50 protein-coding genes (1 of these 50 cut by a window edge) are annotated in these 57,671 nt (G+C 60.3%); 29 read left to right on the forward strand and 21 right to left on the reverse strand.

Annotated features, from left to right (window positions below; all coding sequences use genetic code 11):
* Window positions 1-49 precede the first annotated feature (49 nt).
* Window positions 50-1,933 carry an MFS transporter gene (locus BM216_RS24315; protein ID WP_093001812.1) on the reverse strand — a complete coding sequence of 628 codons (1,884 nt, stop codon included), beginning with the start codon at window positions 1,931-1,933 and terminating at the stop codon, window positions 50-52.
* A gap of 475 nt (window positions 1,934-2,408) precedes the next feature.
* Here BM216_RS24315 and BM216_RS24325 point away from each other — a divergent pair, with 475 nt between their 5' ends.
* The gene (locus tag BM216_RS24325; RefSeq protein WP_093001814.1) at window positions 2,409-3,443 is read left to right on the forward strand and encodes an aspartate-semialdehyde dehydrogenase; all 1,035 of its coding nucleotides are present in this window, start codon (window positions 2,409-2,411) and stop codon (window positions 3,441-3,443) included.
* A gap of 188 nt (window positions 3,444-3,631) precedes the next feature.
* Window positions 3,632-4,441 (forward strand): lytic murein transglycosylase, encoded by an 810-nt coding sequence (locus tag BM216_RS24330; RefSeq protein ID WP_093001892.1) that lies wholly within the window; start codon window positions 3,632-3,634, stop codon window positions 4,439-4,441.
* Window positions 4,442-4,443: 2 nt separating this feature from the next.
* Here BM216_RS24330 and BM216_RS24335 read toward each other — a convergent pair whose 3' ends face one another.
* Window positions 4,444-5,127 (reverse strand): carbonic anhydrase, encoded by a 684-nt coding sequence (locus BM216_RS24335; protein ID WP_093001815.1) that lies wholly within the window; start codon window positions 5,125-5,127, stop codon window positions 4,444-4,446.
* A 217-nt stretch (window positions 5,128-5,344) separates the two neighbouring features.
* Here BM216_RS24335 and BM216_RS24340 point away from each other — a divergent pair, with 217 nt between their 5' ends.
* The gene (locus BM216_RS24340) at window positions 5,345-10,105 is read left to right on the forward strand and encodes an NAD-glutamate dehydrogenase (RefSeq protein WP_093001816.1); all 4,761 of its coding nucleotides are present in this window, start codon (window positions 5,345-5,347) and stop codon (window positions 10,103-10,105) included.
* Between the two features lie 32 nt (window positions 10,106-10,137).
* Window positions 10,138-11,538 (forward strand): MFS transporter, encoded by a 1,401-nt coding sequence (locus BM216_RS24345; RefSeq protein WP_093001817.1) that lies wholly within the window; start codon window positions 10,138-10,140, stop codon window positions 11,536-11,538.
* A gap of 9 nt (window positions 11,539-11,547) precedes the next feature.
* Here the strand turns inward: BM216_RS24345 and purH are convergent, their stop codons facing one another.
* The 4 genes from purH to htpX all read right to left on the reverse strand — a co-directional run bounded on the left by purH (window position 11,548) and on the right by htpX (window position 17,408).
* Window positions 11,548-13,164 (reverse strand): bifunctional phosphoribosylaminoimidazolecarboxamide formyltransferase/IMP cyclohydrolase, encoded by a 1,617-nt coding sequence (gene purH, locus BM216_RS24350; RefSeq protein WP_093001818.1) that lies wholly within the window; start codon window positions 13,162-13,164, stop codon window positions 11,548-11,550.
* A 100-nt stretch (window positions 13,165-13,264) separates the two neighbouring features.
* Window positions 13,265-14,884 (reverse strand): heparinase II/III family protein, encoded by a 1,620-nt coding sequence (locus BM216_RS24355; protein ID WP_244530309.1) that lies wholly within the window; start codon window positions 14,882-14,884, stop codon window positions 13,265-13,267.
* A 158-nt stretch (window positions 14,885-15,042) separates the two neighbouring features.
* Entirely contained in the window at window positions 15,043-16,440 is a 1,398-nt protein-coding gene (locus BM216_RS24360) for an RsmB/NOP family class I SAM-dependent RNA methyltransferase (protein WP_093001819.1), read from the reverse strand.
* Window positions 16,431-17,408, reverse strand: a complete 978-nt coding sequence (gene htpX / locus BM216_RS24365; RefSeq protein ID WP_093001820.1) for a zinc metalloprotease HtpX — start codon at window positions 17,406-17,408, stop codon at window positions 16,431-16,433. Before htpX ends, BM216_RS24360 begins: the two co-directional genes overlap by 10 nt.
* A gap of 125 nt (window positions 17,409-17,533) precedes the next feature.
* On the opposite strand from htpX, the gene BM216_RS24370 reads away from it, so the two are divergent.
* The 3 genes from BM216_RS24370 (at window position 17,534) to BM216_RS24375 (ending at window position 18,719) form a co-directional block, all read left to right on the forward strand.
* Window positions 17,534-17,752 (forward strand): DUF1674 domain-containing protein, encoded by a 219-nt coding sequence (locus BM216_RS24370; protein ID WP_093001821.1) that lies wholly within the window; start codon window positions 17,534-17,536, stop codon window positions 17,750-17,752.
* A 78-nt stretch (window positions 17,753-17,830) separates the two neighbouring features.
* Entirely contained in the window at window positions 17,831-18,208 is a 378-nt protein-coding gene (locus BM216_RS33655) for a hypothetical protein (protein WP_143102853.1), read from the forward strand.
* A 67-nt stretch (window positions 18,209-18,275) separates the two neighbouring features.
* Window positions 18,276-18,719, forward strand: coding sequence for a thermonuclease family protein (locus BM216_RS24375; protein ID WP_093001822.1), 444 nt, complete (start codon window positions 18,276-18,278; stop codon window positions 18,717-18,719).
* On the opposite strand, the gene acs is transcribed toward BM216_RS24375, so the two are convergent.
* Window positions 18,720-20,675 (reverse strand): acetate--CoA ligase, encoded by a 1,956-nt coding sequence (gene acs / locus BM216_RS24380; RefSeq protein WP_093001823.1) that lies wholly within the window; start codon window positions 20,673-20,675, stop codon window positions 18,720-18,722.
* Between the two features lie 251 nt (window positions 20,676-20,926).
* Between acs and BM216_RS24385 the strand changes: the two genes are divergently transcribed.
* Window positions 20,927-21,643: a DUF1013 domain-containing protein gene (locus BM216_RS24385; protein WP_093001824.1), complete on the forward strand. Its 717-nt coding sequence runs from the start codon at window positions 20,927-20,929 to the stop codon at window positions 21,641-21,643.
* Window positions 21,644-21,709: 66 nt separating this feature from the next.
* On the opposite strand, the gene BM216_RS24390 is transcribed toward BM216_RS24385, so the two are convergent.
* Both BM216_RS24390 and BM216_RS24395 read right to left on the reverse strand, forming a co-directional pair.
* The gene (locus BM216_RS24390; RefSeq protein ID WP_093001825.1) at window positions 21,710-23,629 is read right to left on the reverse strand and encodes a propionyl-CoA synthetase; all 1,920 of its coding nucleotides are present in this window, start codon (window positions 23,627-23,629) and stop codon (window positions 21,710-21,712) included.
* Window positions 23,630-23,716: 87 nt separating this feature from the next.
* Window positions 23,717-24,376 carry a YggS family pyridoxal phosphate-dependent enzyme gene (locus tag BM216_RS24395; protein ID WP_093001826.1) on the reverse strand — a complete coding sequence of 220 codons (660 nt, stop codon included), beginning with the start codon at window positions 24,374-24,376 and terminating at the stop codon, window positions 23,717-23,719.
* A gap of 180 nt (window positions 24,377-24,556) precedes the next feature.
* Here BM216_RS24395 and leuS point away from each other — a divergent pair, with 180 nt between their 5' ends.
* Genes leuS through holA form a run of 3 tightly spaced genes read left to right on the forward strand, consistent with a single transcriptional unit; the run spans window position 24,557 to window position 28,762 of the window.
* The gene (gene leuS, locus BM216_RS24400; protein WP_093001827.1) at window positions 24,557-27,190 is read left to right on the forward strand and encodes a leucine--tRNA ligase; all 2,634 of its coding nucleotides are present in this window, start codon (window positions 24,557-24,559) and stop codon (window positions 27,188-27,190) included.
* Entirely contained in the window at window positions 27,180-27,740 is a 561-nt protein-coding gene (locus BM216_RS24405; protein WP_244530303.1) for a hypothetical protein, read from the forward strand. Before leuS ends, BM216_RS24405 begins: the two co-directional genes overlap by 11 nt.
* Window positions 27,728-28,762 (forward strand): DNA polymerase III subunit delta, encoded by a 1,035-nt coding sequence (gene holA / locus BM216_RS24410; RefSeq protein WP_093001828.1) that lies wholly within the window; start codon window positions 27,728-27,730, stop codon window positions 28,760-28,762. Before BM216_RS24405 ends, holA begins: the two co-directional genes overlap by 13 nt.
* Here holA and BM216_RS24415 read toward each other — a convergent pair whose 3' ends face one another.
* From BM216_RS24415 to hemE, 8 genes are all read right to left on the reverse strand, one after another.
* Window positions 28,763-29,644, reverse strand: a complete 882-nt coding sequence (locus BM216_RS24415; RefSeq protein WP_093001829.1) for a ParB/RepB/Spo0J family partition protein — start codon at window positions 29,642-29,644, stop codon at window positions 28,763-28,765.
* An 18-nt stretch (window positions 29,645-29,662) separates the two neighbouring features.
* Window positions 29,663-30,457 carry a ParA family protein gene (locus BM216_RS24420; protein ID WP_093001830.1) on the reverse strand — a complete coding sequence of 265 codons (795 nt, stop codon included), beginning with the start codon at window positions 30,455-30,457 and terminating at the stop codon, window positions 29,663-29,665.
* A gap of 13 nt (window positions 30,458-30,470) precedes the next feature.
* Entirely contained in the window at window positions 30,471-31,091 is a 621-nt protein-coding gene (rsmG, locus tag BM216_RS24425; RefSeq protein WP_093001831.1) for a 16S rRNA (guanine(527)-N(7))-methyltransferase RsmG, read from the reverse strand.
* Window positions 31,088-32,956: a tRNA uridine-5-carboxymethylaminomethyl(34) synthesis enzyme MnmG gene (gene mnmG, locus BM216_RS24430; protein ID WP_093001895.1), complete on the reverse strand. Its 1,869-nt coding sequence runs from the start codon at window positions 32,954-32,956 to the stop codon at window positions 31,088-31,090. The genes rsmG and mnmG overlap by 4 nt, the downstream gene beginning before the upstream one ends.
* 34 nt (window positions 32,957-32,990) lie before the next feature.
* On the reverse strand, window positions 32,991-34,280 hold the full coding sequence (mnmE, locus tag BM216_RS24435) for a tRNA uridine-5-carboxymethylaminomethyl(34) synthesis GTPase MnmE (protein ID WP_093001832.1): 1,290 nt from the start codon (window positions 34,278-34,280) through the stop codon (window positions 32,991-32,993).
* A 78-nt stretch (window positions 34,281-34,358) separates the two neighbouring features.
* Window positions 34,359-35,624: a transcription termination factor Rho gene (gene rho, locus BM216_RS24440; RefSeq protein WP_093001833.1), complete on the reverse strand. Its 1,266-nt coding sequence runs from the start codon at window positions 35,622-35,624 to the stop codon at window positions 34,359-34,361.
* A 179-nt stretch (window positions 35,625-35,803) separates the two neighbouring features.
* A complete protein-coding gene (gene hemJ, locus BM216_RS24445) occupies window positions 35,804-36,349 on the reverse strand; it encodes a protoporphyrinogen oxidase HemJ (RefSeq protein ID WP_093001834.1) in 546 nt (181 codons plus the stop codon).
* On the reverse strand, window positions 36,349-37,380 hold the full coding sequence (gene hemE / locus BM216_RS24450; RefSeq protein ID WP_093001835.1) for a uroporphyrinogen decarboxylase: 1,032 nt from the start codon (window positions 37,378-37,380) through the stop codon (window positions 36,349-36,351). Before hemE ends, hemJ begins: the two co-directional genes overlap by 1 nt.
* A gap of 401 nt (window positions 37,381-37,781) precedes the next feature.
* Between hemE and BM216_RS24455 the strand changes: the two genes are divergently transcribed.
* From BM216_RS24455 to dnaQ, 5 genes are read left to right on the forward strand one after another with little or no spacing between them, the layout of a single operon-like run.
* Window positions 37,782-38,603 (forward strand): pyruvate, water dikinase regulatory protein, encoded by an 822-nt coding sequence (locus BM216_RS24455; protein ID WP_093001836.1) that lies wholly within the window; start codon window positions 37,782-37,784, stop codon window positions 38,601-38,603.
* A 36-nt stretch (window positions 38,604-38,639) separates the two neighbouring features.
* A complete protein-coding gene (locus tag BM216_RS24460; protein ID WP_280141703.1) occupies window positions 38,640-39,227 on the forward strand; it encodes a Maf-like protein in 588 nt (195 codons plus the stop codon).
* The gene (locus tag BM216_RS24465; protein WP_093001837.1) at window positions 39,220-40,080 is read left to right on the forward strand and encodes a shikimate dehydrogenase; all 861 of its coding nucleotides are present in this window, start codon (window positions 39,220-39,222) and stop codon (window positions 40,078-40,080) included. Before BM216_RS24460 ends, BM216_RS24465 begins: the two co-directional genes overlap by 8 nt.
* Entirely contained in the window at window positions 40,077-40,682 is a 606-nt protein-coding gene (gene coaE / locus BM216_RS24470; protein ID WP_093001838.1) for a dephospho-CoA kinase, read from the forward strand. Before BM216_RS24465 ends, coaE begins: the two co-directional genes overlap by 4 nt.
* Window positions 40,675-41,379: a DNA polymerase III subunit epsilon gene (gene dnaQ, locus BM216_RS24475; RefSeq protein ID WP_093001839.1), complete on the forward strand. Its 705-nt coding sequence runs from the start codon at window positions 40,675-40,677 to the stop codon at window positions 41,377-41,379. The genes coaE and dnaQ overlap by 8 nt, the downstream gene beginning before the upstream one ends.
* 145 nt (window positions 41,380-41,524) lie before the next feature.
* Here dnaQ and secB read toward each other — a convergent pair whose 3' ends face one another.
* Both secB and BM216_RS24485 read right to left on the reverse strand, forming a co-directional pair.
* Entirely contained in the window at window positions 41,525-42,001 is a 477-nt protein-coding gene (gene secB, locus BM216_RS24480; protein WP_093001840.1) for a protein-export chaperone SecB, read from the reverse strand.
* Window positions 42,002-42,098: 97 nt separating this feature from the next.
* Window positions 42,099-42,629, reverse strand: coding sequence for an FxsA family protein (locus tag BM216_RS24485; protein WP_093001841.1), 531 nt, complete (start codon window positions 42,627-42,629; stop codon window positions 42,099-42,101).
* Window positions 42,630-42,748: 119 nt separating this feature from the next.
* Here BM216_RS24485 and BM216_RS24490 point away from each other — a divergent pair, with 119 nt between their 5' ends.
* The 5 genes from BM216_RS24490 to gyrB all read left to right on the forward strand — a co-directional run bounded on the left by BM216_RS24490 (window position 42,749) and on the right by gyrB (window position 48,064).
* Window positions 42,749-43,450, forward strand: a complete 702-nt coding sequence (locus BM216_RS24490; RefSeq protein WP_093001842.1) for a Tim44/TimA family putative adaptor protein — start codon at window positions 42,749-42,751, stop codon at window positions 43,448-43,450.
* Window positions 43,447-44,568 carry a murein transglycosylase A gene (locus tag BM216_RS24495; RefSeq protein WP_093001843.1) on the forward strand — a complete coding sequence of 374 codons (1,122 nt, stop codon included), beginning with the start codon at window positions 43,447-43,449 and terminating at the stop codon, window positions 44,566-44,568. Before BM216_RS24490 ends, BM216_RS24495 begins: the two co-directional genes overlap by 4 nt.
* Window positions 44,565-45,131: a Smr/MutS family protein gene (locus BM216_RS24500; protein ID WP_093001844.1), complete on the forward strand. Its 567-nt coding sequence runs from the start codon at window positions 44,565-44,567 to the stop codon at window positions 45,129-45,131. Before BM216_RS24495 ends, BM216_RS24500 begins: the two co-directional genes overlap by 4 nt.
* Window positions 45,128-45,484 (forward strand): helix-turn-helix domain-containing protein, encoded by a 357-nt coding sequence (locus tag BM216_RS24505; RefSeq protein WP_093001845.1) that lies wholly within the window; start codon window positions 45,128-45,130, stop codon window positions 45,482-45,484. Before BM216_RS24500 ends, BM216_RS24505 begins: the two co-directional genes overlap by 4 nt.
* A gap of 144 nt (window positions 45,485-45,628) precedes the next feature.
* Window positions 45,629-48,064, forward strand: coding sequence for a DNA topoisomerase (ATP-hydrolyzing) subunit B (gene gyrB, locus BM216_RS24510; protein ID WP_093001846.1), 2,436 nt, complete (start codon window positions 45,629-45,631; stop codon window positions 48,062-48,064).
* 118 nt (window positions 48,065-48,182) lie between these two features.
* Here gyrB and BM216_RS24515 read toward each other — a convergent pair whose 3' ends face one another.
* Window positions 48,183-48,782: a nitroreductase family protein gene (locus BM216_RS24515; protein ID WP_093001847.1), complete on the reverse strand. Its 600-nt coding sequence runs from the start codon at window positions 48,780-48,782 to the stop codon at window positions 48,183-48,185.
* Between the two features lie 190 nt (window positions 48,783-48,972).
* Between BM216_RS24515 and phaZ the strand changes: the two genes are divergently transcribed.
* From phaZ to BM216_RS24530, 3 genes are all read left to right on the forward strand, one after another.
* Complete coding sequence (gene phaZ / locus BM216_RS24520; RefSeq protein ID WP_093001897.1) at window positions 48,973-50,271, forward strand: polyhydroxyalkanoate depolymerase; 1,299 nt, start codon at window positions 48,973-48,975, stop codon at window positions 50,269-50,271.
* Between the two features lie 135 nt (window positions 50,272-50,406).
* Window positions 50,407-50,829 (forward strand): DUF2852 domain-containing protein, encoded by a 423-nt coding sequence (locus BM216_RS24525; protein ID WP_093001848.1) that lies wholly within the window; start codon window positions 50,407-50,409, stop codon window positions 50,827-50,829.
* A 95-nt stretch (window positions 50,830-50,924) separates the two neighbouring features.
* Window positions 50,925-51,686 (forward strand): M48 family metallopeptidase, encoded by a 762-nt coding sequence (locus tag BM216_RS24530; RefSeq protein ID WP_093001849.1) that lies wholly within the window; start codon window positions 50,925-50,927, stop codon window positions 51,684-51,686.
* A gap of 20 nt (window positions 51,687-51,706) precedes the next feature.
* Here BM216_RS24530 and BM216_RS35205 read toward each other — a convergent pair whose 3' ends face one another.
* Entirely contained in the window at window positions 51,707-52,744 is a 1,038-nt protein-coding gene (locus tag BM216_RS35205; protein ID WP_093001850.1) for a cell wall hydrolase, read from the reverse strand.
* 296 nt (window positions 52,745-53,040) lie between these two features.
* Between BM216_RS35205 and BM216_RS24540 the strand changes: the two genes are divergently transcribed.
* The 5 genes in view from BM216_RS24540 to BM216_RS24560 are tightly spaced (at most 45 nt apart) and all read left to right on the forward strand, a layout consistent with a single transcriptional unit that may run on beyond the window.
* Window positions 53,041-53,700 (forward strand): phosphoribosylanthranilate isomerase, encoded by a 660-nt coding sequence (locus BM216_RS24540; protein WP_093001851.1) that lies wholly within the window; start codon window positions 53,041-53,043, stop codon window positions 53,698-53,700.
* A 2-nt stretch (window positions 53,701-53,702) separates the two neighbouring features.
* Window positions 53,703-54,923, forward strand: a complete 1,221-nt coding sequence (gene trpB, locus BM216_RS24545) for a tryptophan synthase subunit beta (RefSeq protein ID WP_093001852.1) — start codon at window positions 53,703-53,705, stop codon at window positions 54,921-54,923.
* 3 nt (window positions 54,924-54,926) lie between these two features.
* Window positions 54,927-55,766, forward strand: coding sequence for a tryptophan synthase subunit alpha (gene trpA, locus BM216_RS24550; protein WP_093001853.1), 840 nt, complete (start codon window positions 54,927-54,929; stop codon window positions 55,764-55,766).
* Window positions 55,767-55,811: 45 nt separating this feature from the next.
* Entirely contained in the window at window positions 55,812-56,720 is a 909-nt protein-coding gene (gene accD, locus BM216_RS24555) for an acetyl-CoA carboxylase, carboxyltransferase subunit beta (RefSeq protein ID WP_093001854.1), read from the forward strand.
* A gap of 30 nt (window positions 56,721-56,750) precedes the next feature.
* Window positions 56,751-57,671 carry the 5' portion of a bifunctional folylpolyglutamate synthase/dihydrofolate synthase gene (locus BM216_RS24560; protein WP_244530304.1) on the forward strand. 432 nt of this gene lie beyond the right edge of the window, so the window shows 921 of its 1,353 coding nt (coding positions 1-921); the start codon lies at window positions 56,751-56,753; the stop codon falls past the right edge of the window.

Consider the following 57,671-nt stretch of genomic DNA (forward strand, 5'->3'; position numbering starts at 1 on the left):
CACGAGACGTGCCGGGCTTTTTCATTCTTGTCGCGAATGCGTTGAAGCATCACTCCGCGTGGATGTCACGATCCTTGGTTTCCGGCAGGAAGAGTACACCGATCACAAGGCAGATCGCAGCGAACACGATCGGGTACCAGAGACCGTAGTAGATGTTGCCTGCAGCCGCGCTCATCGCGAAGGCCGTTGCCGGAAGAAGGCCGCCGAACCAGCCGTTACCGATATGGTAGGGCAGCGACATGCCGGTATAGCGGATGCGGGTCGGGAAGAGTTCGACCAGCAGGGCCGCGATCGGGCCGTAGACCATCGTCACGTAAAGCACGAGAACGAAGAGCACGGCGATCGTACCGACCCAATTTACTCGCGCCGGATCGGCCACCATAGCAAAGGTGCCGCCATTGGCGATGGTATAGACCGGCATATCGGTCACGCCAGCGGCTTCATCAGCCGTCAGCAGCTTCTGCGAGACGAGGTCGGCGGCCGGGACCGTTGCCTTGTCCCCCGCGCGGACGGCCGCGGCATCCAGCCCGAGTTCCGGATTGGCAGCAACGAAGGCATCGAGCTTGGAATCCGGCACCTTGGTTGCACCGCGGGTGAGCGGATAACCCGCATCGTGGAGCGCGACGTTGATGCCTTTTTCCAGAGCCGTCTGCTTCGCCTTGGCATCGGCACCGGCGGCAACCGCGTCATAGCTCGTCACCGTGTTATCGCCGATCTTCACGGTCGCCGGCTGGCCGGCGGGACCGGGTGCGACTTCATACGGCACGGAGTTCTTGGTCAGGAATGCCGTGGCGATGTCGCAGGAACTGGTGAACTTGGCGGTTCCGGTCGGGTTGAACTGGAATTTGCAGTCGGCCGGATCGGAAGTCACCGTCGCGCGGATCGAAGCCTGGGCCTCGGCGAGCGCCGGGTTTGCCATATGCGTCAGCGCCTTGAACAACGGCATATAGGTGACGGCCGCGATCAGCAGGCCCGCCATGATGATCGGCTTGCGGCCGATCTTGTCGGACAGCGCGCCGAAGACCACGAAGAAAGGTGTCGCAAGGAGAAGCGCGATCGCCACCATGATGTTGGCGGCCTGCAGATCGACCTTCAGAACGTTCTGCAGGAAGAACAGCGCATAGAACTGGCCGCCATACCAGACCACGGCCTGGCCCATCGTGGCGCCGAGCAACGCGATGATGGCGATCTTGGCGTTTCTCCAGGTACCGAAGGCTTCGGTCAGCGGAGCCTTCGACCCCTTCCCTTCCGCCTTCATCTTCTGGAACGCGGGCGACTCGTTCATCTTGAGGCGGATCCAGACGGAAACGCCGAGCAGAACGACCGAGACCAGGAAAGGAATGCGCCATCCCCAGGCTGCAAATGCCGCATTGCCCATGATCGACTGGACCGTGACGATGACCACGAGCGACAGGAACAAACCGAGCGTCGCCGTCGTCTGGATCCAGGAGGTGAAATACCCTCGCCTGCCGTTCGGCGCGTGTTCCGCGACATAGGTCGCAGCACCACCATATTCGCCACCAAGCGCGAGGCCCTGCAGCAGGCGAAGGATGATCAGGATGATCGGCGCAGCGATACCGATCGTCGCCGCTCCCGGCAGGATACCGACCAGGAAGGTCGAGAAGCCCATGATCAGGATGGTGACGAGAAACGTATATTTGCGGCCGACGAGGTCACCCAGGCGACCGAACACAAGAGCCCCGAATGGGCGCACCAGGAAGCCTGCGGCGAACGCCAGAAGAGTGAAGATATTGCGCGTCGCTTCGGGGTACTGCGTGAAGAACGTAGCCCCGATATAGGTGGCGAGCGATCCGTAAAGATAGAAGTCGTACCATTCGAACACGGTACCGAGGGAAGAAGCGAAGATGACCTTCTTTTCTTCCCGTGTCATGGGGCCGGCCTTTGTACCGGCCGCCGTTGCGACGTTTGCCATTGTCGTCCTCCCAACAAGGTGAAATCCACGGGGTCGCTACTTTGGCTTTTCCTCCTCCGCCAACGCAGCTTCCACGCGATTGTCGAAGATTGCCAGAATTCGAGACATCCGGTGAGCGATGCTTTGGGATTATGACTTTCGTCTAATGGCGAGCGCTGCTCGCGGGTCACCCAAGTTGCAGGCGCGACGCTTGACTCGTACGCAAAATCTTCTAAACACCTTGCCGAACGGGAACACCACCATGCACGCTGGCGAATACATCATCGCGTCATGCAGACTGTCGGCAGCTGATGCCGGACAGCGTGTAGGCTTTTCCGCTTTCTCCAAAACCATGGCCAAAACGACGACGAAAATTATCGTCTGACGTCTCTGGCCTCCGCTCTCTCCCCGGCAGGTCCGGGGACAAGGAACACCGCGCAACATGTCGCGGCTTCCCCCTCAACCACCCGAGGAGAGACAGAAAGAGAGCATAGACATGGGTTTCAAGATCGCAATCGCCGGCGCGACCGGCAATGTCGGCAGGGAAATGCTGAACATCCTGGCCGAGCGTGGTTTTCCGGCCAGCGAAGTCGTCGCACTGGCCTCCGCCCGTTCGCAGGGCACCGAAGTCTCCTTCGGCGACAAGACGCTCAAGGTTTCGAACCTCGAGAACTATGATTTCTCCGATACCGATATCTGCCTGATGTCTGCCGGCGGCGACGCTTCCAAGAAGTGGTCCCCGAGGATCGGCGCGCAGGGTTGCGTTGTCATCGACAACTCTTCGGCCTGGCGCTACGACCAGGAAGTTCCGTTGATCGTGCCGGAAGTAAATCCGGATGCCATCGCGGGCTTCTCCAAGAAGAACATCATCGCCAACCCGAATTGCTCGACTGCCCAGCTGGTCGTCGCCCTGAAGCCGCTGCATGATTTTGCAAAGATCAAGCGCGTCGTCGTCTCCACCTACCAGTCGGTCTCCGGTGCCGGCAAGGAAGGTATGGACGAGCTCTTCACCCAGACCCGCGCCGTCTTCGTTGCCGATCCGATTGAATCCAAGAAGTTCACCAAGCGCATCGCCTTCAACGTCATTCCGCACATCGACGTCTTCATGGAAGACGGCTACACGAAGGAAGAGTGGAAGGTCCTGGCAGAGACCAAGAAGATGCTGGATCCGAAGATCAAGGTAACCTGCACCGCCGTTCGCGTGCCGGTCTTCATCGGCCATTCGGAATCCGTCAACATCGAGTTCGAAAACGAGATCACCGCCGACCAGGCCCGCGATATCCTGCGCGAAGCCCCGGGCTGCCTCGTCATCGACAAGCATGAGAACGGCGGCTACATCACGCCGGTCGAATCCGCTGGTGAAGATGCCACCTACATCTCCCGTATCCGTGAGGATGCGACGGTTGAAAACGGCCTCAATATCTGGGTCGTTTCGGACAACCTGCGCAAGGGCGCAGCGTTGAACGCCATCCAGATTGCCGAGCTTTTGGTAAATCGCGGCCTGATCAAGCCTCGTCAGGCCGCGGCCTGATCGATAGGAATTGTTAAGCATCTTAAATTAGAAAATCCCGTCGAGAGGCGGGATTTTCTTTTTCCGCTCAATGCCTTCACGAACTATTCATGGCCGTTTCAATGCTGATTGCTTGCAAGCGACGAGCTTTACAACGAATAGTGACCGGAAAGGTGTACAGCAATCGACTGGCAATCACGGGTTTTCGCATGAACAAGATTTTATTGGCAGGATTGGTCTTCACCGGATTGGCCGTTGCGGGTCCGGCAGCCGCGCAGCAATGCGGTAACGATTCATCCGGTTTCAACAGCTGGGTAGAAGACTTCAAGCGCGCGGCTCCGTCGAATGGCGTCAGCGCCTCGGTCGTCCAGCGGGCCTTCGCGAATGTCTCGTACAATCGCGAGACCATCCGTGCCGACCGCGGCCAGCGCAGCTTCAAGCTCTCCTTCGACGAGTTCCTGAAGAAGCGCGGTGCGACCACGATCATTGCGCGCGGCAAGAAGATGAAATCCGCCAACGCAGCACTCTTCGACCGCCTCGAACGACGCTACGGCGTCCCGGCCGGCCCGATCATCGCGATCTGGGGCATGGAGACCGGCTTTGGTGGCTTCATGGGCAACCAGCACACGCTTTCGGCCGTTGCCACCCTCGCCTATGACTGCCGCCGCTCGGCCTATTTCACCGAACAGCTCTATGCAGCCCTGCAGCTCGTCGCGCGTGGCGATCTCAGCACGAGCGCACGCGGTGCCGCCCATGGCGAAATCGGCCAGACGCAGTTCCTGCCGCTGAACGTCATTCGTTACGGCGCCGATGGCGATGGCGACGGTCACGTCGACATGGTCGGTTCGCGCGCCGACGCGCTGGCGTCGACCGCCAACTTCCTCAAGGGCCATGGATGGTCAACCGGTGCAGGCTACCAGCCTGGAGAGCCGAATTTCGGCGCCATCCAAGGCTGGAATGCCGCAAGCGTCTATCAGCGGGCTATCGCCTATATGGGCGCCCAGATCGACGGTCGGTAAAATCAGGAAGCGGGGGCCTGATCCGGTTCGGCAGGCCCCTGTTGCGCCTCGAGATCGGGGCGGATGAAATCGCCCCTCTCGTTCATCACCCACAATTCGCCGCTCGAAATATCGAACCAGGCACCATGAACGCCGAGCTCTCCCTTTTCCGTCAGCTTGCGGACGAAGGGGAAAGTCTCGAGATTGGCGATCGAATTGCGGATCGATACCCGTTCCAGCGCCGTCTGGCGCTCGCTCTGGGTCATCAGGTCGTTGCTCTGGATCTGCGCGGCGGCAGGCCGGACGAGCCCCATCCACTTGCCGATGAAGTCTCCATCGGAGAGCGGCTTCATGGACGGATCGAGCGCTGCCTGGATACCGCCGCAGCGGCCATGGCCCATCACCACGATATTGCGGATCTCGAGCACCTGCACGGCATATTCGACCGCAGCCGACGTGCCGTGGAACTGGCTGTCCGGCTCGTAGCGCGGCACCATATTGGCGACGTTGCGCACGACGAAGAGTTCTCCCGGGCCGCAGTCGAAAATCGTCTCGGGCGCGGCACGGGAGTCACAACAAGCAATGAGAAGCGTATGGGGCTTCTGGCCGGTTTCGGCGAGCACCCGGTAACGTTCGCGTTCGTCGCTATAGCGACCGCTCATGAAATTGCGGTAGCCCGCAAGCAGTTTGTCTGGAAAGTGCGTCATGACGGCAACGATTATTACGGCTTTGTAGGAAGATCAACGGTCCGCTCCGAGAAGGCCGTCAATCCCCAGCCCGTGAGCCCCAGGGCGATTTTGTTGCGCATTGACGGTTGCTTTGCCACATCGTGTCAATAATGGTCGTCATAACAATGCTATTTGCTCCGCGTTGAACAGATTCGACTGGTCTGTTTGGAGCATTCAGCCACGAAAGGGAGAGGTCATGGTCTGGAAGCATAGCCCGAAGCGCAACAAGCAGATGGAGGGCGCGCGCGCAGCTGCAAGCAAGGCTGACAAGGATTTTCTTGATCCTGGAATCCTGTTCGGGCGCGCAAGCGATGACGATCTGGCCGCCTACACGCCCGACATGCTCGGCACTGCAGCCGCCCATGCCGGCGCCCGCCTGAAACAGTGGAACCGCGTCCGCGCCGATATCACCATCACCCAGATTGCGGGCGTCGAGCCGGGCGGCGTGCCCGTATGGGTACTGACCGTCATCGACCGGAACATGCCGTTCCTGTTCGATTCCATCATGGGCGAGGTCACCGCGAACCATCGCGGCATCAGCATGGCCGTGCACCCGATCCTGACGATCGAGCCGGGCAAGGAACCGGCGCTTCGCAGCAACGAGGCACCGGTCGATCCGGCCCATCAGGTCAGCCTGATCCAGATCCATGTCGCCCAGCTGAACGGAGAGCAGACGAGCCACCTGATCGAACGCATTCGCTTCATCCTCGATCAGGTCCATCTGGCGATCACCGACTGGTCGGCCATGCTGGACACGATGGACAGTGCCGCAAAGCAGCTGATCAACGCAAAGCCCAGAAAGGGCGCCGATCGCGACGAGGCCCTGGCCTTCATCGACTGGCTGCGGGACGACAATTTCATGTTCCTCGGCATGCGCGAATACGTCTATTCGGGCAAGGGATCGGAAGCGAAGGTCGAGCGCGGCAAGGGCAGGGGCCTCGGCATCCTGTCGGATCCGGACGTCCTGGTCCTGCGCCAGGGCAAGGATCAGGTCACGACCACGCCGGAAATCCTGGAATTCCTCGACGGCCCTGAATTCCTCATCGTCACCAAGGCGAATGTGAAATCCGTCGTCCACCGCCGCGCCTATATGGACTATGTCGGCGTCAAGCGCTTCGATGAGAACGGCCGCGTCGTCGGTGAACTCAGGATCGTCGGCCTCTTCACGGCAACGGCCTATACCCAATCCGTGCGCGACGTTCCGTTGCTGCGGGCGAAGGTTGCCGGGATAGAAGAGCATTTCGGCTTCGATCCCTACGGCCATTCGGGCCGGATGCTGGAAAACACGCTGGAATCCTATCCGCGCGACGATCTCTTCCAGATTGACCGCGAACTGCTGGCAAAATTCTGCGAGCAGATCATGGAATTGAACGAGCGGCCGCGGGTTCGGGTACTGGCGCGTATCGACCACTTCGATCGTTTCGTTTCCACCATCGTCTATGTACCGCGCGAAGACTACAACTCGCTGGTGCGTGAGAAGGTCGGCGCCTATCTGGCGCAGGTCTTCGAGGGCCATGTCTCCGCCTATTATCCGGCCTTCCCCGAGGGCGGCGTGGCCCGCGTTCACTTCATTATCGGCCGCAGCGGCGGTAAGACGCCCCGCATTCCCCAGGCGAAGCTCGAAGAAGCGATCCGCCTGATCGCGCTCCCGTGGGACGAGCAGTTCGCGGCACTTGCAGGAGATGGCCCAAGGCTCTCGGTCACCAACGCCTTCCAGGAAGCGTTCACGCCCGAAGAAACCTTCGTGGACCTGCCGGACATCGCGGCCTGCGTGGCCGGCGAGACGATCCGCATCGAATTCTACCGGCGCCCGACCGACGAGCCGAACGCGGTCTCGCTCAAGATCTTCCATCGCGACCACCACCTGTCGCTCTCGCGCCGCGTGCCGCTTCTGGAAAACCTCGGTTTCCGCGTTGTCAGCGAACAGACATTCGAGATCCATGCCGGCCCGGAAGCCAAGCTCATCGTCCTGCACGACATGGAGCTGCAGCTCCGTGACAATCGCGAGATCGACCTGTTGCGCGAAGGCCCTCTGCTGGAGGAAGCCTTCCTGCTCGCCTTCGAAGGCCTGATCGACAATGACGGCTTCAACCGTCTCGTTCTCTTGTCCGGCCTCTCCGCGCGCGAGACAACGGTTCTGCGTGCCTATGCCCGTTATCTGCGCCAGACGGGCATCGTTTATTCCCAGACCTATATCGCCGATACGCTGGTCAAATATCCGCATATCTCGGCATCGATATTCGAGCTCTTCCGCGTCGGTTTCGATCCCGCCCTTGGCGAAAAGGCAAGAACGAAAAAGCTTACCCAGCTTCACGAGACGATCGAGGAAAGCCTCGGCGCCGTCCCGAGCCTGGACGAGGACCGCACGCTGCGACGTTTCGTCAACGCCGTCGATGCCACGCTGCGCTCCAACTACTTCCAGCGCGACGAGGCTGGGACACCGAACCGGATGCTCGCCTTCAAGTTCGATCCCAAGCAGCTCGACGGCCTGCCGGAACCGCGGCCTTTCCGCGAAATGTTCGTCTACGGCACCGAGGTGGAAGGCGTTCACCTGCGCTTCGGCAAGGTCGCCCGCGGCGGTCTGCGCTGGTCGGATCGCGGCGAGGACTACCGCACCGAGATCCTCGGCCTTGTTAAGGCCCAGCAGGTCAAGAACGCCGTCATCGTGCCGGTCGGCGCCAAGGGCGGCTTCTTCCCCAAGATACTGCCTGCCGGCGGCACCCGTGAGGAAATCTTCAATGCGGGCAGGGAAGCCTACAAGACCTATATCCGCACGCTCCTCTCGATCACCGACAATATCGTTGAGGGCGAGATCGTCGGGCCGAAGAACACGATCCGGATCGATGGTGACGACCCCTATTTCGTCGTCGCCGCCGACAAGGGCACCGCGACCTTCTCCGACACCGCCAATGGGCTGGCGCAGGAAGCCGGCTTCTGGCTGGACGACGCCTTCGCGTCCGGCGGTTCGGCCGGTTATGACCACAAGAAGATGGGCATCACCGCCCGCGGCGCCTGGGAAGCGGTGAAGCGGCACTTCCGCGAGATCGATGTCGATATCCAGACGACGCCTTTCAACGTCATCGGCGTCGGCGACATGTCGGGCGACGTTTTCGGCAACGGCATGCTTCTGTCGCCGAAGATCCGGCTGATCGCAGCTTTCGACCATCGTGACATCTTCATCGATCCGGATCCGGATACCGACAAGTCCTTCGCCGAGCGCAGCCGCATGTTCGCGCTGCCGCGTTCGAGCTGGCAGGACTACGACCGCAGCACCCTGTCCGACGGTGCGATGATCATTTCCCGCGCCGAAAAATCGGTAAAGCTGACGAAACAGGCGGCAGCGGCGATTGGCATCGACAAGACGACGGCAACGCCGCTCGAGATCATGACCGCGATCTTGAAGAGCGAGGCTGACCTCCTCTGGTTCGGCGGCATCGGCACCTATATCAAGGCGGCCTCTGAGACGGACACGGAAGTCGGCGACCGCGCCAACGACCCGATCCGCATCACCGCCGCGGAAGTACGCGCCAAGGTGATCGGCGAGGGCGCCAATCTCGGCGTTACCCAGAAGGGCCGCATCGCCTATGCGCTTGCCGGCGGACGCTGCAATTCCGACGCGATCGACAACTCGGCCGGCGTCAATTCCTCCGACGTCGAGGTCAATATCAAGATTGCGCTCAATGCCGCCATGCAGGATGGCCGCCTCAGCCGCGCCAAGCGCAACCAGCTGCTGGCCTCCATGACGGATGAAGTGGCAGCCCTCGTTCTGCGCAACAACTATCTGCAGCCGCTCTCCATCTCGCTTGTCGAGCGCCGGGGAACGGCAAATCGCGAGCAGCTTTCCCGCCTCATGTCGGTGCTGGAAGCACAAGGCAATCTCAACCGCAAGGTGGAGACCCTGCCGGATGATGCCGAGCTTGCGGAACGCTATGCGGCTGGCCGGCCGCTGACGAGGCCGGAAATCGGCGTGCTTCTCTCCTATTCGAAGATCGTTCTCTTCGATGCGCTGCTTGAGAGCCCGATCCCGGACGACCCCTATTTCGCGGCCGTCCTGAAAGCCTACTTCCCGGCCAAGATGCAGAAGCCCTATGCGGCTGATATCCAGAACCACCGACTGCACCGCGAAATCGTGGCGACCGCCTTGGCGAACGAAGCCGTCAATCGCGGAGGACCGGGCTTCATCCAGCTGATGAGCGACATGACCGGCGCCACCGCTGCAAACGTGGTGAAGGCGGCATTCCTTATCCGCGACGGGTTCGACCTGCCGGAGCTCTGGGCCCGCATTGATGCGCTCGACACGCAGATCCCGGGGCGGACGCAGAACGATCTCTATGCCCAGATCAACCGCATCATCATCATCGGCACCTATCTGGCCCTGCAGACGCAGATCGGCGCCGCGCCGATGACCGAGGCCGTTGCCCGGCTGAAGGCCGCGATCAAGGGCCTGCGGGCAACCGTAACGGACGACGTCATTGCCGAGACAGCTCCTCTGGCAGCTGAACTTGAAGCCCAGGGTGCGCCCACGGATCTCATCGGTGAAATCCGCATGCTCTCCGCGCTCGTGATCGTGCCGGAGATCATGCTGATCGCCGACCGGACGGGGGAAACCATGGCCCGTGCCACGGAAAGCTATTTCGCCGTAACCGAGACCTTCCGCGTCAACCGCCTGATCGCGGCCGGCGAACGGATAGGCACCTCGGATCACTACGAAAGCCTCGCTCTGTCGCGCGGTCTCCAGCAGCTCGCATCCGCACGCCGAGACATCGTCACGGCCGCGCTGACGGAGCATCGCAAGGAGAAGAAGCCCGTGGCCGCCTGGATCGCGGCCGACCGCGTTCGGGTCAACCGCATCGGTGCCGAGCTCATGACGCTTGGGGAAAGCGGCGACCTGACCCTGCCGAAGATCTCCGTTGCCGCTGGATTGCTGGGTGATCTGGCGCACGGACGGGCGCTCTAGAAGGGCAGCTGGAACGACAGGCGGAGGCCAGGATGAGCGTTTCCGATCGCGATGATGCGCCGGCAAAGGTGAGCCGGCGCGGAATATGGGGCTGGATGCTGTTCGACTGGGCAGCCCAGCCCTTCTTCACCGTGGTCACCACCTTCATCTTCGGACCCTATTTCGTCTCGCGGCTGACGGACGATCCCGTCTCCGCGCAGACCGCCTGGAGCAACATGGCGACCGCCTCCTCGATCGTCATCGCCATCCTGTCGCCGATCCTCGGCTCGATTGCGGATCAATCCGGCGCACGCAAGCCGTGGATCGCGAGTTTCGCTCTCGTCAAGATCATCAGCCTGCTGATGCTCTGGTTCGCCGCACCGGGTTCTCCCCTCGTCTGGCCGATCACCTTCATGATCCTGGCTTCGATTGCCTCGGAATTCTCGATCGTCTTCAACGATTCGATGATGCCCCACCTCGTCTCGCGCGACGATGTCGGCAGGATTTCCAACATTGCCTGGGGCCTCGGCTACCTCGGCGGCATGATCGTCCTGATCGCCGTCGTGACCTTGCTTGCCGCAAGCCCGGAGACCGGCGTCACCCTGATCGGCATCCCGCCGCTTTTCGGGCTCGATCCGGCGCTGGGCGAGGATGCACGCATCACCGGGCCGCTGGCCGCGATCTGGTACCTTCTCTTCATCCTGCCGATGTTCTTCTTCACCCCCGATGCAAAGAAAGGCCTGCCGCTCGCCTCGGCGGTCCGCTCCGGTCTGCACGAATTGAAAGGCACGCTGCGCGAGCTGCGCCAGCGCAGAGGCATCGCGAAATTCCTGATCGCCCGCATGCTCTATCAGGACGGTGTCAACGGCCTGCTCATTCTGGGCGGCGTCTTCGCCGCCGGCATGTTCGGCTGGGCGACGATCGAGATCGGAATCTACGGCATCATCCTTAACGTCGTCGCGATTTTCGGCTGCATTGCCGCCGGCTCTCTGGACCGCGCCTTCGGCTCCAAGGTCGTGGTGGTGATCAGCCTCTTGGCTCTGCTGATCGCGACACTGGGCATTGCATCCACCGGCCCCGGCTTCGTCTTCTTCGGCTTGTTGCCCCTGTCGATGGAGGACAGCGGCGGTCTCTTCGGCACCACCGCGGAAAAAGCTTACATTCTTTTCGGCCTGCTGATCGGCATCGCCTTCGGACCGGTACAGGCCTCGTCGCGGTCCTATCTCGCCCGCTCGATCGATCTGTCGGAGACGGGCCGCTATTTCGGCATCTATGCCCTGTCGGGACGGGCAACGAGTTTCCTCGCCACCCTCCTGTTTTCGCTCGTCACCTATGCCAGCGGCTCCGCGCGGCTGGGCATGACGACGCTCGCCATCTTCCTGGTTGCCGGTTTGGCACTGCTCATCGCAACACCTTACCCGGCGGACAAAGCCGGAAGGACTCCGGCTAAGTAACTGCCAGCCTCAGTGCCGGAAGTGGCGCATGCCGGTGAAGACCATCGCGACATTGTGCTCGTCGGCAGCGGCGATCACCTCGGCGTCACGCATGGAACCGCCCGGCTGGATCACGGCGGTGGCACCGGCGGAAATCGCCGAGAGAAGGCCGTCCGCGAACGGGAAGAAGGCTTCCGACGCGACAGCCGAACCCTTGGTCATCGGTTCCGGCCAGCCCATCGCCTTCGCCGCATCTTCAGCCTTCAGGCCGGCGATACGGGCGGAATCGATACGGCTCATCTGGCCAGCGCCGATACCTGCAGTCTGGCCATCCTTGGCATAAACGATGGCGTTGGACTTGACGTGCTTGGCGACCTTGTAGGCAAATTTCAGGTCTTCGAGCTCGGTCGCGGTCGGTGCGCGCTTGGTGACGACCTTGAGGTCGACATCCTCGATCACGCCGCTGTCACGGCTCTGGACCAGCAGGCCGCCGGCAACGGTCTTTGCCGTGATGCCGCGCGAGCGCGGGTCAGGCAGGCCACCGGTCACGAGCAGGCGCAGGTTCTTTTTCGCCGCGATGATCTGCTGCGCCTCGTCGGAAACCTCCGGCGCGATGATGACCTCGGTGAACAGCTTGACGATCTCTTCCGCCGTCTCGGCATCGAGAAGCTGATTGACCGCAATGATGCCGCCGAAGGCCGAGGTTGAATCGCAGGCGAGGGCGCGCAGATAGGCATCCTTCAGCGTTGATCCGGTGGCAACGCCGCAGGGGTTGGCATGCTTGATGATGGCGCAGGCCGGACCCTGGTCGGCGGCAAACTCGCCGATCAGCTCGAAGGCGCCGTCGGTATCGTTGATGTTGTTGTAGGAGAGCTGCTTGCCCTGCAAGAGCTTGGCGGTCGCAACGCCGGGACGGTTTTCGCCGGTTACGTAGAAGCCGGCACTCTGGTGCGGGTTCTCGCCGTAGCGCATTGCTTCCTTCAGCACACCGCCGATGGTGCGATAGACCGGCGTCTCGATCTCGAGCGCTTCCGCAAACCAATTGGAGATGGCCGTGTCATAGGCGGCCGTGCGGGCATAGGCCTTGGCGGCAAGCTTCTGGCGGAAAGCATATTCCGTCTCGCCGCCATTGGCCTTAAGCGCCTCGATCAAAGCCGCATAGTCCGCCGGGTCGGTCACGATCGTCACATAGGCATGGTTCTTCGCCGAGGCGCGGATCATCGCCGGGCCACCGATATCGATATTCTCCACCGTCGTCGGATAATCGCCGCCGGCCGCGCGCACTTCCTCGAACGGGTAGAGGTTGATGACGGCAAGATCGATACCCTCGATCCCGTGTTCCTTCATCGCCGCAACGTGGTCTTCATCGTCACGGATGGAGAGGAGGCCGCCATGCACGTTCGGATGCAGCGTCTTGACGCGACCATCCATGATCTCCGGAAAGCCGGTGACCTCGGAAACATCGGTGACGTCGAGACCGGCAGCGGCAATCGCCTTGTGGGTGCCGCCGGTGGACAGGAGCTTCACGCCCTGTTCCGACAGAGCCCTGGCAAGCTCGATGATGCCGGACTTATCGGACACCGAAAGAAGGGCGGTGCGGATCTTGACGCGATCGGGAGCGGGAATTTTTTTGGAAACGACGGCCATCGGTCTCTCCTGAAAGAGCATGCCACAGAAGGGCGGAAAGGGGATGGGGCCGGTTAGCACAGCTGGCGAAAAGAGGAAACGCCTATTCGCCCGATCTGCCCTATTCGCCCTGCCTCAGCATCCAGCGTATTTCACGCATGCCTTCGATCGGGCTTTCGATCACAAGCTGCTGGCTCGGGCGCATGCCCGAGACGTCGGCGAAGAAGAGATCCTCGTCGATGACCAGTTCGAGACCGGGAGCTGCGAAGATCCAGCTGTCGCCATCGGGCGCCCGCAACGTCACGCTTTCGCCGTCACGCCGCGAAATCGTGATCGAAGGGTGGATGTGAAACCGCAGCGCGACCGCCAGCTTCTGCTTCTTGTCCCGTCCCTCGTCGGGGATAAACCGATCACACCCCTTGATCTTGTCGCCGGCGGCACTGAGACCGATTTCCCGCTCGTGCGTGTAGCCGAAATTGTCCTTATAGCCGTCATGCCGGGCGCGCAGCCAGTCATTGCCATGGTTGTCGTCACGTCGTTCGATCTCTGTTTCCGACACGCCCGGCAGGAGGATCTGTCCAGCGAAGCTGGAATTGATCACCCGGCTGGAGGACGTCTCCTGCAGGATCGCCGTGGAATGAGCAGCCGTGGACCGCGCCATATGCCGGTAGATGCGATTGGCGAATTTCGGGGCTCCCGCGTTGATGATGAAGCGATGGCGCCCCGATGACATTTCGAACGACAGGCAGCCCGCATGGGCGCCGTGCGAGGCCTCGATCGAATCCGGGCAGCCGGTATCGACAATCATGATCGCGTTACCGGCGGCCATCCGATGATAATTCATCTGGGGCAGGGCCTTGAACGGCTTTCCGGCAGATTCGTCATAACGCAGGACGGACATCAGCTCGCTCGCCGGCGTCGCACTCGCGCCGTTGAACAGGGCGAGATCCCCATCCTGATGACGGAAGAAGCGGAGCGCCGGATACATGCGGTCGATGGTCGGGATGAGTTTCTGCGGCAGGTCATAGCCGAGATTGATATAGGTCTGCCGCAGCGGCAGGAGATCGATGAGAATGTCGAGTATGGCACGCGGGTTACGCGACACATGCCCCCCGTCAGCCAATATCTGCCTGTCGAGTTCGCGGTCGAGCGCCAGGCTTTCGCGGCGGATGGCGCTGACGCGCATTGGCAGGGAGAGCGATGCAACCGCAAGCGCGGTCCTGACCCTCAGCCGACTTTCCGGATCGGGGCAGCAGCTTGCGATCTTGCGCAGGTAGCCGAGCTGATAGGCGAGGCTTTTCATGAAACGGCGATAGAAACCCGCTTCGGCGGCATGAAGGATGATCGGCGAATGGGAAAGCCACGCGATCACGCGGGTTGCCACCACATTCGGATCCCAGGCAATGCCGCGCCGCCTGCGCCCGTGCACGCTGATCCAGTCGGACACGATATGGCGAGCATGAGCACAAGCCACGTCGGTCTTGTCGGCGCGGATATGGCGAAGCCATCCGAAGCCATGAAGGCGCTCGGCAAAAGCGCGCGAAGGCAGCTCCACCGCGAATGGTGAATCTCCGAAAGTTTCAAGAACCCGGCCGGCCAGGGGAAACCGGCCATCGAAGATTTCCTGCGCAATGAACGGATCGACGGAGCGCAAATCCGTCGGCGCAACGATCAGCCGTTCGGGCACCGATTTCACGAGCCCGGACATGGCGACACGCAGGGGCGCCGTGCGAAGGCGCATTCGCCGTCGCATTTCCCGCAAGCCGGAGAGCAGAAGCCTTCGGCGATCGGTCAGCCGCGTGGTCACTCTGGGGTTCTCCGCAGGGATCGGTATATGCTCGATCAGCTGAAACAACTTTAGATAAATTAGATTTATGTGCCGGTAGGGTGAAAAATTCCTTACCGGACCTGCAACACGCTCGCGAAGAACCCGTCCATTCCTCCCGGATAGCCCTCGGAAGACGGCAACATTGAGGGCGTTGTGCGGAAATCGCCCTTGGCAGTGACCGCCTGTTCCAGACCAGGCCAGTTCGCAGGATCAACCGGCAGACGCGATAATGTCGGCATATCCGCCAAAACCTTGTCGATCAGCTCCTCGCCTTCGATAGGATCGAGCGAGCAGTTGGAGAAGACGACCAATCCGCCGCTCTTTACCAGCGTCACGGCATGGCGAAGCATCCGTTCCTGAAGGGCGGCGAGCTTTTCGATATCCGGCAAGCTCTTCGTCCAGAGCACATCGGGATGCCGGCGGGTCGTGCCCGTGGAAGAGCAGGGGGCATCGAGCAGCACGCCGTCGAGCTTCTGCTCGGGCACATAGGTCAGGAGATCACCCGCCATAAATTCCGCCGTCATGCCGAGACGCGAAAGATTTTCCTTCAGTCGTGCCAGACGGTTCGGCGACTGCTCGACGGCCGTCACTTCGGCACCGGCCGAAATCAACTGCGCGGTCTTGCCGCCGGGCGCAGCACAAAGATCCGCGACGCGTTTGCCTTTCAGATCTCCGAACAGCTTTGCAGGAATGGCAGCCGCCGCGTCCTGCACCCACCATTCACCGCGGTCGAAACCCTCGAGCGCAGTAACCGATCCTTCGAAGGAGGGCAGGCGAATGCTGCCGGTCGGCAACAGCTTGCCACCCAGCTTCTCCGCCCAGACCGTAGCGTCGGCTTTCACGGTGAGATCGATCGTCGGCGGAACTAGCTGCGATTCCGCAATCTGCGCAGCTTCAGCCTCGCCATAGGCGGCGACAAGCCGCGCACGGAACCAGTCCGGCACCGGGGAAACGGACGCCGTCGCAGCGAGAATTTCATCCTTCTCCCGCACCAGACGGCGGAGCACGGCGTTGACCAGCTTGGCGAAGCGGCGGTTGCGCGGGTCGCGATTGGCCTGTTCGACCGCGAGATCGACCACAGCATGGGAGGGCACGTCAAGATGCAGGATCTGCGCCGCGGCGACGACCAGCACATGATGAAGCGCCCGCGCGCCGTCCGGCAGCGATGTATCGATCATCGAGGCGATAGCAGCCTCGAGCCGCGGCAGATGGCGAAGCGCAGTGGTGAGGATCGCCCGGGTCAGGGCGCGGTCGGCATCACTGAGCGCCTTGTAGGCCGGATTGCCATGGGTAAGGTCGAGAATGCCATCGAGCGAGATCTTACGATCGACGACGGCTGCCAGCAATTTTGCGGCGGTAGCCCGGACTTCCAGCCCGGGCTTCTTCGGCTCCGCGCTCTGGCGAGCGGGCGACGAGTTATTTCTGACAGGCCTGTTCGGCTTCTTGTTTTTCGTGTCGTTCAAGACCAGGGACCTTTGCGCGGTTCATCCGATCCGCGGCCCCAGGGATTGTTTGCGCCGGAATTCGGCACGGAGCGAGCGGTGCGCTGCGGTCTACCAGCCGAAGACGGTCCCGTCGAGCCACCACCGCGGAACTCGCCCGCCATCTGCTGCAGGGCGGCAATGCGGTTGTCCGTATTCGGGTGGGTGGAGAACAGGTTGTCCATGCGCTCGCCCGAGAGCGGGTTGATGATGAACATGTGCGCTGTCGCCGGGTTGCGCTCCGCATCATCATTGTGGATGACCCGCGCCGAACCGGCGATCTTGGCGAGCGCGGAGGCAAGCCACATCGGATTGCCGCAGATTTCTGCGCCGCGACGGTCGGCAGAATATTCGCGCGTCCGGCTGATCGCCATCTGCACCAGCATCGCGGCAAGCGGCGCCACGATCATGGCGACGAGAACGCCGATAAAACCGAGCGGATTGCTGTTGTTCTCGCGGTTTCCGCCGAAAAAGAAGGCGAAGTTGCCGAGCATGGAAATGGCACCGGCGAGCGTCGCCGTGATCGTCATCGTCAACGTATCGCGGTTCTGCACATGGGCGAGCTCATGCGCCATCACGCCCGCGACCTCCTCATGGGTAAGAGCCTGTAGTAGACCCGTCGAGGCTGCGACCGCGGAATTTTCAGGATTGCGGCCGGTGGCAAAGGCGTTCGGCTGCGGATTGTCGTAGATATAGACCTTCGGCATCGGCAGGCCGGCATTGGCCGAAAGGTCACGGATCATGTTGTAGAATTCCGGCGCGCTGCGCGCGTCCACTTCCTGGGCGTGATAGGCGCGAAGCACCATCTTGTCGGAATTCCAGTAGGAAAACAGGTTCATGCCGGCAGCAATCACCAGCGCGATCATCATGCCGCCCTTGCCGCCGATCAGAAACCCGACGCCCATGAACAGGGCGGTCATGAAGGCCAGAAGCATGGCGGTGCGCATCACATTCATCGTCATCTCTCCGTTGCCGATTTCATCCCTCAGGTTTCACCCGAGGGTTTTCTAGCGGTTGTGAACGGCCTATCATGTGGTCAATTCAACCTGAATTTTCAATAAACCTTGCGGTGATCCGAAAGATGCAGAGCGCGGATAACGACAATACGGAAGCCACTCTGGAAGACGGTGCGGCCAAAAAAACGCTTTCGCCGGCAGCAGAGCGGGCCTTGAAGGAAGCGGAAGAACGGCGCCAGGCCGCCGCGAAAACCGATCTGCCCGAAGAGTTCGGCGGCCGCGGCGGAGCCGATCCGTCGCGCTTCGGCGACTGGGAAATCAACGGCCGAGCCATCGATTTCTAAGAACTAATATTAGCGCTAGCTTCATCTGGCAGATGTGATGATAATAGTTTCCAACTCATCCGAGTCGGAGATTCAAAGTTGGCAACTCGTTCTTACTGGGGTGGCAGCCCTACGACAAAAGTAAAAACATACAAGCCAAAGAACATAAGCCAGGCAAATAGCAACAAAGCGGCTGCCATGGATGCTTTGGGAAAAGGCGTATGCTTGTCGATAACCTATAATGGACTTCCGAGGGTCGTTGAAGTTCACACTGTTGGCACGAGTTCTGCGTTCAGGGCCGCCATGAGCGTCTTGCAGGTCGATGGCCAGAGTAGTACGGCTCCTATACCGGATTGGCGTTTGTTCTGTTTCGATGAATGCTTCGATGTCGAGCTGACGGATATTTCATCAAAAGCTCCTCGCCCAGGATATAAACGAGGCGCGAAACAATTCAGAAAAATCGAGGGCGAAATCTAATTTACCTAGGTTTTGTAAGATAAAATTCCTATTGACTTGGCCGTAATATCGGAATTTATTCCTTTCCATGATTACGGTCCGCTTAATCGCTGTCTGCTTCGCCTCCGTTTTTGCGACCGGAGCCTTGGCGCGCGAGGAAATTTCCGGACCGGTCAGCGCCGAGATCCTCCGCGTCATCGATGGCGACACGCTGTTGGTCGAGGCGCAACCCTGGCCGCAACAGAAGATGGAAGTTTATGTCCGCATCCGCGGCATCGATGCCCCTGAGCTGAAGTCGAAATGCGAGGCATCCCGCCTTGCTGGCCTCGACGCACAACACGCGTTGGAAGCGCTCGCTGCGCACTCACATCGGATCCAGCTGACCCGGATTTCCGGAGACAAATATTTCGGAAGGATCGTCGCAGATGTCATCCTTGCGGACGGAAAAAACGTGGCCGACGACCTGTTGGTCGCCGGCCTTGTCCAGGTCTATGATGGCGGCCGCAAGCCCAAAGAAGCCTGCGGCGGCTGATCAGGCGTCCGTCTTGTTCTGACGATTAGCGATCAGGTCGTCCACCACGGCTGGATCCGCCAGCGTCGACGTATCGCCGAGCGAGCCGAAATCATCCTCGGCGATCTTGCGCAGGATGCGCCGCATGATCTTGCCCGATCTCGTCTTGGGCAATCCCGGAGAGAACTGGATCTTGTCCGGCGCCGCGATCGGACCGATCTCGTTGCGGACATGTTTGGTCAGTTCCTGACGCAGCGCATCCGTACCCTCGTTTCCGGCCATCAGGGTCACGTAGCAATAGATGCCCTGACCCTTGATGTTGTGCGGATAGCCGACCACCGCGGCCTCCGACACCAGATTGTGGGAGACCAGCGCCGATTCCACCTCGGCCGTGCCGAGCCGGTGGCCGGACACATTGAGCACGTCGTCCACCCGACCGGTAATCCAGTAATATCCATCCTCGTCGCGCCGGCAGCCGTCGCCGGTGAAATACTTGCCCTTGTAGGTGGCGAAATAGGTCTGGATGAACCGCTCGTGATCGCCGTAGACGCTGCGCATCTGGCCCGGCCAGCTGTCGATGATGCAGAGATTGCCGTCGGCCGCGCCCTCCAGCACCTTGCCCTCATTGTCGACGAGCTGCGGCTTGACGCCGAAGAAGGGTTTAGTGGCCGAACCCGGCTTGAGATCGGTGGCGCCCGGCAACGGCGTGATCATGTGGCCGCCGGTCTCCGTCTGCCACCACGTATCGACGATAGGCGAGCGCTTGTCGCCGACGACGTCATAATACCACTGCCAGGCTTCCGGATTGATCGGCTCGCCGACGGTGCCAAGGAGCCGCAGGCTTTCCCGCGATGATCGTTTGACGAACTCGTCGCCGGCACCCATCAGCGAACGGATTGCCGTCGGCGCGGTGTAGAAGATATTGACCTTGTGCTTGTCGATGATCTCCCAGAACCGGCCCTGGTCCGGGAAATTCGGCACGCCTTCGAACATCAGCGTCGTCGCGCAGTTCGCCAGCGGCCCGTAGACCAGATAGGAATGCCCGGTCACCCAGCCGACATCGGCCGTGCACCAGTAGATATCGCCATCGTGATAATCGAACGTGTATTCGTGTGTCATCGCCGCATAGACGAGATAGCCGCCCGTCGTGTGCAGCACGCCCTTCGGCTTGCCCGTAGAACCGGACGTGTAGAGGATGAACAGCGGATCCTCCGCCTTCATCTTCACCGGCTCGCAATGCCCCTTCACCGTCGCAATTTCCTGGTGATACCAGAGATCGCGGCCCGGCGCCCAGTTGGTCTTGCCGCCGGTACGCCGCACGACCAGCACCTTGTTGACGGTGACATATTGCTTGGCCGCAATGCGAACCGCGGTGTCGGTATTCTCCTTCAGCGGCACCGGCTTTCCGCCGCGCACGCCCTCGTCGCAGGTGATCACGAAGGTCGACTGGCAGTCGATGATCCGCCCGGCCAGCGCTTCCGGCGAGAAACCACCGAAGACCACCGAATGAACGGCGCCGATACGCGCGCAGGCCAGCATCGCGTAGGCAGCCTCCGGGATCATCGGCATGTAGATGGTGACGCGATCGCCCTTCTTGACCCCGTGCTTCTTCAGCACGTTCGCCATGCGGCAGACCTGATCGTAGAGCTGGTTATAGGTGATCTTTTTGTCGATATAGGGATTGTCGCCTTCCCAGATGATCGCCGTGCGCTCGCCATGGGTCTTCAGGTGACGGTCGATGCAATTGTAGGAGACGTTGGTCAGGCCATCCTCGAACCATTTGATCGAGACCTTGCCCTTGAACGATGTGTTCTTGACCTTCGTATAGGGCTTGAACCAGTCGATCCGCCGGCCGTGCTTGCCCCAGAACTTATCCGGATCCTCGACGCTTTCCTCGTACCATTTTTCGTACTTGTCCTTGTCGATCAGCGCTTTCGCTTTCGTGAACTTGAGGACCGGATAGATTTTTTCGGACATGGAATTCCTCCTCATTGGCACCGTCGACTTTTCCTCCATCAACGGCGCGGCATCGTGGCATTCATAACAACTGGGGCGCCACCGGCAATTAGACAAACGGCGATGAACACATGAACATGATTGACCGATCACCCTGCTTCAAAGAATTGCTTTTCCGTCCCAATTCGATTATACGGCGATCAATTCCCGGAAATAGTGGTTGATACCCACGGCCCGCGACACCGGCGCGGACGGACAGAGGAACTATACCCATGGCTCAACAATTGCTCATGCCGAAGGCGACCGCAGTCTGGCTCGTCGACAATACTGCCCTTTCCTTCGACCAGATCGCCCAGTTCTGCAAACTGCACCCGCTCGAGGTGAAGGCGATTGCCGATGGTGAAGCGGCCCAGGGCATCAAGGGCCTCGATCCGATCGCCACCGGCCAGCTCTCTCGCGACGAGATCGAGCGCGCCGAGAAGGACATCAACTACAAGCTCAAGCTTTCCGAGCCGAAGGTTCGCGTTCCCGAATCCAAGCGCCGCGGCCCGCGTTACACGCCGGTTTCCAAGCGCCAGGATCGTCCGAACGCCATCCTCTGGCTCGTTCGCAACCATCCCGAACTCAAGGACGCCCAGGTTTCGCGTCTCGTCGGCACCACCAAGTCGACCATCGAGCAGATCCGCGAGCGCACCCACTGGAACGCCGCCAACCTGACGCCGATGGACCCGGTCACGCTTGGCCTCTGCAGCCAGATCGATCTCGACCTCGAGGTAGAAAAGGCTTCCAAGGGTCGTCCGCTGCCGACGGCAGCCGAACTCGGCGCCTCCCTGCAGCCGGCTTCGGAAACCGAAAACCTCGGCTTTGGCAACTATCGCAGCGAGCGCGAAGAGGAAAAGGAGAAGGAAATCGACGCAGACGCCGTCTTCGCCAAGCTTTCCTCCCTCAAGTCCACGCGCAACGACGAGGACGAAGACGACAACTTCTAAGTCGTTCGCCTATCCGTTTGAAAAAGCCCCGGATATTTCCGGGGCTTTTTTCGTTGAGCCCAATGCTTAGGCGCGTTCCGCCTGATGAGCGAAACCATGTCTTTGCAGCGTCTCCCTGACGGCATCCAGCGTTCCCGGATCCTCAATGGTCGCGGGCATCGTCCAGGGCAGATCGTCGGCAATTTTCTGCATCGTGCCGCGAAGAATTTTTCCGGAGCGTGTCTTGGGCAGTTTCGGCACCACCATCACCGTCTTGAACGCAGCGACCGGACCGATCTCGTTGCGCACCATGGCAGCGACCTCGTCGGCGATATCCGAGGTTTCCCGTGAAACATTGTTCTTCAGCACGAGAAAGCCGCAGGGAATCTGTCCCTTAATCCGGTCCTTCACGCCGATAACAGCACATTCCGCCACATCCGGATGGCTTGCGCAGACCTCCTCCATAGAACCGGTGGAAAGCCGATGACCGGCACAATTGATGATATCGTCCGTCCGGGCCATGACGAAGACATAACCATCCTCATCCACGATCCCCGCATCGGCCGTCTTGTAGTAGCCTGGAAACTCGTCGAGGCATGCCTCCCTGAAACGGGCATCGGCCTTCCAGAACGTCGGCAGGCACCCCGGGGGCAGGGGCAGCTTGATGGCGAGATTGCCGAGCGTGCCTTGAGGCACCGGTCGACCGTTGTCGTCAAGCACGTCGATCGCATAACCCGGCATCGGCCGTGTCGGCGAACCATGCTTGAAGGACATAAGGCCGAGACCCATCGTGTTTGCCGCGATCGGCCAGCCCGTTTCTGTCTGCCACCAGTGATCGATGACCGGCACCTTCAGCTTCTGCTCCGCCCATCTCAGCGTCTCGGGATCTGCCCGCTCCCCGGCAAGGAAAAGCGCCCGCAGGCCGAGAAGATCGTGGTTTTCGACCAGTTCCCCTTCCGGATCGTCGCGGCGGATCGCTCTGAATGCCGTGGGTGCGGTGAAAAACACTTTCACGTCATGCTCGGCCACGACCCGCCAGAAGGCACCTGCATCCGGCGTACCGACCGGTTTTCCCTCGAAGATCACGCTTGTATTGCCATTGAGAAGCGGCGCGTAGACGATGTAGGAATGGCCGACGACCCAGCCGATATCGGATGCGGTCCAGAAAACCTCGCCGGGCGCCATCCCGAAAATGTTCGGCATGCTCCACTGCAGAGCCACCATGTAGCCGCCATTGTCGCGCACCACGCCCTTCGGCTGTCCGGTCGTGCCCGACGTATAGAGAATATAAAGAGGATCGGTCGCCAGGACCGGCACACACTCGACCTCCCGACCACGCGCCGCGTTGACTGTCTCGGCGAAATCGAGCTCTCCCCGCTCAGCGCTCAGCGGCACGATGAGCTCTTTCCGCTGCAGGATCAGGCAGTGGTCGGGCTTGGCCTTGGCCAGCTCGATCGCCTTGTCGATCAGCGGTTTGTAAGCGACAACGCGGCCCGGCTCCAATCCGCAGCTCGCCGAGATAATCAGTTTCGCCTCCGAATCGTTCAACCTCGCGGCCAGTTCCTGAGCCGCGAAACCGCCAAAGACGACGGAGTGCACGGCGCCGATCCGTGCGCAGGCGAGCATGGAGAACACCGCTTCCGGCACCATCGGCATGTAGATGACAACCCGGTCGCCCTTGCCGATACCGAGATCCTGCAGGACTGCAGCAATCGCCTGCACCTCGGCAAGGACCTCAGCATAGATGAAGCTCTTGCGCTCACCTGTCATCGCACTGTCGAAGATGAAGGCACGCCTGTTGCCGCGCCCTGCCGCCACATGCCGATCCAGGCAGTTGAAACAGGTGTTCGTTTCACCGCCGACGAACCAGAGGCCATAGACGCCCTGGCTTTGATCGAAGACCTTTTCCGGCGGCTTGAACCAGTCGATCGCCTTGGCGGCCTCGGCCCAGAATGCTTCCGGGTTGCTTTCCCACGCGTCATAGACGTCGAAATAGCGGCTTTGCATATGCACCTCCCGTTACATGAGCCTAGCCTGATGAAGGCAATCTAGGCCGGGAGGAGGGTGCCGGAAACCCCGACGAAGGGGGAACGCTTATCGGCTTCCGAAAATCGCCGAGCCGACCCGCACGCTGGTGGCGCCGAATTCCACGGCTATCTCGAAATCGCTCGACATGCCCATGGACAATTTTTCCACGCCGCTCTTCTTCGCCAACTCGGCAAGGAGAGCAAAATGCGGACCTGGATTTTCATCTGCCGGCGGGATGCACATCAGGCCTTCGATCGAAAGACCGAGTTCGCCACGGCAGAACGCCACGAAGGCGACCGTATCTCCCGGGGCAATGCCGGCCTTCTGCGGTTCAAGTCCCGTATTGACCTGCACGTAGAGTCTCGGCGACTTTCCCTGCTTGGCCATCTCGTCGGCCAGGGCATGTGCGATCTTGGCCCGATCCACCGTCTCGATCACGTCGAACAGGGCGACCGCATCGGCCGCCTTGTTGGATTGCAGCGGGCCTATCAGGTGAAGCTCGATGCCCGGCGTCTCTGCCTTCAGCTCCGGCCACTTTACCTGGCTTTCCTGTACCCTGTTCTCGCCGAACACCCGCTGGCCGGCCGCGATGACGGGACGGATCGCATCAACGTCGAACGTCTTGGACACGGCAACGAGCGTCGCGCTGCCAGCCGGTCGCTTGGCATATGCCTCCGCCTTCGCGATCCGTTCCTGCACATCCTGCAACCGTTCTTCGACGCTCATCGCTTCGCCACCTTTCCGCAATTCTTGTGACACCAGCGATTAAAGCCCATATGAGCCTCTGCCAAGGGCATTCCGCATCAAAGTTTGGCCTGCGCCGAGCCTCAAAAACTTGACGCTTGCGGCCATTCATGGTGAAGGTCTGCCCGACTCCTTATCCTGATTTCCCGGAATATCATCCAGATGGCGACTGAACGTTACAACCCGCGCGATGCCGAACCCCGTTGGCAGCAGAAGTGGAACGAGGCAAAGGTTTTCGAAACCGACAATGCCGACCCGCGGGAAAAATATTACGTCCTAGAGATGTTCCCCTATCCGTCCGGCCGCATTCACATGGGCCATGTGCGCAACTATGCGATGGGTGACGTGGTTGCCCGCTACAAGCGCGCCCGCGGTTTCAACGTCCTGCACCCGATGGGCTGGGACGCCTTCGGCATGCCGGCGGAAAACGCCGCGCGCGACAACAAGACCCATCCGAAGTCCTGGACCTACCAGAACATCGAATCCATGAAGAAGCAGCTGAAGGCCATGGGCCTGTCGCTGGACTGGTCACGTGAATTCGCCACCTGCGACGTCGAATATTATCAGCAGCAGCAGCACCTCTTCCTCGACATGATGGAAAAGGGCCTGGTCTACCGCAAGCAGTCCAAGGTCAACTGGGATCCGGTCGACCAGACGGTTCTGGCCAACGAGCAGGTGATCGATGGCCGCGGCTGGCGCTCCGGCGCGCTGGTGGAACAGCGCGAGCTGGTCCAGTGGTTCTTCAAGATCACCGATTTCAGCCAGGATCTGCTGGACGAACTGGACAATCTGGATCAGTGGCCGGAAAAGGTCCGCCTGATGCAGAAGAACTGGATCGGCCGCTCTGAAGGCATGGCCGTCCGCTGGGAAATCGTCGCCTCGACGGCCCCGGCCGGTGAGCGCGAGGTCACGGTTTATACCACCCGTCCGGACACGCTGTTCGGCGCCTCCTTCCTGGCGATCGCCGCCGACCACCCTCTGGCCAAGGCTGCAGCCGCAAAGAATCCGGCTATCGAATCCTTCGCCGAGGAATGCCGCCGTCAGGGTACCTCGCTGGCAGCGCTCGAAACGGCCGAGAAGAAGGGCATCGACACCGGCATCCGCGTCAAGCATCCGCTCGATCCCTCCTGGGAACTGCCGGTCTATGTCGCGAACTTCGTGCTGATGGAATACGGCACCGGCGCCATCTTCGGCTGCCCGTCGGGTGACCAGCGCGATCTGGATTTCGCCCGCAAGTATGACCTGCCGGTCGTTCCGGTCGTTATGCCGAAGGATGGCGACGCCGCCACGTTCGAGGTCGGCGACACCGCCTATGTCGATGACGGCGTGATGATCAATTCCCGCTTCCTCGACGGCAAGACCACCGACGAAGCCTTCCAGGTCGTCGCAGAAAAGCTGTCCGGCCAGACACTCGGCAACGAGCCGCAGGGCGAGCGCAAGGTAAACTTCCGCCTGCGCGACTGGGGCATTTCCCGCCAGCGCTACTGGGGCTGCCCGATCCCGGTCATCCATTGCGAGGTCTGCGGCGTCGTGCCGGTGCCGAAGAAGGACCTGCCGGTGCAGCTGCCCGACGACGTCACCTTCGACCTGCCAGGCAACCCGCTCGACCGTCACCCGACCTGGCGCCACGTCTCCTGCCCACAATGCGGACACGATGCCCGCCGCGAGACGGACACGATGGATACGTTCGTCGATTCCAGCTGGTATTTCACCCGCTTCACTGCACCGTGGCTGAACCAGCCGACCGATCCGAAGGTCGCCAACCATTGGCTGCCGGTCGATCAGTATATCGGCGGCATCGAGCACGCGATCCTGCACCTGCTCTATTCCCGCTTCTTCACCCGCGCCATGCGAGAAACCGGCCATGTAGCGGTCAAGGAGCCGTTCAAGGGCCTCTTCACCCAGGGCATGGTCGTGCATGAGACCTATCGCCTCGGCGGCTCCAGCCAGAATGGCGAGTGGGTTTCCCCGGCCGATATCAAGATCGAGGAAATCGACGGCAAGCGTCAGGCGACCCTCATCAAGAGTGGCGAAGAGGTGACGATCGGCTCGATCGAGAAGATGTCGAAGTCGAAGAAGAACGTTGTCGACCCGGACGATATCATCGCTTCCTACGGCGCCGATACGGCCCGTTTCTTCGTCCTGTCGGACTCGCCGCCGGACCGTGACGTCATCTGGTCGGAAGCCGGCGTCGAGGGCGCCCATCGCTTCACCCAGCGCCTGTGGCGCCTGATCTCGGAAGCCGCAGAGAACCTGTCCGGCGTCCAGCCCGCACCTGCCAAAGATGGCGAGGCGCTCGCTATCTCGCAGCTTGCGCACAAGACGCTGCAGGCCGTCCAGGGCGATTTGGACAAGCTGTCCTTCAACAAGGCCGTGGCGCGCATCTATGAGCTCGTGAACGCGCTCGCGGCACCGCTGACGGATGTTGCTGCCGGCAAGGGTGACCCAACCTATCGTGCTGCCGTTCGCAATGCGGCAGGGATCCTGGTCCAGATCGTCGCTCCGATGACACCGCATCTGGCCGAAGAATGCTGGACCGTGCTGGGCAACGAGGGAATGCTGTCGCAGACCGCATGGCCGACATTCGATCCGGCACTCGTCGTTGAAAACGATGTCACATTGCCGGTTCAGATCAACGGCAAGAAGCGCGCCGAATTGACAATCGCGCGCGACGCGGATCAAACTGCCGTCGAGAAAGCAGTTCTGGCACTGGATGTGGTGCAGGCAGCGCTTGAAGGCCGTGCGCCGAAGAAGATCATCGTCGTCCCACAGAGGATCGTGAACATTGTTGCCTGACCGCTCGTCAATTTCTCCGCGCCGTAGCCTCCTCGTCCTTGGTCTGGTTCTCTGCGCAGGCCTCGCCGGCTGCCAGGTCCGCCCGCTTTATTCCGAAGCCGGCGGCACCCGTGCCAAGCTGACCTCGGTCGGCTTTGCCGATGCGACCAATCGCATCGAGCAGGTGGTCCGCAACGAGCTGATCTTCCTCGCCAGCGGCGGGGCAGGGGAACCCTTGAATCCGGCCTATGACGTCACGCTGAAGGTTTCCAGTGAGGCGTCGAACGTGCTGGATGACGATGGTCTCGCCGAAGCCGGAATTCCCGTTCCAGGTCGCGTGCAGCTCACCGGCTCCTATACCGTCACCAGAACCAGTGACGGCCAGGTGCTGAGGCGCGGCCAGCATTCCAGCGTTTCGCTGATCGATGTATCGCGCCAGAGCTTTGCCAAGGTCCGCGCCATCCGGGATGCGGAAAATCGCGCCGCTCGCGAACTCGCCGAGTTCATCCGCGCCGATATCGCGATCGTATTGGCCAAAGAGCCCCCGCAGCAGCCAGTATGGCAGAAGTAAAATCGCACGAGTTCGAGCGCTTCCTTGACAAGGGCGCCGAGCTCTACCGGTTCTACGTGATCTATGGCCCGGATCGCGGGCTCGTATCTGAACGTGCCGGCCAGCTCGCCAAACGCAGCGGCGTGGCGCTGGACGACCCCTTCGCGCTCCTCAAGCTTGATGCCTCGGACCTCCAGGGTGATCCCGGCCGGCTCCTCGACGAGGTGAATGCGCTCGGCCTGTTCGGCGGAGAGAAGCTCGTCTGGCTGCGTGGCGTCAACAACGAGAAGCCTGTTCTCGATGCCGTCCAGGCGATCCTGGAGCAGGGCGCGCCCGCCAACACGCTGATTATCGAGGCAGGCGACCTCAAGAAGGGAAGCGGCCTCAGGAAGATCGTCGAGCCCTCGAAAAATGTCGCCGTCATTCCCTGCTACGCCGACGATGCGCGCGCGCTCAATGCGTTGATCGACACCGAACTCTCGACCGAAGGGCTTGCCATAACACCCGAGGCAAGGCGTCATCTCGTCGACCAGCTCGGCGGAGACAGGGTTGCCTCGCGCAACGAAATCCGCAAGCTCGCTCTCTATTGCCGCGGAATGGGGAAGATCGAAGAGCATCACGTCGATGAGATCATCGGCGACGCCAGCAGCATTTCAGCTGACGATGCGGTAGACGCGATACTGACCGGCGACCTGCCGGCCTTTCATCGCGCATTCCAGAAGATCCTGAGCTCCAAGACCCCGCTCTTTCTGATCCTGCAATCCTGCCTCAAGCAGTTTCAGCTGCTCGATTCGATGAAGATCGAGATGGAGGAGAAGCGCGCGCAGTCAGGCCAGGTCATGAAGACGCTCGGCCGCCATATCCATTTCAAGCGAAAGCCGATATTCGAGCGAGCCCTGAAATCATGGCGACCGGAGGCGGTAACACGAGAAGCCGAACGGATTCAGACCGCAGTGCTGATGTCCCGCCAGCGGCAGAGCCTGGAACCGAGCATCGTGTTCCACGCTCTTCTTGGCGCCGCCCTGCAGGCCAAGCGGCAGTAACTACCGCCGTTCGAGAAGGCGGCAGATCTCTTCGAGCTGCTCAAGGCTCTTGTACGAGATTCTGATCTGGCCAGGGCCACCCTTGTGATTGATCTTCACGTCGAGGCCAAGGGAATCCGTCAGTGTACGCTCGAGCGCCAGCGTATCGGAATCCTTGTTTGCCGACTTGGTTTCGAGCGGCGGCATGGTCTGCGCCTTGATATCGTTCTGCGCCAGGCGCTCTGCATCGCGCACCGACATTCCCTTGGCGATTACCGCCTTGGCAAGCGCCGTCGGATCGGATGTCGGGATCAGAGCGCGAGCGTGACCGGCCGAAAGAGTGCCGGAGGAAAGCATATCGCGGACGGGCGATGGGAGCTTCAGCAGACGCAGGCTGTTGGCTACATGGCTGCGGCTCTTGCCGATGATGTCTCCCAGATCGTTCTGCGTATAGCCATGCTCGGCGATCAGCTGCTCATAGCCGAGCGCTTCTTCGAGAGGATTGAGGTCCGACCGCTGGACGTTTTCCACGATTGCGATCTCGAGCGCAGTCCGGTCGTCGACATTGCGAACGATCACCGGGACTTCGATCAGCCCCGCAAGCTGCGAGGCGCGCCAGCGGCGTTCACCGGCAATAATCTCATACTGGCCCTCAGCCAGCGTCCTCGTCACGATAGGCTGCACGATACCGTGCTGTCTGATCGAGCTCGCCAGGTCCTGCAGCTCGGCATCATCGAAATGACGGCGCGGGTTGCGGGGATTGCGGGTGATGTTCTCGATCGGCACGAGGCGATCGGCGCTGACATTGGCAGGCGCAGCGCCGCTCGGCATGGGCTGGTCCATTTCGCCGATCAGCGCAGCCAATCCGCGCCCGAGGCGCCGTTTCGATACATCATCACTCATTAGACTTACCTGACGTTCTTACGCGGCGACTTTCCGCATTCTCTCACGCTGGATGACTTCGGAGGCCAACTGCAGATAGGCCTGACTTCCCGCGCATTTCAGATCATAAAGGATAGCCGGCTTACCATATGACGGAGCCTCGGAAACGCGTACATTACGTGGTATCAGGGTTTGGTAGACCTTTTCGCCGAGATAAGTCCTGACATCACTGACAACCTGTTGCGCGAGGTTATTACGCGCATCGAACATGGTCAGCACGATGCCCTGGATATCCAGCCGTGGATTCACGGTGCGGCGAACCTGATCGACGGTTTCGAGCAGCTGGCTGAGACCTTCGAGTGCAAAAAACTCGCACTGCAGGGGGACAAGCACCGAGTCCGCCGCCGCCATGGCATTCATCGTAAGAAGATTGAACGATGGCGGGCAGTCCAGCAGGACATAGGAAAATTTCTCTGCACCCTCCGTGACGAGCGCCTTTCGCAGGCGATAGGCACGGTCCTGCGCCTGCGAGATTTCCATCTCGAAGCCGAGCAAGTCCATGGTCGACGGGACAATGGAGAGATTGGGCACGGCCGTCTCGACCGCAGCGTCCGCAATCGAGACGTCATCGACAAGAATGTCGTAGGAAGAAATCTTGCGATCCTTGCGATCGATGCCAAGACCGGTACTGGCATTGCCCTGCGGATCGAGATCCACGATCAGGACGCTCTCGCCGATGGCAGCCAAGGCTGTTGCCAGATTGATGGCGGTCGTCGTCTTGCCGACCCCGCCTTTCTGATTGGCAATGGTGATGATCCGACGTCTGTCAAACATCCTGCACCCGATTCTACGGCGTCTTTCGCTGAAGATGATTGATCTCCAGGATCACCGAATCCGCTTGAATTGAACTCTGGTGTCTTATCAAATCAAACTGCCAGCCGCCATGTGCTTTATCCACTTCGGCCTGATAATCCCGGCCTTTATGAAAGAAAGCGGTTGACGGACGGTCCAGCATCCACGGTGACGCATAGGTCAGAAGCAGATCGAGGTCTGCGAGCGCACGTGCAGAAACGAAATCACATTCCGGAATGATCTTGGCTGCTTCCTCGATACGGACTGCGTGCACCTGGCCTCGTGCGCCTGTCGACGCCAGGGCGACGCGCAGAAATGCAGCCTTCTTCTGATTGCTCTCGACAAGATGAACCCAGCCGGCCTCATGTTCGGATAGGAGGATAGCGGTGATAATGCCCGGGAATCCTCCTCCGGATCCCAGATCGACCCAGATGCCTGGCTTCGGAGCGAGAGCGTATATCTGCGCGCTATCGCCGATATGCCGGCTCCAGACATCATCCTTTGTGGAGGGCGCTACGAGATTGATCGTCTTAGCCCACTTCAGAAAAAGCTCCGCGAATGTATCCAGCTTGCTGCGCGTTTCACGTGAAACACCTTGAATCAGATTGGCACTCACGAAGCTTTCCTTACCTTTCCATCGAACTTTCTTACCAGCGCAAGAAGCAGCGTCACAGCCGCAGGCGTCATGCCCTCGATCTTTGCGGCCTGTGCAATGGTCCGCGGTCGAAGCCTGACAAGCTTCTGTTTCAGCTCATTGGAGAGACCGGATACGGCATCGAAATCAAACTCGTCCGGTATCTCCAGCGCCTCATCCCTTCTTGCCGAACGGATATCGTTGGCCTGACGCTCCATGTAGACGGCATAACCTGCCTCGATCTCAAGCGCTTCCGCTATTCGCGATGAAATGCCGCCGAGCTCCGGCCAGATGGTCGTCAGAGACGAAACGGAACTGTCCGGATAGGAAAGAATCTCATATGCGCTTCGGCGTTGACCATCCTTGTTCAAATGGAGACCATAACGCGCCGCCTCGTTCGGCGTCGTCGAAAGCGACCGTAGTTTCTCGCGCCCTTCATCCATATCTCTCAGATAGGATTTGAATTTCTCGGCTCTCGCGCGCCCCACAAGGCCCAAGTCGACGCCAAGCCGGGTCAGCCTCATATCCGCATTATCGGCGCGCAAAGACAGGCGGAACTCCGCTCTGGACGTGAACATACGGTAAGGCTCGGTCACACCGCGGCTGGTCAGGTCATCCACCATGACGCCAATATAAGAGTCCGTTCGGCTGAAGATATGAGGATCGAGTCCCTGGACTCGCCGAGCTGCATTCAGGCCCCCCACCAGCCCTTGCGCGCCGGCCTCTTCGTACCCGGTGGTTCCGTTTATCTGACCGACCAGGAAAAGGCCGCCAATCGCCTTCGTCTCAAGCCAGGGCTGAAGCTCACGGGGATCGACATGGTCATACTCGATTGCATAACCGGGATGAAGGATATCGACCTTCTCAAGACCCGGAATGGTGCGAATGAACGCATCCTGGATCTCTGCCGGCAGGGACGTCGAGATACCATTGGGATAGACGGTCGGATCATCGAGCCCCTCTGGCTCAAGGAATATCTGATGACCATCCCGCTCACCAAAGCGCGTGATCTTGTCCTCGATCGAAGGGCAATAACGCGGGCCTACGCCCTCGATCTGGCCGGAATACATGGCGGACATATGGATGTTGTCCGCGATGATCCGGTGCGTTGCCGCAGTCGTCCGCGTTACCCCGCAGGCGATCTGAGGGTTGCTGATCTTGTCCGTCATGAAGGAAAAGGGCGTCAATACATCGTCCGCTTCCTGCCGATCGATAGATGCCCAATCGATCGTTCGACCATCAAGTCGTGCAGGAGTGCCGGTCTTCAACCGGCCAAGCGCGAGCCCGTGGCGCCTCAAGGTCTCCGATAGACCGAGCGATGGCGCCTCTCCGGTGCGGCCTGCGGGAATTTTCTGCTGCCCGATATGGATCAGACCACGGAGGAAAGTCCCGGTCGCCAATACGACCGAACCGCAATTGATACGCCGGCCATCGGCGAGCAGAAGCGCCCGCACCGAGGATGCCTCATCCAGTTCGATATCGAACGCGTCTCCCTCGATGACGGACAGGTTCTGATGATTGCCGATCTCGCGCTGCATCGCTTCGCGGTAAAGCCGCCGATCCGCCTGCGTCCTCGGTCCACGGACGGCCGGACCCTTCTTCCGATTAAGAAGACGGAACTGGATACCGGCGGCATCCGCAACCCGTCCCATCAGCCCGTCAAGAGCATCGATCTCGCGCACGAGATGACCCTTGCCCAGACCGCCGATTGCCGGGTTGCAGGACATAACGCCGATCGTATCGCGTCGGTGGGTAATGAGGGCGACATTCGCACCGGTGCGCGCAGCCGCGCTCGCAGCCTCACAACCGGCATGCCCGCCGCCGACGACCACAACATCGAAGGTCATTTCATCCATGGAAACCTCATGTGTTTCACGTGAATCACTTGCCAATGCAGAACTTGGAGAAGATCACATCCAGAAGATCTTCGACGTCAACACGCCCAGTGATCCTGCCGAGCATATCGCCCGCCGCTCGCAGGCTGTCAGCCTTCAGTTCGAGCCGCGGTTCCTGTATCGCATTCTCGATCAATATGGAAGATGCCTGAATAAACTCGAGATGCCGATGCTTGCCGGCGAATTCCCCCAGCTGCCAACTGTCTCGCGCCTTTTCGACGATCGCCTGGTGAAGTTGGTCAAGGCCTTGCCCTGTTGCCGACGACAGGCAGATGTCATAGCCGTCTCGTTCGGCATGAAGATCCGCTTTTGTCCCTATCTGAAGCACTATTCCCGATAGGTCGTATTGTTCCGGTTGCGAATCGATATCGGTGAGCTGCAGGACAAGGTCGGCGTTCAATGCCGCCTGTCGCGCTCGACGTATGCCTTCTTGTTCAACAACATCCGTCGCTTCCCGAAGACCGGCGGTGTCGTAGAGCTTGACGAGATAGCCGTCGAGATCAAGATCGACCGTCAGAATGTCACGCGTCGTACCGGCCACGTCGGTAACAATCGCCACCTCGCGCTTCGCCATAGCATTAAGAAGGCTGGATTTTCCCGCGTTCGGCGCCCCGATGATGGCAACCTTGAATCCATCCCGGACGATCTCGGCGGATTTTCCAGAACTCACGGCCGCCGTCATCTCGGCAAGCAGCTTTCCGAGATCCTTCTCGACGAGCACTGCGGCGGACGCAGGAGCATCCTCCTCATCGGCAAAATCGAGTTCCGCCTCGATCATCGCCCGCGCATAGGTCAACCGTTCGGCCCAACCATGATAAAGGGCTGAAAGGGCGCCCATGCCTGTTTCCAGCGCTAGCCTCCGCTGCATCTCGGTTTCCGCGGAGACGAGGTCAGACAGGCCCTCAACTTCGACCAGATCAAGTCGGCCATGTTCGAAGGCTCGCCGTGCAAACTCGCCTGCTTCGGCCTGGCGAAGCCCCAGTTGAGCCAGCTCGCCGACGATTGCATTCACGACGGCACGGCTTCCATGAACCTGCAGTTCCGCGCAATCCTCTCCCGTAAAGGAATGAGGCCCTGCGAAATAGAGCACCAGACCCTGGTCGAGCATATCACCGTTACGCCGGCGAATCGTTCTGAGGCTCGCCTGTCGAACCGGGGGAACGGAACCCAGCATTGCGGTAAGCGCCTCGCACGTCGCAGGCCCACTCACACGAATGACAGCAACGCCGGAAGGGGGCTGACCGCTTGAAAGTGCGAAAATGGTGGCTTGCGTCATGTCGTCACCCAGCTGCTAAAACGGCAAAGGCGCCCGAAAGATCGGACGCCTCAAGCTTGGAACGAATCCGGCTAAGGATTACGTATTCATCGAGTCGAAGAAGTCGCCGTTGTTTTTCGTCTGCTTCAGCTTGTCGATGAGGAATTCGATCGCGTCCGTGGTGCCCATAGGCGCCAGGATACGGCGTAGCACGAAGATCTTCTGCAGGTCCTGGCGCTGAACCAGCAGATCTTCCTTACGCGTACCGGACTTGAGGATGTCCATGGCCGGGAAGATGCGCTTGTCGGCGACCTTGCGGTCGAGAACGATTTCCGAGTTACCGGTACCCTTGAATTCTTCGAAGATCACTTCGTCCATGCGGCTGCCTGTGTCGATCAGCGCCGTCGCGATGATCGTCAACGAACCGCCTTCCTCGATGTTACGGGCGGCACCGAAGAAACGCTTTGGCCGCTGCAAGGCGTTCGCATCCACACCACCGGTCAGAACCTTGCCGGAAGAAGGAACGACGGTGTTGTAGGCGCGGCCAAGTCTGGTGATCGAATCGAGCAGGATGACGACGTCGCGACCGTGCTCGACAAGGCGCTTGGCTTTCTCGATCACCATTTCGGCGACCTGGACGTGGCGAATGGCCGGTTCGTCGAAAGTCGAGGAAACGACTTCGCCCTTCACCGAGCGCTGCATGTCCGTCACTTCTTCCGGACGTTCGTCGATCAGGAGAACGATCAGATAGCATTCCGGATGATTTGCGGTGATCGAGTGCGCGATGTTCTGCAGCAGAACGGTCTTACCCGTGCGCGGCGGCGCGACGATCAGGCCGCGCTGGCCTTTGCCGAGCGGTGCGACGAGATCGATCACCCGGGCCGAATTGTCCTTCGACGTCGGAATGTCGAGTTCCATCTTGAACCGCTCGTTCGGATAGAGCGGCGTCAGGTTGTCGAAATGAACCTTGTGGCGGATCTTTTCCGGGTCGTCGAAATTGATCGTGTTGACCTTGAGCAGCGCGAAATAGCGCTCGCCTTCCTTGGGTCCGCGGATCGGGCCTTCGACCGTATCGCCGGTCTTCAGCGAGAAGCGGCGGATCTGCGAGGGCGAAATATAGATATCGTCCGGACCCGGCAGATAGTTCGCATTCGCGGAACGAAGGAAGCCGAAACCGTCCTGCAGCACCTCGACGACACCTTCGCCGATGATTTCTACGTCCTGGCTAGCAAGAACCTTCAGGATCGCGAACATCAACTCCTGCTTGCGCATGGTGCTGGCGTTCTCGACCTCGAGCGACTCTGCGAAAGTCAGCAAATCGGTCGGAGATTTGCTTTTGAGTTCTTGGAGCTTCATTTCAGCCATGAAGAGGAAACCACTTGAGAAATTATTGGGGGATTGGGCGTGTCGGTGAATTTCGCTACCGCGGAAGACAATCCGGGGAAAACGTCAGGTTACACGCATGCCACGAGATGGAGGTGTCAGGAAAATAGCGACTCCCCGCCCAACCCGCAAGAGGCCTGGGCGGAAAAAGCTGAGCGGCGTTAAAACGGCTTGATAATAACCAGAATCACGATCGCGATCATCAGGACTGTCGGGACTTCGTTCCAGATCCGCCAGTATTTCGTCGACCGCCTTGGCTTGTCTGCCGCGAAGTCTCTAACCGCACGACCGAAGAACATGTGAACCCACGTCAAAGCCGCGACCATCGCGATCTTGGCATGCAGCCATCCACCCTGGAACCGGAATACCTCCCAGGCCAGATAGAGCCCGAGCATCCAGGTGATCATCATTGCCGGGTTCATGATGACCCTGAGCAGCCGCCTTTCCATCATCTTGAAGGTTTCCGACTGCTCCGAGCCGATCGGCGCGTCAGAGTGATAGATGAACAGTCGCGGCAGGTAGAGCAATCCCGCCATCCATGACATGACGGCAATCACGTGAAAGGCTTTGACGTAAAGATAGAAATCGTCCGGCCGCAGGACATAGGTGGTCGCGAGGATGAGGAGAAAGATGGCCAGCGCGATGAAGGCACGCGTCTTGGCCCTGGCTCCGGCGTTTCCAGGCTCCGGCCTGTTATCCGAAGCCATCAGTCCTGCCCCCGCACCCGCTTTACAAGCCTCGTGACATTCTCGGGATCGGCTTCCGGCGTGATGCCATGACCGAGATTGAAGATCAGGGGGCCGTTACCAAGCGCCTGGAGAATGGCATCGATACCGTCGGTAAGTGCGTTGCCGCCCGCAACGACCCGCATCGGATCGAGATTTCCCTGCACCGGCCCATCCTTCTGCAGCTCGGCCGCGAATGACAGCGGCACGCTCCAGTCGAGACCGATCGCATCGGCGTCTGTTTTCTGTCGGTAATCCTTGAGGTTCATGCCCGCACCTTTGGCGAACGCAATGATCCTCGCCTGCGGCCTCTTGGCACGAATGATCTCGATCATCCGTGCAACGGGCTTGACTGCGAAATCCTCGAACTCCTTCTCGCCGAGAACGCCGGCCCAGGAATCGAAGATCTGCACGGCATCAGCACCGGCGTCGATCTGCGCGATGAGATATTCGGCCGAGATTTCTGCGAGGAATGCCAGCAGATGTTCGAGCGCCTTTCGGTTTCGATAACCGAAAAGACGGGCAGGCGCCTGATCCGGCGTCCCGTGTCCCGCGATCATGTAGGTCGCAACGGTCCAGGGAGCGCCGCAGAAGCCGAGCAGGGTCGTTTCTGGTGGCAGCTCATGCCGCAACCGTTTCACCGTCTCCAGGACAGGCTCCAGGTGCCCCAGAATGCCATCGGCCTTCAGTGCATGGATACCGCTCTCATCGATCGGATCCATCTGCGGGCCTTCACCCGGCGTGAAGCGCACGTTTCGATGAAGGGCGTCGGGGATGACCAGAATATCGGAGAAGAGGATCGCTGCATCGAAACCATATCGCCTGATCGGCTGAAGTGTCACCTCCACTGCCAGATCAGGCGTATAACAGAGATCAAGGAACCCACCGGCCTGTGTGCGCGTTGCACGATACTCAGGCAGATAACGTCCCGCCTGTCTCATAAGCCATAGCGGTGGTGGCGTTATCGTCTTGCCTTCCAGCACCTCGACGATCTTTCGCTTCGCAGCAGCCAATCTTTTTCCCTCATATAAAAAATCTAATTTCTAAAGGGTTTCTATTTCTTAGAGTCGGTGGGTATCAAGGATTAAAGTCAAACTACAGGTTAAGCCTGTAATTCGCTGACCCGGCTCCGGCTGCTGGCAATCCGCGATTGCTTACCGTGCACTTGTGGACGAATACGAATCGCTAATAAGATTCAATGCCGTAGGGAAAGCGGCGATCAGGTCCTGCCTGGGGATGGCTTGTGGACAGGGAAATGGGATGCGACAATTATCCACGCAACCCACAGATCCGCCGTGACGCCGTCCAAGCAATCGCTATCTGTGGAGAACTCGCAGGTTTTCCCAAGGGCGATCTGCCGGGAGCCGGCCTTCGATCGTCTGTCCCTAGTTATCAACAAACGGTAAAGTCTAACGTGGAGAACCGAAAAAACTTCTTCCACCTGCACCTGATTTCTGACTCAACGGGCGAGACTCTGATCTCGGCCGGCAGGGCTGCAGCCGCGCAATTCCAGGGCAGCTACGCCCTTGAGCATGTCTATCCGCTGATTCGGAACCGCAAGCAGCTCGGCTCGGTGCTGGAGGCTGTCGACAAGGAGCCGGGCATCGTTCTCTACACGATCGTCGATCAGGAGCTCGCCTCGGTCATCGACCTGCGTTGCCGGGAAATGGGTGTGCCCTGTGTCAACGTGCTCGAACCGGTCATCGACGTGTTCCAGGCCTATCTCGGTGCGCCTTCACGCCGTCGGGTCGGCGCCCAGCACGCATTGAATGCCGATTACTTTGCCCGGATCGAAGCGCTGAATTTCGCCATGGACCATGACGATGGTCAGATGCCGGAAACCTACGACGAAGCGGATATCATTCTGATCGGCATCAGCCGCACGTCGAAAACGCCGACCAGCATCTATCTCGCCAACCGGGGCATCAAGACGGCGAACATCCCGATCGTGCCGGGCGTCGAGCTTCCTGATGCGCTGTATCGCGCAGAGCGTCCTTTGATCGTCGGGCTGATCGCCACGACCGACAGAATCTCGCAGGTTCGGGAAAATCGCGAGCTCGGCAGTTCTCAAGGTTTCGACCGCCACACCTATACGGACCGGGCGAGCATCAACGAGGAGCTGAAATATGCCCGGGCGCTTTGCGCGCGAAACAGCTGGCCGATCATCGATGTCACGCGTCGTTCCATCGAGGAGACGGCAGCCGCCATTCTTGCACTGCGTCCACGGCTCAGATAAGGCCGAATCCGCTTGTATCCGGAGGTGAATACCGACGTGCGTCTCGTTCTTGCTTCATCCAGTCCCTTCCGTCGAATGCTCCTTGAGAATGCCGGGCTGACATTCGATTGCCGCGCGGCCGATATCGACGAGCGGGCGATTGAGAATTCCGCGGATCACGGCGGACCCGACGAAGTGGCCAAGGTCTTGGCCAATGCGAAGGCGCTCGACGTATCTGCACATTTTCCCGATGCCCTGGTCATCGGTTCGGACCAGACGATGTCGCTTGGTGATCGCGTCTATCACAAGGCGGCGAACCGGTCCGAGGCGAAGGAGACGCTGATGTCCCTCTCCGGCAAGACCCATCAATTGAACAGCGCAATCGCCATTGCACTCGACGGCAAGATTGTCTGGGAGCATGTCTCCCACGCGCGGCTTACCGCCAGAACACTCGATGAAGCTTATGTCGATCGGTATCTCGACAGGGTTGGTGACAAGGCGATGAGCAGCGTCGGCGCCTACCAGCTGGAGGGGGAGGGGATCCACCTCTTCTCGCAGATCGACGGCGACTATTTCACCATCCTCGGCCTGCCCATGCTCCCGCTTCTCGAACAGCTGCGTCACCTGGGGGCAATCGATGGCTGATTCACGTGAAACAGCTCAACCGGCCGCCTTCGTCACCGGATGGCCGATCAAGCATTCCCGCTCTCCCATCATCCATCGATACTGGCTCAAGCAATATGGCCTCGCCGGCAGCTATGAACCGGTTGCGGTCGCCGAACAGGATTTCGCCAATTTCATTGAATCCCTGAAAGACGGTACCAGCGGTTTCCGCGGCGGCAACGTCACCATCCCCCACAAGGAAGCAGCCTTCCGCCTTGCCGACTGTCCCGATGACCTGGCCGAAGAGATTGGCGCGACCAATACGTTATGGGTCGAGGATGGACGGATACACGCGACCAATACCGATGGATACGGCTTCGCGACCAACCTCGATGACTTCCATCCCGGTTGGGATCGGGCGGGGCGCGCCGTGATCCTGGGCGCCGGCGGCGCCAGTCGCGCGGTCATCCAGGCAGTTCGTGATCGCGGTATCGGCGAGATCCATGTGGTCAACCGCACCTTTTCACGCGCACAGGAACTGGCGGATCGCTTTGGAGCGAAGGTTCACGCCCACGCCCTGCCGGCGCTCTCCGAAGTCATGGCTGGTGCAGGCCTCTTCATCAACACGACCTCGCTCGGCATGGATGGGGAAGATTCGGCGATCATCGATTTCTCCGGACTGCGGACCGGTGCCCTGGTGACGGATATCGTCTACGTCCCGCTCGAGACGCCGATCTTGAGGCAGGCACGCGAACAGGGCTTTGCTACCGCCGACGGATTGGGCATGCTTCTGCATCAGGCGGCGCCGGGGTTTGAAAAATGGTTCGGCCGGCGCCCGGTTGTGGATGAAAGGCTGAGAGCGATGATCGTTGACGATATCCAGGCTGCGCCATGATCATCATCGGCTTGACCGGCTCGATCGGCATGGGCAAGTCGACGACATCGGCCATGTTTGCGGAAGAGGGGATCCCGGTCAACGATTCCGATGCTGTCGTCCATGACCTTTACAGATCGGAAGCAGTGGAGCCAGTCGGAGCGGCGTTTCCGGGCACAGTGCGCAATGGCGTTGTCGACAGGCCGGAACTGGTGCGGCAATTGTCTCGGCAGCCTGATGGGTTTCGTCGCCTCGAGGCAATCGTCCATCCGCTGGTGAGACAGCGGGAGAAGCAGTTCCTTGAGCGGCAGAAGGCGGCGGGATCGGACCTCGTCCTTCTCGACATCCCCCTACTTTTCGAGACCGATGGCCGAAACCGTGTGGATACCGTTGTGGTCGTGACCTGCGATCCACAGATACAGAGACAGCGTGTTCTTGCCAGGCCGGGCATGACGGAGGAAAAGTTCAGGCTGATCCTCGATCGCCAGACCCCGGATAGCGAGAAGCGCGAGGGTGCCGATTTCATCATCGACACCGGCGGCGGCCTCGATTCGGCACGGGCGAGGGTGAGGCAAATCATTGCGCTCCTGCGATCAGGAGTGAGGAGCGAGCGGAATGCGTGAAATCATCTTCGATACGGAAACGACGGGTCTTGAGTCCAAACAGGACCGGATCATCGAGATCGGCGGTATCGAACTCATCAATAACTTCCCCACGGGAAGAACGCTGCATCTCTATATCAATCCGGGCGACCGCAAGGTTCATCCGGACGCACTGGCCGTGCACGGCATTACCGACGACTTCCTGAAAGACAAGCCGAGCTTTGCCGAGGTTGTTCAGGAAATCATCGATTTCTTCGACGGCGCCAAATGGATCGCCCATAACGCAACGTTCGACATGGGCTTCATCAATGCCGAGTTCGACCGGCTGGGGCTGGCTCCGGTGCCAACGGAGCAGGTGGTCGATACGCTGTCGATGGCGCGCCGCAAGCACCCGATGGGCCCGAACTCGCTTGATGCACTTTGCCGTCGTTACGGCATCGACAACGCCCATCGTACCAAGCACGGCGCATTGCTCGATTCCGAACTGCTGGCCGAAGTCTATATTGAAATGACCGGCGGCCGCCAGGCCGCACTTGGCCTGATGGGCGCTGAGCAGGCAACCACTGTTGTCGAGTTGGAAGAGGTTGTCGTGGTAACGGACCGGGTCCGCCCGAGAGCGCTTCCAGGCAGATTGAGCGAACAGGACATAGAGGCCCACGCATCCATGGTGGCTTCTATGAAAGCCAAGGCGATCTGGCAGAAGTTCGGTCAGAACTAGAGCAGTTCCAGCAAAAGCGCGTAGCGGTTTTGCGTCCGGAACTGCGTAAGATCAAAGGATTGAAGCGATTTCGCGTTTCGAGGAAAAACGGAAACGCCCTAAGGACAAAAAAGAAGCCCGGGAGACCCGGGCTTTTTTGTTCCTATCAGCTGTTGAGCGGCTGAACCTTGGCGCGGGCCTGTTCTTCGGCCATGCGCTGCGTGAACATCTGCGCGAAATCGATGGGGTCGATCATCAGCGGCGGGAAACCGCCGTTGCGCGTCACATCGGCAATGATCTGGCGGGCGAACGGGAAGAGCAGGCGCGGGCACTCGATGAAGAGAACCGGCAGCATGTGTTCCTGCGGGAAACCGGTGATGCGGAAGACGCCGCCATAAACCAGCTCAGCTGCGAACACGACCTTGTCGTCATCCTTGGCTTCGGCATTCAGCGTCAGCACGACGTCGAAGTCGTTTTCCGACAGCGGGTTGGCGTTCACGTTCACATTGATGTTGATGCTCGGCGCCTTGTCACGAGCCTGAAGCGAACGCGGCGCGCCCGGGTTCTCGAAAGAAAGGTCTTTCGTGTACTGGGCGAGAATGTTGATCGAAGGGCTCGCCGACTGCGTGGTTTCGTCTGCCATGACATATCCTCAGGACTGATGCGTTGAGGCCGTCTAACATCTCGCCAATACGCTTACAACCCGTGACCGCACAACCGGAGTCTATGCTTCCCGATCCCTATGTCTCCCGGTCATTGTCCTTGGCCCAGGGCGAGGATGGGTTCGGACCGCTGTCGCGACGAAAGTCACCTTCGTCGAGGTCGACCACTTTGCCGCTTGGACCGGGGCGCTCGGGCGATGGCCCTGAAGAAGACGGCGAGGGGCGTCTGAAACCCGTTCTGCCGCTATTGACCACCACCACGCGCCGCCCGACCAGCGACCAGAGAAACTGCCGGACGAACGGAATGAACAGCGCTATGCCGACGATGTCGGTCAGAAAGCCCGGCAGCAGAAGCAGAATACCGGCGACGACGATCATCGCGCCATCGACGACGGAACTCGCGGGGATGTGACCCTGCTGACTTTCCTGCGACAGCTTTTTCAGGAGATGCAGACCTTGCTGCCTCAGGAGGAACGCGCCGAGCAGTCCCGAGAGGACGACCAGGGCCAGCGTCGACCACAATCCGATCGCCCGTCCGACGACGACGAAGCCTGCGATTTCGGCCAGTGGCCAGGCGAGGAGAAGAACGAGAGCGTAAAGTGGGCGCATGATCCGGTTTACGATTGACGATAGGGTTTCCTAGTCTCACACCTTCGCTATTTGAAGATGGAATGATGCAGACTATATGAGGATGTACATTCAACTTTTAAACGGCATCGCGGGTTAAGATGGGCTCAAACGACTTCATAACACTCTTTTTCCTTGTGGCCGCTGTGCTGATCTTTCTGCAATTGCGCAGTGTCTTGGGTCGGCGGACAGGAAACGAGAAGCCGCCGGTCGATCCTTACAGCCCCCGCGATGTGCTGAAGAATCCGGGAGCTGCGGACGACGGCAAGGTCGTGACCTTGCCCCGCAAGGAAGCGGCTGACGACGATCAGCGGGTTGCCGACGCCGACGCGCTCGCCCAGCCCGGCAGTGATTTGAACGAAGCGCTGAAGGCGATCATCAAGGCCGATCCGTCTTTCCGTCCCCGCGAGTTTCTCGAAGGGGCCAAGATGGCCTATGAAATGATCGTGATGGCCTTTGCCGATGGCGATCGAAAGACATTGAAGGGTCTTCTTTCAAAGGAAGTCTTCGATGGTTTCGATGCGGCGATCCGCGAGCGCGAGGCCAAGGGTGAAGTGGTGAAATCGACTTTTGTCGGCATCGACAAATCCGCTATTACCAATGCTTCGCTCAAGCAGTCCGAAGCTCAGGTGACGATCCGCATTGTCAGCCAGTTGATTTCCGCGACCTTCGATAAGGACGGCAAGCTCATCGATGGCGATCAGGAGGCTGTGGCCGACGTCACCGATATCTGGACCTTTGCCCGCGACATCCGCTCCCGTGATCCGAACTGGAAGCTGATCGCCACCGAATCCGAACAATGAGCGAGGCATCGTCGGGATACCGCCTGTCTCCCGTATCCTTCGGCGAACTCCCCGATTGGGACCTGGACGATCCTCGCCCGCTTTTCGAAGCGATGGCGAGGTGTCTTGCGTATATCGAAGAGACCAAGCCATACCGCACCGGTGCCCTGGGCCTGTCTGCCGGCGATCTCTTGCCGCTGCTGAAAACGGCCGCCGATTGGCCGCTGACCAGCCCGGGTGATGCGCGGGCCTTCTTCGAACAGAATTGCACGCCATTTCGCATTCGGCGGGAAGACGACCGGTCCGGCCTGGTGACGGCCTTCTACGAGCCGGAGGTGGACGTGTCCTCCCAGCCGGATGAGATCTGGGCCTATCCCTTCTATTATCGGCCCGACGATCTCGTTGATCTGGATGACGGCAACAGGCCAGGCAATCTCGAATCCGGCTACATGTTCGGACTTAAGACGCCTGATGGCATCGCCGAATATCCAGACCGTAAGGCGATCGACCAGGGTTATCTGAAAGGCAGGGGCCTTGAGATTGCATGGGCGCGATCGAAGGTGGACGTCTTCTTCGCCCATATTCAGGGCGCCGCCCGGCTGAGATTTGCAGACGGCACGATCCGCAGGATCACTTATGCCGCGAAGGCCGGCCATCCGTTTTCTCCGATCGGCAAGCTGTTGATCGATCGTGGCGAGATCGCGCGGGAGCGGATCTCGATGCAGAGCATTCGGGAATGGCTGGCGAGGAATTCGGCTAAGGTTGATGAGATCCTCTGGCACAATCGCTCCTACATCTTCTTTCGTGATGCGGATGTCTCCGACGATCACCTGGGGCCGGTCGCGGCGGCAAAGGTCCCGTTGGTCGCCGGCCGGTCTCTCGCGGTGGATCGAATGATCCACACATTCGGCTACCCCTTCTTCATTCATGCGCCGACATTGACCCATCTCGACGACGGCCGCTCGTTCGCGCGTCTCATGCTGGCGCTCGATACCGGATCGGCCATTGTCGGTCCCGCCCGCGGTGATATTTTCACCGGCTCCGGACATGAAGCCGGCGAGCTTGCGGGAACGGTGAACAATGACGCCGACTTCTATATCCTGATCCCAAAAGCGGCGGCAGGCAGGTATGGCGCATGAAGGGCGGACGCAAGCTCGATACCGAGGAACGGATACTCTGGGGCAAGGTTGCCAAGTCGACCCGCGCCTTCAAGGAGCGTCAGCACGATCTTCTGGCTTTCGAGGCGGAGGAGGCCGAACGTGTGGCCGAGGCCGAGCGGCAGCAGGCTCCCTTGGCTCCGCACGAGGCGAGCGAAAAGCCCGCAAGACAGATCCCGACCGCCCGCAAACCGAGCGGTTTTCATCATCCGCTGGAAAAGCCGACGAAGCAGAAGCTCGCCAAGGGCAAGCTTTCCATCGAGGCGCGGCTTGATCTCCACGGCCTGTTTCAGGCCGAGGCGCATGATCTTCTTCTCGATTTTATCTACCGCGCCCACGAGCGGGGCCTTCGCCACGTCCTGGTCATCACCGGCAAGGGCAGTTCGATGGGCAGCGAAGGTGCGCTGCGCCGGGCAGTGCCGCTCTGGTTTTCCAAGCCGGAATTCCGCTTCCTGATTTCGTCCTACGAATGGGCCGCGCGCCATCACGGCGGTGACGGCGCTCTTTATGTCCGCCTTGCGCGGATCGACAGAGCTGCGCCATGACGCCGTTCGGCATGGCGATGCGGACACTGCGCCAGCGCAAGGGCGTAACCCAGCGTGCCCTGGCCCAGGCGATCGGCGTGACGCCCGCCTATCTCTCGGCCCTTGAGCATGGCCGGCGCGGCCGCCCGACCTTCGAACTGCTGCAGCGCATCGCCGGCTATTTCAACATCATCTGGGACGAGGCCGAGGAACTGTTCCGACTGGCCAATGTGTCGGATCCGCGGGTCGTCGTAGACACCGCCGGATTGCCTGCGGAATATACGATGCTGGCCAATGAACTGGCCAAACGGATTAGCACTTTGCCGCCGGACGTGGTAGAAGAGATGACCAAACTCCTGAAGCGCAACCCATAGCCACTTTTTCTCGGGAACATCCACGGCTTTCCGGCCACATTGGCCTGCCACAACCTTTAGAAGCCGTTTGGGATTTCCTATATTCCCACTAAACCGAGCGGTGATTCGCGCGTCACTGACCAAGAACCAACTGGAAGAAACTGAATGACCGATCTACCCGCCAGCGATAATGGTGCGAGTGCAGAATATGGTGCCGATTCCATCAAGGTGCTCAAGGGCCTCGATGCGGTTCGCAAGCGCCCAGGCATGTATATCGGCGATACCGATGACGGGTCCGGTCTTCACCACATGGTCTACGAAGTCGTCGACAACGCCATCGACGAAGCGCTTGCCGGCCATGCCGATATCGTCACGGTCACCCTGAACGCGGATGGGTCTGTCAGTGTCACGGATAACGGCCGCGGCATTCCGACCGACATCCATAAGGAAGAAGGCGTGTCCGCTGCCGAGGTCATCATGACCCAACTCCATGCCGGCGGTAAGTTCGACCAGAACTCCTACAAGGTCTCCGGCGGTCTGCACGGCGTCGGCGTCTCGGTCGTCAACGCGCTGTCCGTCTGGCTGAAGCTGAAGATCCGGCGCAACGGCAAGGTCCATGAGATTGCCTTCACTCATGGCGTCGCCGATGCCCCGCTTCAGGTGATCGGCGATTACGAAGGCCGTTCGGGTACGGAAGTCACCTTCCTCGCCAGCCCCGAAACCTTCACCATGACGGAGTTCGACTACAACACGCTCGAACACCGCCTGCGCGAACTCGCCTTTTTGAATTCCGGCGTCAGAATCCGGCTCACGGATCGACGCAAACCGGATATCCGCGAGGAAGAGATGATTTATGACGGCGGCCTTGAAGCCTTCGTCGCTTATCTCGATCGCTCCAAGAAGCCGCTGGTCGAACGCCCGGTCGCCATCAAAGGCGAAAAGGACGGCATGACGGTCGAAGTCGCGATGTGGTGGAACGACAGCTACCACGAGAACGTGCTCTGCTTCACCAACAACATCCCGCAGCGCGACGGCGGCACGCACATGGCCGGCTTCCGCGGCGCCCTGACCCGCCAGATCACGTCCTATGCGGACAAATCAGGCATCATGAAAAAGGAAAAGGTCTCGCTGACGGGCGATGACTGCCGCGAAGGCCTGACCGCCGTTCTGTCGGTCAAGGTTCCGGATCCGAAATTCTCGTCGCAGACCAAGGACAAGCTCGTTTCATCGGAAGTGCGTCCGGTCGTGGAAAACCTCGTCAACGAGGCGCTTAGTGACTGGCTCGAGGAGCACCCGGCGGAAGCCAAGGTTCTCGTTGGCAAGGTGGTGGAAGCCGCCGTGGCCCGCGAAGCTGCCCGCAAGGCGCGTGAACTGACCCGCCGCAAGGGTGTGCTCGACATTGCTTCTCTGCCGGGCAAGCTCGCCGACTGCTCGGAGCGTGATCCGTCCAAGTCGGAAGTCTTCCTCGTCGAGGGTGACTCTGCAGGTGGTTCCGCCAAACAGGGCCGTTCGCGCGAGAACCAGGCGATCCTTCCGCTGCGCGGCAAGATCCTAAATGTCGAGCGCGCGCGTTTCGACAAGATGCTGTCCAGCCAGGAAATCGGCACGCTGATCACCGCGCTCGGCACGTCGATCGGCAAGGACGAATTCAACGCCGACAAGCTGCGCTACCACAAGATCATCATCATGACGGACGCTGACGTCGACGGCGCCCATATCCGTACGCTGCTGCTCACCTTCTTCTTCCGCCAGATGCCGGAACTGATCGAGCGCGGCCACATCTATATCGCCCAGCCGCCGCTTTATAAGGTGGCCCGCGGCAAGTCGGTTCAGTACCTGAAGAATGAAGCAGCGCTCGAAGAATACCTCATCACCATGGGTCTTGAGGAAGCGACGCTGACGCTCGGCTCCGGTGAGGTTCGTGCCGGTCAGGATATGCGCGAAGTGATTGCCGATGCCCAGCGCATCCGTTCGCTGATCGACGGCCTGCATTCCCGTTACGATCGGTCCATCGTCGAACAGGCGGCGATTGCCGGCGCGCTCCATCCCGATCTGACCGACAATCGCGAGCGTGCGCAGCAGACGGCCAACGAAGTGGCGAGCCGCCTCGACGTCATCGCCGAGGAAACCGAACGCGGCTGGACCGGCCATGTCACGGACGAAGGTGGCCTGCGCTTCGAGCGCATGGTGCGCGGCGTCCGCGAAGTCGCCTTCATCGACAACGCGCTGATCGGCTCCGCCGACGCCCGTCACATCGACCAGATGGCGACGCGCCTGCACGACATCTACGGCACGCCGCCGACGCTTGCCCGCAAGGAAGGCCAGCTGGAAATCCCGGGACCGCGCGCGCTTCTGGATGCGATTTTCGCCTCCGGCCGCAAGGGTCTCTCGATGCAGCGATACAAGGGTCTCGGCGAAATGAACGCCGAACAGCTCTGGGAAACGACGCTCGATCCGAACGTCCGTTCGCTTCTGCAGGTCAAGGTCAACGATGCGACCGATGCAGACGGTCTCTTCTCGCGCCTCATGGGCGACGAGGTCGAGCCGCGCCGCGAGTTCATCCAGGACAATGCGCTCAGCGTCGCAAACCTCGACATCTAGGTCGAAGCAGATCACGAAAAACAGACGGGGCCTATCGGGCCCCGTTTTGTTATTCAGCCTGAGGTGTTCTGCACAGGCTTTGGATTCACGTGAAACATTTTCTTAAGCTTTTTTCCGCTCACGGTTCGCCGGTGAACTTGCCCTCGAATGCGAAATCCGAGACCGGCTTGCGCTTGCTTGGCACTTCCCGCTCCTGAAGTTCTTCGGGCAGGGTGCTCTTGTCGGCCATGCGACCGATTGCGGCCGCTGCCTCGACGCGAAAACCGTCCGGCAGGTTCAGCACGCCGATGGCCTTTTCCTTGTCGAAACCTTCCATACCATGGGCGTGGTAGCCGAGCTTCATCGCCTGGCAGATCACCGAGAACCAGGCAGCGCCCGTGTCATAGGAATGCGTATAGGCCTCCCTGCGTTCGCCATTGCTGGAGACGCGATAGGTCTTTGAGACGATGATCATTAGAGCCGCGGCGTTCTGCGCCCATTTCTGGTTCCCGGGCACGAGAAGATCGAGGATGGCCGAGAAGGCGGGCGTGCCGCGCAGGCCATAGACGAAACGCCATGGCTGGTTGTTGCCGGAGGAGGGTGCCCAATGCGCTGCATCCAGGATCGTCAGCATCGTCTCCCGATCCATCGTCTCTTCGGTAAACGCCCGCGGTGACCAGCGATCGAGAAAGAAGGCATCGATCGGAAATTCAGACGTGCGGGTATTGCTGCTGGTCATGAGTGACTCCTTGTTTCTAGTCATGGAAATAAGGGAAGCTGAGTCGATTGCAATCGCCCGGCGGTCTTAAGCTTGCGTGACAAGCCACGGCACATCGGTCATAGATGATGACGGGAGAGGAACGCTTGATCGCCGGGCGCATTGAGGTTCGAAAAGGGGAGGAGGCACCGCGATGAAAAGCAGCGCATTCATGTTTTACCAACTGTATGAGTTGAACCACGCCGCTCTTGCGCCGTTTCGCGCCGGCGCGGAAGCGCTTCGCTTCGTTTCCACCAATCCGATGAACCCGCTGTCGCAGACGGTGCTGGGTCGGACGCTCACAGCCAGCCTCGAAGTCTTCGAGCGGGCGACGCGCCGTTATGCCAAGCCCGAATTCGGCATCGCAGAAACCACGGTTGAAGGAGAGAAGGTTGCCGTCACCGAAGAGGTGGTCTGGTCGAAGCCCTTCTGCAATCTTCTGCATTTCAAACGCGATCTTCCTCAGTCGCGGGCGGCCGACCAGAAGATACTGCTCGTCGCACCGATGTCCGGTCACTACGCGACACTGCTTCGCGGCACGGTGGAATCGCTTCTGCCCCATGCCGAGGTCTACATCACAGATTGGGTCGATGCGCGCATGGTCCCGGTCACCGAAGGCAATTTCGATCTGGATGACTATATCGACTACGTGATCGAGATGCTGCACGAGCTTGGAGCGGGCGCTCACGTCGTCGGCGTCTGCCAGCCGTCGGTGCCGGTTCTGGCCGCCGTCGCTGTCATGGAGGCGAGGCAGGACCCGATGCTTCCGGCCTCGATGATCCTGATGGGCGGCCCGATCGACACGCGCATCCATCCGACGGCCGTCAACAATCTTGCCAAGGAACATCCGCTCGAATGGTTCCGCGACAATGTCGTCATGACGGTGCCGTTCCCGCAGCCGGGTTTCATGCGCCCTGTCTATCCAGGCTTCCTGCAGCTCTCGGGCTTCATGTCGATGAACCTAGACCGCCACGTCATGGCGCATCGGGAATTCTTCGAGCATCTCGTCAAGAACGATGGGGAATCGGCCGAGAAGCACCGAGACTTCTACGACGAATATCTGGCCGTGATGGATCTGACCGAGGAGTTCTATCTCCAGACCGTCGACACCGTCTTCATCCGGCATTCCCTGCCGAAGGGCGAGATGAAGCACCGCGAAGTTCTGGTCGATACTAAGGCGATCCGCCATGTCGCGTTGATGACGGTGGAAGGGGAAAACGACGACATTTCCGGCGTCGGGCAGACCCAGGCAGCCCATACGATCTGCCCCAATATCCCCGACGAGATGCGACTTCACTACATGCAGCCGGACGTCGGCCATTACGGCGTCTTCAACGGCTCGCGCTTCAGACGAGAGATCGTGCCACGGATCGTCGAGTTTACCCGACTTCACGCCAAAGCTGTCGCGGCAGCTAAACCTGCGGCAGCATCGAAGAGAGCTGCCTCCAAGGGCGTCAAGAAGCCCAGGTAGATCGATTTTCCGGCGTTATTTCAGAGGCTTCTACAATTTAATCTTCGCTCTTCTTGAAGGGCGATATGCGGCTCACCAAATCGATTCCGTCGGGCTGGCATGCGGCCACCCGCTGCAACCTCAAGGGTGTGACCCATGAACCAGTCTGCATTGATCCGTCCGGAGTGGACGCCGGCCACCATTGCTCTCATGGTGCTCGGTTTCATAGTGTTCTGGCCGCTTGGCCTTGCCATGCTCGCCTATATCATATTCGGGGATCGGCTGCGCGGCTTCAAGCGCGACGCCAATGATCGCGCCGATAAGTGGTTTTCCGGCTGCCGCCGGGCCAGCCGCCGCTACAACACGCATTTCTCGACCGGCAACGTCGCTTTTGACGACTGGCGGAAAGCGGAGCTCGACCGCCTCGAAGAAGAGCGCCGCAGGCTCGACGAGATGCGCGAAGAGTTCGACAGCTATGCGCGCGAACTGCGCCGTGCCAAGGACCAGGAAGAGTTCGATCGTTTCATGCGTGAGCGCAAGAGCCGGCCGAATGGCGATCAGTCGGTCGTCGACCTGTAGCATCGCTGCACGGAATTGCCTTGATAGGGCCGGCGCTCAACAGGCGCCGGCTTTTTTGATGCGGGGATTCACGATGAATCGGCTAAGGAATATATATGTTCGCGCTTCTCAAAAAGCCTGTCCGTCGCACGTCGAGACCGCTCGAAACGGTGAAGCGCACCCTCAATGTCGGTGATCGCGCCATGCCGCTGACCATCAAGGAGAACAGCCGGGCGACGCGCATCACGCTCAGGATCGAGCCGGGCGGTCGTGCGCTTAACCTGACGGTCCCCATCGGGCTGAAAAAATACGAGATAGACGATTTCCTCGCGCGGCATGAAGGCTGGCTCAGTGCCAAGCTTTCGAAGTTCTCGACGGAAAACCCCATCAGGCCCGGCGGTGAGATCTCCATCCGCGGTGTCATTCACCATATAGAGCATACCGGATCGCTTCGCGGCATCACGGAAGCTATTGTCGTCGACGGCCGGCCTGTCCTGAAGGTGAGCGGCCTTGAGGGGCACATCGGCCGCCGGATCTCCACCTTCCTCAAGAAGGAAGCCCGTCGCGACCTGGAAACGCTTGCCCGCCGCCACGCCGCGTCGGTCCGCAAGCCCATCACCTCGGTATCCATGAAGGACACCCGAAGCAGATGGGGTTCATGCTCCTGGGATGGAAACCTGAGTTTCTCCTGGCGCATCGTCATGGCGCCGCCGCTTGTGATCGATTACCTTGCGGCGCATGAAGTGGCGCATCTGAAGGAAATGAACCACGGCCCGAAATTCTGGGCTCTCTGCAAGCAGCTCTGCCCGCGGATGGAAGAGGCTCGCCGCTGGCTGAAGCTGCATGGCTCGCAGCTTCACGCACTCGATTTCAGCTGATCAGGCGCGTTCGACCGGCTTTACTGCCAGTCGCTTGTGCGCATCGTCCAGTCCTGCTGGGAAAGGCCGGTCGGCGGGTCGGCCATCGCCATGCCGGCGCCCGGCCGCTTCTGCACCTGCGGACGCATGGTCGGAACCGGGATGTTCTCGTCGCTGGTAAGGCTGGCAGGAATGACATGCGCTTGGCTGACCGACGAATTCTGCGGCACCGAATAGGCGGTATCGAAGGCCTGCTCCATGCTGGCGCGAGTGATCGCGGCGGCGATGATCGGCGCGACGGATGGCTTGGAAGCATCCGCCAGCTGCGGGGAAGCGTCGCGCGCACCCTTGGCGGCGGCAACGGAAGCCGGCGTCGGGACCAGTGCGGATGCCGCTCCGGCTGTCGCCACGGTCTGCGTCTGATTGCTTGCGGGAGCCGTCGAAGGTGCGACGGAGGCGATGGCGCTCTGCGCGCTGCCGGGTGTCGCAAAAGCGAGGACGTAGGAATCCGACGACTGCGGTTCCGCCGTCTGCAACTCGCCATCACGGCCGCGCTTCTCGTAGAACACGTTGCCGCCGGCCGATGCCACGTAATGCATGTTCTTGTAGGGGAAGCTCAGTCCCTTGGTGTGGAAGAACATCGCGCTCTTCACATCGGGGTGACGGGCACCCTTGAGGACTGCGTCGGCGGCCTTGTTGAGGTCAGGCGCCGTATCCTCGTCCATCTTCCGGGTCATCACGCCCGGTGCGAACTGGTTCTTCTGGGTGACAACACCGCAGATGCTGGACGGATAGATGCCCGAAGTCAGTCGGTTCATCACCACGCTGCCGACCGCGATGAAACCCTTTTCGCTGGTCCGCTTGGATTCGAAATACATCGCGCGCTTAAGGCACTCGCGATCCTTCGTCGTATAGCTGTAGACCGTCTTGGACTGTCCCGAATCCGCAGTAGCCAGCTTCGTGGATTTCGCTTTCGCATCGACGGAAGCCGTCGTCTGCGTGCTTGTGCATGCGGAGAGCAATCCTCCTGCAGCTAGACAAAGTGCTGCACGAAAAGCAGCCCCCGTGATCGTCGCCATGGCACCCCGCCAAAAAATTTCAAAAATCGTCTGGGCGGGGAATAACCTACCTGACTTTGTCTGTATGATCAATTATCTTTCACAATTACGCAACCTACGGAAAATCCATTCCTTTTCCGATTTTGGGCGATAAAACATTTCATGAGTAAAGTCTCATATATCCGTTATTTACATACCGTGAAGCCGCCGCGATTCGCCTGATCAGCCGTTGTCACGCATGCCTTATTTGCGGCGCCATTTCAGCCGCTTATATAAAGAGCCTCGACTCACAAGGCATTTCGTGTCACTGCGCCGTCATGAAACCTGACGTCAAGATTTGCGGATTGAAGACTGCGGACGCGATCGATCGTGCGGTGGCCCGCGGCGCGACCCATATCGGCTTCATCTTCTTCGCAAAGAGCCCGCGCAATATCGATCCGGCCCTCGCCGGCGAGCTTGCCGATGCGGTTCGTGGAAAGGTCAAGATCGTCGCGGTCACCGTCGACGCGAATGACGAGGATCTCGACGACATCGTCTCGCTCCTGCAGCCCGATATCCTGCAATTGCATGGCCACGAGAGCCCGGAACGCATTCTGCACATAAAGGCGCTTTACGGTCTTCCGGTGATGAAGGTGTTTTCGGTACGCGAAGCGGCCGATCTCGACCGCGTCGATCCCTATATCGGCGTCGCCGATCGTTTCCTCTTCGATGCCAAGGCGCCTAAGGGTTCAGAGCTGCCGGGCGGTAACGGGGTTTCCTTCGACTGGAGCCTGATGGCCTCGCTTGACGGAAGCGTGGATTACATGCTTTCCGGAGGCCTGAACAAGGAGAATGTCGCTATCGCGCTTTCCTCGACGCGGGCAACGGGCGTAGATGTCTCGTCCGGTGTCGAAAGCGAGCCGGGCGTCAAGGACCTTGGCATGATCGATGCGTTCTTCGATGCCGTGAAATCGGCCGCAAAACGCGAAGGAGTTTGAAAGTGAACGAGACGCCAAAACCCAATTCGTTCCGGTCCGGCCCCGATGAGGATGGCCGTTTCGGCATTTTCGGCGGTCGTTTCGTCGCGGAAACCCTGATGCCGCTGATCCTCGATCTGCAGGGCGAGTGGGAAAAGGCCAAGGACGATCCGGTCTTCCAGAAGGAACTGGCCGATCTCGGCACCCATTATATCGGCCGCCCGAGCCCGCTCTATTTCGCCGAGCGCCTGACCGAGCATCTCGGCGGCGCAAAAATCTATTTCAAGCGTGAAGAGCTGAACCACACCGGTTCGCACAAGATCAACAACTGCATCGGCCAGATCCTGCTCGCCAAGCGCATGGGCAAGACCCGCATCATTGCCGAGACCGGCGCCGGCCAGCATGGCGTGGCCTCGGCCACGGTCGCCGCACGCTTCGGTTTCCCCTGCGTCGTCTATATGGGCGCGACCGATGTCGAGCGTCAGGCACCGAACGTTTTCCGCATGAAGCTGCTGGGCGCCGAAGTGATCCCGGTCACCGCCGGTCACGGCACGCTCAAGGATGCGATGAACGAAGCGCTTCGCGACTGGGTCACCAATGTCGACGACACCTATTACCTGATCGGCACGGCCGCCGGCCCGCATCCCTATCCGGAAATGGTCCGTGACTTCCAGGCCGTCATCGGCAAGGAAGCCCGCGAGCAGATCCTCGAAGCCGAAGGCAAGTTGCCGGACGTCGTCATTGCCGCTGTCGGCGGCGGCTCCAACGCCATCGGCATCTTCCATCCCTTCCTCGATGACGAGGGCGTCCAGATTGTCGGCGTCGAAGCCGGTGGCCGCGGCCTCGACGGCGTCGAGCACTGCGCCTCGATCACGGCCGGTTCGCCGGGCGTGCTGCACGGCAACCGCACCTATCTCCTGCAGGACAATGACGGCCAGATCCTCGAAGGCCATTCGATTTCCGCCGGCCTCGACTATCCGGGCATCGGTCCCGAACATTCCTGGCTGAACGATATCGGCCGTGCCGAATACGTGCCGATCATGGACCACGAGGCGCTCGATGCCTTCCAGCTCCTGACGAAGCTCGAAGGCATCATTCCGGCACTCGAGCCGAGCCATGCCATCGCCGAGGTGATCAAGCGTGCGCCGAAGATGGGCAAGGACCAGATCATCCTGATGAACCTGTCCGGCCGTGGCGACAAGGATATCTTCACCGTCGGCAAGATTCTCGGAATGGGGCTGTAAGACATGACTGCGCGTATGGATGCACGTTTCGCCAAGGTGAAGGCCGAGGGCCGTCCGGTTCTGGTTACCTATTTCATGGGCGGCGATCCGGATTTCGACACTTCGCTCGGCATTATGAAGGCTCTGCCGGAATCCGGAGCCGACATAATCGAACTCGGCATGCCTTTCTCCGATCCGATGGCCGACGGCCCGACGATCCAGCTGGCCGGCCAGCGCGCGCTGAAAGGCGGCCAGACGCTGGCAAAGACGCTGGAAATGGCACGGAAATTCCGCGAAACGGATGCCGACACGCCGATCGTCATGATGGGCTATTACAACCCGATCTATATCTACGGCGTCGACAAGTTTCTCGACGATGCGATCGCTTCGGGCATCGATGGCCTGATCGTCGTCGACCTGCCGCCGGAAATGGATGACGAACTCTGCATCCCGGCGCTTGAAAAGGGCATCAACTTCATCCGCCTGGCGACGCCGACCACCGATGACAAACGCCTGCCGGCTGTCCTGAAGAACACGTCCGGCTTCGTCTACTACGTATCGATGAACGGCATCACCGGCGCCGCTTTGCCGGATCCCGCGCGGATTTCCGGCGCGGTATCACGCATCAAGGGGCATACCGATCTTCCCGTCTGCGTCGGCTTCGGCGTCAAGACGGCCGACCATGCCAAGGCAATCGGCGCGGCAGCGGACGGTGTCGTCGTCGGCACCGCGATCGTCGCCCAGATCGCCGGAAGTCTCACCAAGGATGGCGCAGCCGGCCCGGATACGATTGCGTCCGTTGCGACGCTCGTGAAGGGTCTTGCCACCGGCGTGCGTGCCGCGCGCCTTGTTGCCGCCGAATAAAGAGCCCAGATAGGGCCTGAACGCTTAAACTCGGAGTAAGCCAAAGTGAACTGGATCACCAACTACGTCCGGCCGCGCATCAACTCCATGCTCGGCCGTCCCGACAGGGACGTTCCTGAAAATCTCTGGATCAAGTGCCCCGAAACCGGGGAAATGGTCTTCCACAAGGACCTGGAAGAGAACAAGTGGGTCATTCCCGCTTCCGGCTTCCACATGAAGATGCCGGCCAAGGCGCGTCTGAAGGATCTGTTCGACGGCGGCGAGTTTGAATCGCTGCCGCAGCCGAAGGTCGCCCAGGACCCGCTGAAATTCCGCGATTCCAAGAAATATGCCGACCGTCTGAAGGATAGCCGCCTGAAGACCGAGCAGGAGGACACGATCCTCGCCGGTCTCGGCAAGGTTCAGGGCGTCAAGCTCGTCGCCGTCGTGCACGAGTTCAACTTCATCGGTGGTTCGCTCGGCATGGCTGCCGGCGAGGCGATCGTGAAGGCCTGCGAACGTGCGTTGAAGGAAAAGTGCCCGCTGATCATCTTCCCGGCTTCCGGTGGCGCCCGCATGCAGGAAGGCATCCTGTCCCTGATGCAGCTGCCGCGCACCACGGTTGCCGTCGACATGCTCAAGGAAGCCGGCCTTCCCTACATCGTCGTCCTCACCAACCCGACCACCGGTGGCGTCACCGCCTCCTACGCGATGCTGGGCGATGTCCACATTGCCGAGCCGGGCGCCGAAATCGGCTTCGCCGGCAAGCGCGTCATCGAGCAGACCCTGCGCGAAAAGCTGCCGGAAGGTTTCCAGACTGCGGAATACCTGCTGGAGCACGGCATGGTCGACATGGTGGTAAAGCGCCATGACCTGCCGTCGACGCTCGCCCGCATCCTGAAGATCCTGACGAAGCAGTCGGTTCAGGAAGCGCTTCCGGCACCAGCACCGGTACCGGTTGCCGCCACCGCCTGATCGACGAACTGCCAGGATCGGAGCTACGGGATGAACACGAAGAACCAGCCCGTCGCAAGCGAGGCCGAACAGGAGATCGAGAAGTTGATGACCCTTCATCCGAAGGGCTTCGACCTCTCGCTCGATCGCATTTCGCGCCTGCTCGAAACACTCGGCAATCCGCATCTCAAACTGCCGCCGGTCATCCATGTGGCCGGCACCAACGGCAAGGGCTCCTGCACCGCCTTCTGCCGCGCGCTTCTGGAAGCGGGCGGCCACGCGGTTCATGTCCACACATCCCCGCATCTCGTCCAGTGGCATGAGCGCTTTCGCATCGGTGTGAAGGGCGGGCGCGGCAAGCTCGTGGATGACGCGCTTCTGGCGGAGGCGCTCCGCCGCGTTGCTGGCGCCAATGGCGGCCAGATGATCACCGTCTTCGAAATCCTGACCGCCGCCACATTCCTCCTCTTCGCCGAACAGCCCGCAGATGCCGTGATCCTGGAGGTAGGGCTGGGCGGGCGTTTCGACGCGACCAATGTCATTACGAAACCGGCCGTCTCCGTTATCATGCCGATCGCGCTCGACCATCAGGCCTATCTCGGCGACAAGGTGGAACTGATCGCGGCCGAAAAGGCCGGCATCATGAAGCGCGGCTGTCCGGTCGTCATCGGCCAGCAGGAATTCGACGCGGCTAGGGACGTGCTTGTCTCGACCGCCGAACGGCTCGGCTGCCCGCATGTCGTCTACGGCCAGGATTTTTCCGCCCATGAGGAATTTGCCCGTCTCGTTTACCAGGACGAGGAAGGCCTGCATGATCTGCCGCTGCCGCGGCTTCCCGGCCGCCATCAATATGCCAATGCCGCAGCCGCAATCCGCGCCGTCAAGGCCGCCGGTTTTGCCGTCACCGACCAGATGATGGAACGTGCGATGGCGACGGTGGAATGGCCGGCACGCCTGCAGCGGCTCACCGAA

It is taken from the genome of Rhizobium sp. NFR07, assembly GCF_900111905.1.
Classification (GTDB): Bacteria; Pseudomonadota; Alphaproteobacteria; order Rhizobiales; family Rhizobiaceae; genus Neorhizobium.

What these genes read in the sequence shown, in the direction of transcription:
- phaZ (WP_093001897.1), top strand. Translation starts at nt 48,973, where the DNA reads ATGTTTTACCAACTGTATGAGTTGAACCACGCCGCTCTTGCGCCGTTT.
- BM216_RS24505 (WP_093001845.1), top strand. Translation starts at nt 45,128, where the DNA reads ATGACGCCGTTCGGCATGGCGATGCGGACACTGCGCCAGCGCAAGGGC.
- rho (WP_093001833.1), bottom strand. Translation starts at nt 35,624, where the DNA reads ATGGCTGAAATGAAGCTCCAAGAACTCAAAAGCAAATCTCCGACCGAT.
- holA (WP_093001828.1), top strand. Translation starts at nt 27,728, where the DNA reads ATGGCAGAAGTAAAATCGCACGAGTTCGAGCGCTTCCTTGACAAGGGC.
- mnmE (WP_093001832.1), bottom strand. Translation starts at nt 34,280, where the DNA reads ATGACGCAAGCCACCATTTTCGCACTTTCAAGCGGTCAGCCCCCTTCC.
- BM216_RS24345 (WP_093001817.1), top strand. Translation starts at nt 10,138, where the DNA reads ATGAGCGTTTCCGATCGCGATGATGCGCCGGCAAAGGTGAGCCGGCGC.
- BM216_RS24465 (WP_093001837.1), top strand. Translation starts at nt 39,220, where the DNA reads ATGGCTGATTCACGTGAAACAGCTCAACCGGCCGCCTTCGTCACCGGA.
- trpA (WP_093001853.1), top strand. Translation starts at nt 54,927, where the DNA reads ATGACTGCGCGTATGGATGCACGTTTCGCCAAGGTGAAGGCCGAGGGC.
- coaE (WP_093001838.1), top strand. Translation starts at nt 40,077, where the DNA reads ATGATCATCATCGGCTTGACCGGCTCGATCGGCATGGGCAAGTCGACG.
- BM216_RS24315 (WP_093001812.1), bottom strand. Translation starts at nt 1,933, where the DNA reads ATGGCAAACGTCGCAACGGCGGCCGGTACAAAGGCCGGCCCCATGACA.
- leuS (WP_093001827.1), top strand. Translation starts at nt 24,557, where the DNA reads ATGGCGACTGAACGTTACAACCCGCGCGATGCCGAACCCCGTTGGCAG.
- BM216_RS35205 (WP_093001850.1), bottom strand. Translation starts at nt 52,744, where the DNA reads ATGGCGACGATCACGGGGGCTGCTTTTCGTGCAGCACTTTGTCTAGCT.
- BM216_RS24340 (WP_093001816.1), top strand. Translation starts at nt 5,345, where the DNA reads ATGGTCTGGAAGCATAGCCCGAAGCGCAACAAGCAGATGGAGGGCGCG.
- BM216_RS24415 (WP_093001829.1), bottom strand. Translation starts at nt 29,644, where the DNA reads ATGAGTGATGATGTATCGAAACGGCGCCTCGGGCGCGGATTGGCTGCG.
- BM216_RS24500 (WP_093001844.1), top strand. Translation starts at nt 44,565, where the DNA reads ATGAAGGGCGGACGCAAGCTCGATACCGAGGAACGGATACTCTGGGGC.
- hemJ (WP_093001834.1), bottom strand. Translation starts at nt 36,349, where the DNA reads ATGGCTTCGGATAACAGGCCGGAGCCTGGAAACGCCGGAGCCAGGGCC.
- BM216_RS24495 (WP_093001843.1), top strand. Translation starts at nt 43,447, where the DNA reads ATGAGCGAGGCATCGTCGGGATACCGCCTGTCTCCCGTATCCTTCGGC.
- mnmG (WP_093001895.1), bottom strand. Translation starts at nt 32,956, where the DNA reads ATGACCTTCGATGTTGTGGTCGTCGGCGGCGGGCATGCCGGTTGTGAG.
- BM216_RS24370 (WP_093001821.1), top strand. Translation starts at nt 17,534, where the DNA reads ATGCAGAGCGCGGATAACGACAATACGGAAGCCACTCTGGAAGACGGT.
- BM216_RS24540 (WP_093001851.1), top strand. Translation starts at nt 53,041, where the DNA reads ATGAAACCTGACGTCAAGATTTGCGGATTGAAGACTGCGGACGCGATC.
- acs (WP_093001823.1), bottom strand. Translation starts at nt 20,675, where the DNA reads ATGTCCGAAAAAATCTATCCGGTCCTCAAGTTCACGAAAGCGAAAGCG.
- BM216_RS24375 (WP_093001822.1), top strand. Translation starts at nt 18,276, where the DNA reads ATGATTACGGTCCGCTTAATCGCTGTCTGCTTCGCCTCCGTTTTTGCG.
- secB (WP_093001840.1), bottom strand. Translation starts at nt 42,001, where the DNA reads ATGGCAGACGAAACCACGCAGTCGGCGAGCCCTTCGATCAACATTCTC.
- BM216_RS24485 (WP_093001841.1), bottom strand. Translation starts at nt 42,629, where the DNA reads ATGCGCCCACTTTACGCTCTCGTTCTTCTCCTCGCCTGGCCACTGGCC.
- BM216_RS24420 (WP_093001830.1), bottom strand. Translation starts at nt 30,457, where the DNA reads ATGTTTGACAGACGTCGGATCATCACCATTGCCAATCAGAAAGGCGGG.
- BM216_RS24355 (WP_244530309.1), bottom strand. Translation starts at nt 14,884, where the DNA reads ATGCGCCTTCGCACGGCGCCCCTGCGTGTCGCCATGTCCGGGCTCGTG.
- BM216_RS24330 (WP_093001892.1), top strand. Translation starts at nt 3,632, where the DNA reads ATGAACAAGATTTTATTGGCAGGATTGGTCTTCACCGGATTGGCCGTT.
- htpX (WP_093001820.1), bottom strand. Translation starts at nt 17,408, where the DNA reads ATGAATGTGATGCGCACCGCCATGCTTCTGGCCTTCATGACCGCCCTG.
- BM216_RS24335 (WP_093001815.1), bottom strand. Translation starts at nt 5,127, where the DNA reads ATGACGCACTTTCCAGACAAACTGCTTGCGGGCTACCGCAATTTCATG.
- BM216_RS24325 (WP_093001814.1), top strand. Translation starts at nt 2,409, where the DNA reads ATGGGTTTCAAGATCGCAATCGCCGGCGCGACCGGCAATGTCGGCAGG.
- dnaQ (WP_093001839.1), top strand. Translation starts at nt 40,675, where the DNA reads ATGCGTGAAATCATCTTCGATACGGAAACGACGGGTCTTGAGTCCAAA.
- BM216_RS24385 (WP_093001824.1), top strand. Translation starts at nt 20,927, where the DNA reads ATGGCTCAACAATTGCTCATGCCGAAGGCGACCGCAGTCTGGCTCGTC.
- gyrB (WP_093001846.1), top strand. Translation starts at nt 45,629, where the DNA reads ATGACCGATCTACCCGCCAGCGATAATGGTGCGAGTGCAGAATATGGT.
- BM216_RS24490 (WP_093001842.1), top strand. Translation starts at nt 42,749, where the DNA reads ATGGGCTCAAACGACTTCATAACACTCTTTTTCCTTGTGGCCGCTGTG.
- BM216_RS24395 (WP_093001826.1), bottom strand. Translation starts at nt 24,376, where the DNA reads ATGAGCGTCGAAGAACGGTTGCAGGATGTGCAGGAACGGATCGCGAAG.
- BM216_RS24525 (WP_093001848.1), top strand. Translation starts at nt 50,407, where the DNA reads ATGAACCAGTCTGCATTGATCCGTCCGGAGTGGACGCCGGCCACCATT.
- BM216_RS24530 (WP_093001849.1), top strand. Translation starts at nt 50,925, where the DNA reads ATGTTCGCGCTTCTCAAAAAGCCTGTCCGTCGCACGTCGAGACCGCTC.
- BM216_RS24390 (WP_093001825.1), bottom strand. Translation starts at nt 23,629, where the DNA reads ATGCAAAGCCGCTATTTCGACGTCTATGACGCGTGGGAAAGCAACCCG.
- purH (WP_093001818.1), bottom strand. Translation starts at nt 13,164, where the DNA reads ATGGCCGTCGTTTCCAAAAAAATTCCCGCTCCCGATCGCGTCAAGATC.
- BM216_RS24515 (WP_093001847.1), bottom strand. Translation starts at nt 48,782, where the DNA reads ATGACCAGCAGCAATACCCGCACGTCTGAATTTCCGATCGATGCCTTC.